The organism is Streptosporangium sp. G11, assembly GCF_051192615.1.
Classification (GTDB): domain Bacteria; phylum Actinomycetota; class Actinomycetes; order Streptosporangiales; family Streptosporangiaceae; genus Streptosporangium.
Window position 1 is genome coordinate 1 of record NZ_JBPJUQ010000033.1, and the last position, 56,645, is coordinate 56,645.

The following is a 56,645-nucleotide window of genomic DNA, read 5'->3' on the forward strand; positions in this document are numbered from 1 at the left end:
CGGGGTGCAATTCACCTCTTGGGCCTTCACCCAGCGTGCCAAGGCCTCCGGCCTGGTCCCGTCCATGGGTTCGATCGGTGACTGCTTTGACAACGCCGTCATCGAGTCGTTCTGGGGGCGGATGCAGACCGAGCTGCTCAACCGCAAGCGATGGAAGACCCGGATCGAACTGGCGAACGCGATCTTCGAATATCTAGAGATCTTTCACAACCGGCGACGACGACACAGTGCCTTGGGGATGCTCACCCCCATCGAGTACGAGATGCTCTACCCGAACGTCCAGTCGGCATGAGAGTCAACCAAGCCGACTCCACCGAACTCGGGGTACATCAGAGCCTCCACCGAACCCGGATCGCTTCAGCGCCTCCCATGCCGGTCGCGTGACACCGCGCTTGCCCGGCTCCTTTTCCATGACCAGTTCGTCGTAGCCGCCGGCCGTCAGGGCGTCGAGCTGGAGCTGCGGGTTCTGATCACGCGTGGAGACTCGTGCGTACGCCCGAACGGTCATCAGCTACCTCCACCGTGTCCGGATACGTCTACTTTCCCGGACCGCCCGGCACGTCCGATGCGTTATCGCGCAATCACGTTGTGCGATCTTCTCGGATGATCGACGATGCAGGTATGCGCGGACGTGTGCTGGTATGGGCCGGGGCCGTGATCGCGGTGGCGGCCTTGGTAGGGCTGGGCGTCCACCTCGCCCGCGTGGGGCTGGATGAGGCGGACAAGCTGGCCAGCGTGATCGGGTCGTTCGTCGCGATGGCCGGGCTTGCCGTGGCGGTGTACGGGCTGATCTCCGGCCTGGAGCTCCGCCGCCGATCCGCGGAGTCCGAGCGGTCGACGGCCCGGGACGTCCCGGCCCCCTTGGACCAGGCGGTGGATGAGCTGGCTCTCGCCGTGCGCCAGCAGTGGGGCAACGAGGCCGCGATGCGCGGGTTGCACCAGCCGTCTCCGCTGCGCGTGCGCTGGTCCAGCACCGGCCGTCCGGTGGCGGCGAGCCCGGCGGCGGTGCTGGGCGAAGGCGTGGTGGGCGGGCGGCCTGTCCGGCTCCGGCTGCGCGGCGACGTGTCCGAGGCGGCGGCGATGTTCCTGCGGCTGCCGAAGCGGCAACTGGTCGTGCTTGGTGAGCCGGGTGCGGGAAAGACGGTGCTGGCGATCCTGTTCACGCTGGACCTGATCGAACGTCGGGGACCCGTGCCGGTGCTGCTTCCGGCCTCGTCATGGAACCCGCAGGCCGAGCATTTGCACGGTTGGATCGCCCGGAGGCTCGCCCATGATTTCCCGGGCCTGAGGAGTGCCGGCGCGTACAGATCCGACACCGTCGCGCGGCTCATCGAGGACGGGCGGGTGCTGCCCGTCATCGACGGGCTGGACGAGATGCCCGCCGCCCTGCACACGTTGGCGCTCCAGGCGATCGATCACGCCGTCGCGGGCCGCAAGGCGATCGTCATCACCTGCAGGACCGGCGAATATGAGACCGCCATAGCGTCCGCCGGGCGGCCGCTGGCCACCGCTGCCGTCGTTGAGCTTGGCACGGTCGGCATTCTCACTGCCGCCGCCTTTCTGACGGCAGGAGCTTTACCCGGTGACAACCGCTGGAGCCGGGTTCTCGACCATGTGTCCGGCCACCCGGCCGCTCCGCTCGCGCAGGCGCTCTCTACTCCGCTCATGCTCTCCTTGGCCCGTTCCGCCTACGCGGGCCCTACCGCCGACCCCGCCGAACTGCTCGATGAGCGGCAGTTCCCGGATCGCGGCGCGGTCGAGCGTCATCTCCTCGACGCTTTCGTGCCCGCTGTCTACCGTCACCTCCCGGTGCCGCGGCCGCACCCGCCCGGAACAACAATGCGGGCGTACCGCGCAGGTCAGGCACACCATTGGCTGGTCTTCCTGGCATCTTTCCTCCAGCAGCGGGCCAGGCGCGACCTGGCGTGGTGGCGTCTGCACAGGGCTCTCCCACCGGTCGGCAAGCGAGTCGCCGTCGGCTGCTGCGCCGGGCTGTTCGCCGGGCTGCTGTCCGGAGTCGTAGCTGGACTGCGGGAACTACTCTGGTTCGGGCTCCCTGGTGGTTTGGCGTCCGGCTTGAGGGTGGGAAGTTTCGTGGCGCTGCTGTCCGCAGTGCCTGCCGGGCTGGCGGCCGGTGTCATGGCGCCACCGTTCGAGCCGATCCGGCTCAGTGCGCGGCTCAGTGGGCGGCTCGGGCAACTGGTCGTGGAGCTGCGGGGCTTCGGCTGGTCCGGCCTGCTGTCCGGTGTAGTACTGGGGGCTTGGGTCATGGTCTTGGAGCAGGTGCTCCTCGGTCGTCCCTCCGGAGACTTGTCGCACGGGTTCGTGGTGACGGCGCTGATGTTGGTGATCGGGCTTGTGCTCGGGTTCATGCAGTGGCTGCGCCTGCCGGCCGACCAGATCCATGCTGTGGGCCCGCAGGAAGTGCTGCGGGCCGACAGGGACGCCGCCGTCGTACTGGCGCTGGGCGGCGGCGCGGGCATCGGGGCGGCGACGGGGCTGGGTTTCACGTACTTCGGAGGGGACGGCTTCGTCGTCGCCCTCTGGTCGTGTGTGGTCGTTGGCGTGCCCATGGGGTTTGTCGCGGCGTGGCCCTGGTATTTGCTCAGCGCCGGTTGGCTCGCTCTGCGCGGAAGGCTCCCCTGGCGCGTGATGGCGTTCCTTGACGACGCGCACCGGCGGGACGTGCTCCGCAAGTCCGGCACGTTCTACGAGTTCCGGCACGCCCGCCTTCAGGACCGCCTCGCCGGCCGGCCGTTCCTGACCGACGGAGGGCAGGGAAGCGAGTTCGCCGCCACCGCGCGACAGCACGGGTCTCGGCGGTCCTGGTGGAGGGCTCGACTGACCGCGAGGCTGCTGCGCGGAGAGCTGTTCGAGTGGACTACGGACCGGGCGCGTGTGGTCATCGTCCTGGCTCAGGAGGAGGCCCGCGCCTTCAAGCACGACTACATCGGATCGGAGCACATCCTACTGGGCCTCATCCAAGAGAACGACGGCATAGCGGCCAGGGTGCTGAAAGGCATGGGGGTTTCCTTGGAGGAGGTCCGCTGCGTCATCGAGGAGGTCATCGCGGACAGGGGCGCGCCCGGCCACCCCAGAGTCCGTGCCGGGCATGTCAAAGAGGACGCGGCAGTCGAGCGGGGGGAGCCTGTTTCGTTCACGTCGCAAACCAGGAAAGTGCTGAAGCTGGCGCTCTGCGAAGCGTTGCGCCTCGGACACGACCACATTGGTACGGAACATCTCCTGCTCGGACTGATGAGAGAGGGCGAAAGCGCTGCGAGTCAGGTTCTGCTGAAGTCTGGCATCGCTGTGGACCGTGTCCGCAGCCAGATCGACCGCGAACTCGCACGGCATGGCGCGGTCACCGGTCAGGACACGTCCCCGAGTGGATGAAGCAACCGCCCGATCCTGAGAGCTGAGGCAAGCCGCGCCTGCCGATGCCCCCGCGGGCCGATCCGATCTCGGTCGTCCGGAAAGGTGTGCCTTTCTGGACACTCCAGCGACCAGGCACGATGCCGTCCAGAAACCCCTATCCCGAAAGTCGGTCACCACCGCCGTTCCCGTCACGGGGCAAACAGGACGCGGGACTCAAGATCGAGGCAGGTGGTGGGAGCGGCGGCTGGCGGGTTGAGGTCAAGTATCCAGTCACCGAGCCTGCGCAGCAGGGTGACGGAGGAGATCCGGTTCTGGCGGATGGAGATCGAGGCGCGCGAACTCGGCAGGCGGCTGAGCAGTAGCGGCTGCGACGTCCCGTCGCAGGCCGGCTGACGGTCGGCCCGCGTTCGGGAGCCTCGCACGGAGTTTCGTTACATGGTGCCGCTGGCGTGGCGCTGCGTGCGGGAGTTTCGTCACGCGGGTCGAACAGGGCCTCGTGGACGTTGAGACGGCGATTGGACGACAGCACTTGAAATCCGGGGCACGATCCCTGCGGTCTGATCACGGCAGGAGGTCGCGCCAGCGTTCGGCCGACGCCAGAGCGTCCAGGCTGATCCGCTCCAGGAACGCACCGCCCCTGGCCAGGCGGCGTCCCACTGGCGTGTCGAGCCCGAGCGTCCGCCCCGCCGCCTTCGCGATCTCCGCCGCCGCGAGCGTCTGCCGCGAGCTGATCATCGTCGAGCGGTACCAGGCGTCGTCGTCGACCACGTAGATGTCGTGCCGCCGCTGCGGATCACGTTCGCGCCTGATCAGCCCCTGCCGGGCCAGGTAGCCCACTGCCATGGAGACCGAGGCGGGACTGACTTTCAGCCCACGCGACAGCTCGGCCGCAGTGAGCCTGCCGTCCTCGCTCAGCCACAGGCCGATGAGCACGCGCGCCATCATTTTCGGCAGGCCCATCCCGATCGCCATCTCGACGGCTCCCTCTTCCACCTCGAAGACCTTGCGGTCCCGGGGTTCGGCCGAACGTGCCGGGGTGCCGCGCCGCGCCCGCCGCGCCGCCGCCTGGTGCGCCCGCTCGGGGCGGTAGTCGCCGGGGCCGCCGTTGCGGCCGACCTCACGGCTGATCGTCGAGGTCGGCCGGTCCAGCCGCCTGGCGATCTCGGCGTAGGAGCGGTCTTCGGCGAGGCCGGTCGCGATGCGCCGGCGGTCCTGCAGGGTCAACCTTCCTTCTGACATGACACCACTATTGCGTTCGACATCACACAACGCAATGTTTCATTGCATTCAGCTTCAGGGCCAACGCATCAATTTATCGACTTTGACCTGTCCTTATGCGCATTGATCGATTGACAGAATTTCTGAAAGCAACGTAGCTTTCAATTGTGATGAACACGTACTATCGCGATGAGCCGGTCACTCCGTCCCTCGACCGCTCACCCGCCTGTCCCTTCGATCCCGCCCCTTCGCTCACCGCCCTGCGCGCAGAGCGGCCGATCGCCCGTATGGCCGCGCCCGAGGGCGCCCCCGGCGTCTGGATGATCACCGGGTACGACCTGGTCCGCCAGATCCTCGCCGACCCGCGGTTCAGCTCCCGTTACGAAACCCACTACCACCCCCTGGCGGGCGGGCACCTGCCGCCCGCCCCCGTCGGCGACCTGACCGGCATGGACGCCCCCCGGCACACCCGCTTCCGCAAGCTGCTGGCGGGCAAGTTCACCGTCCGCAGGATGAACCTGCTCACCGAGCGGGTCACCGAGATCACCCGTGAGCGGCTCGACGCGATGGAGCGGCAGGGGCCGCCCGCCGACCTCGTCGAGGTCTTCACGCAGCCGGTTCCAGCGCTGATGATCTGTGAGCTGCTCGGCGTGCCGTACGAGGACCGCGACCGGTTCCAGAGCTCCACCCGGGCCCTGCCGGACGCCGGGACCGCTGAGGCGCAGTACGCCGCCTTCGTCGAGCTCGGCACGTACCTGCGGGAACTCGCGCTCGCCAAGCGGGCCAAGCCGACCGACGACCTGCTCAGCGACCTGGCCACCGGCGGCGACCTGACCGACGAGGAGCTCGGCGGCGTGGCCGCGTTCCTGCTCGGCGCCGGGCTCGACACCACCGCCAACATGCTCGCGCTCGGCACCTTCGCCCTGCTGCGCAACCCGGCCCAGCTCACCGCCCTGCGCGGCGACCCCGACCTGGCCGCCGGCGCCGTGGAGGAGCTGCTGCGTTACCTGTCCGTCGCCGCCACCGGTATGCGCGGCGTGCTGGAGGACGTGGAGCTCGGCGGCAGGCAGCTCAAGGCAGGCGACACGGTCGTCATCGCGATCAACGCCGCCAACAGGGACCCGGCCAGGTTCGCAGGCCCCGACGTGCTCGATCTGCGCCGCGCGGCCGCCGGGCATCTGGCCTTCGGCCACGGCGTCCATCAGTGCCTCGGTCAGCAGCTTGCCCGCATCGAGATGCGTGTCGCGTTTCCCGCGCTGCTCATCCGCTTCCCGACGCTGCGGCTCGCCGTACCGGCTGAGGACCTGTCGCTGCGCACCGACCCCTCGCAGGTGTACGGCGTGCACAGCCTGCCCGTCACCTGGGATCGGGGGTGAACGCGATGCGAACCTTCGTCTCGGTGACGGGGCTGCGTAAGTCCTACGGCGCCCACCGCGTCCTGGACGGCATCGACCTCACCATCCCGCAGGGCACCGTCTTCTCGCTGCTCGGCCCCAACGGCACGGGCAAGACCACCACGGTGCAGATCCTGTCCACCCTGATCAAGGCCGACGCGGGCGAGATCCGGGTCGCCGGGTACGACCTGGCCAAGGAACCCGACAAGGTGCGTGCCGCGATCGGCGTCACCGGCCAGTTCTCCGCGATCGACAGCTTCCTCACCGGCGAGGAGAACCTGCGGCTCATGGCCGACCTGCTCCACCTCGGCCGCGCCAAGGGCCGCGAGCGCGTCCGCGAACTGCTGGAGCGCTTCGACCTCACCGACGCCGCGCGCAAGCCCGCGGTCACCTACTCGGGCGGCATGCGCCGCCGGCTCGACCTCGCCATGACCATGGTCGGCACGCCCAAGCTCATCTTCCTCGACGAACCGACCACGGGCCTGGACCCGCGCAGCCGCCGCACCATGTGGCAGATCGTCCGGGACCTCGTCCGGCAGGGCGGCGTGACCATCTTCCTGACCACCCAGTACCTGGAGGAGGCCGACGAACTCGCCGACCGCATCGCGCTGCTCAGCCAGGGCCGGCTGGTGGCCGAGGGCACCCCTGAGGAGCTCAAGCGAATGGTCCCCGGCGGCCACATCGTCGTGCGCTTCGCCGACCCCGACGGGTACCGCAGGGCGGCCGGCCACGTCGGCGCCACCTCCGGCAACGACGCGGCGCTCACCGTCCAGATCCCCGACTCCGGCGGAGTCAGGACGCTGAGGAAGCTCCTGGAGTGGCTGGACACGCATGCCATCGACGTCGCCGAGCTGTCGGTGCACACCCCCGACCTGGACGACGTCTTCCTCGCCCTGACCCAGGAGCCCTCGGCCAAGGAGCCCTCCCGATGAGAGCGATCACCGACTCGGCGACGATGCTGCGGCGCCAGGTCAAACACATCTGGCGCTACCCCACTCTGATCCTCACGTTCGCGTCCGTGCCCGTGGTGTTCCTGCTGCTGTTCGTCTACGTCTTCGGCGGCACCATGGGCGCGGGCATCGGCGCCGACCGCGCCGCCTACGTCGGTTACCTCACCCCCGGCATCATGATCACGACGATCGTCGGGGCCGCGCAGGGGACCGCGATCTCGGTGGCGACCGACATGACCGAGGGCATCATCGCCAGGTTCAAGACCATGGCCATCGCCCGCGTCTCGGTGCTCACCGGGCACGTACTCGGGGCGATGGTGCAGACGTTCCTCGCGATCGCCATGGTGACCGTGGTGGCGTTGCTGATCGGGTTCCGCCCGTCCGCCTCGGTGCTGGACTGGCTCGGCGTGGTCGGTGTGCTGGCCATGTTCACCTTCGCGATCACCTGGCTGTCGGTCGCGCTCGCCATGGTCACCAAGAACGTGGCCACGGCCAGCAACCTGCCGATGCCGCTGATGCTGCTGCCGTTCCTCGGCAGCGGCTTCGTCCCGACCGAATCGATGCCGGCCGGTTTGCGCTGGTTCGCCGAGCACCAGCCCGCCACCCCTGTCATCGAGACGCTGCGCGCGCTGCTGGCAGGGCGTCCGGCCGGGTCCGGCTTCCTGGAGGCGGCTGTGTGGAGCGCGGGCATCGCCCTGGTCAGTTATCTGTGGGCACGCAGGCTCTACAACCGGTGAGGTTCACCGGGGCTTGCCCGGGCTCTCCCTTTCAGGCGCCGGCGCCACCGTCCACCGGCACGATCGCGCCGGTCACCATTGAGGCCCGGTTGCTGAGCAGCCATGCGGCCACCTCGGCGACCTCGCGAGGCTCGGCCATCCGGCCGAGCGGGATCGATGCCTTGAGTTGCTCGATGATGCCGGGGGACGCCGCCTCCCACGTGTCGATCATCTTCGTGGCGGTGCCGCCGGGGGTGATGCCGTTCACCCGGATGCCGTCACGGGCCCAGCTCACGGCGGCGGTCTCGGTGATGCTGTTGAGCGCGCGCTTCATGGCGCCGTATGCGGGGAGGGCGGGGTTCGCGCGGCGGCTGCCGATGCTCGAGGTGTTGACGATCGCCCCGCCACCGTTCCGTCGCATGAGCGCGGCCTCGGCGGTCATGGCGGTCCAGTGCGCGCGGAAGTTCACCGCGAACTGCTCGTCGATGTCCTCGTCGGTCGTGGTGTCGAGGGGGCCGAGCTGCTGCTGGATCGCCGCGCCGTTGTTGAAGGCGCCGTCGAGCCGTCCGTGCAGCTCTTCGACGCGGTCGACGGCGGCGCGGATGCTTGCGCGGTCGGCGAGGTCCAGGGCGACGGCGTCGGCGACGCCGCCGTCGGCGCGGAGCTCGGTGACGATGCGGTCGAGGGCGTCGGTGCTGCGGGCGGCGAGCACGACGGCGGCACCCTCGGAGGCGAAGAGCCGGGCCGCGGCCGCCCCGATGCCGCGGCTGGCTCCGGTGATGAACACAACCTTGCCGGTGAGCAGGCCGATGGGGGTGGTGTCGATGTCGTTTGTCATGACGACAGTGTCAGGCCGGCCTCCAGGCCGGATGCAGGCACAGGCAGTACCAGGATCCGTCGCCGCGCGGCGTGCACACTGGGGGTATGGACAAGCAGGAGCTGGGGGCGTTCCTCCGTAGCCGTCGCGAGCGGCTCCGACCGGAGGACGTCGGCCTCCCCTCGGGCTCGCGACGCCGGACGCCAGGTCTTCGCCGCGAGGAGGTCGCGGTCCTCGCGCACATCTCCATCGAGTACTACGTCCGGCTCGAGCAGGGCAGGGCGCCGCGACCGTCGGGCGAGGTCCTCGCCGGGATCGGAGGCGCGCTGCGGCTCACGGACGCCGAGTCCGATCACCTCCACGTCCTCGCGGGCACCGCGCCGAGCCGTACCGGACTGCATCGGCGCGACGTCCGCCCGAGTATCCTCACGCTCCTCGAGCGGCTGCCGCAGACGGCCGCTTTCGTGATCTCCGCCGCGTTCGAGGTGCTCGCGTGGAACGACCTCGCGGCCGCGCTCATGGAGGACTTCGCTGAGCTCACCCCGGAGGACCGCAATCTCGCGCGCCGGGCATTCCTCGGGTCGGCGCGCGCCGATGCGACGCTGTACGGGATCTCCGACGCCGCAGAGTTCCGGCACCACGTCGTCATGGGGCTCCGATCCACCCTCTCCCGGTACCCGTCCGACCCCGCGGTGACCAAGCTCGTCGACGAGCTCCGCGATGCCAGCCCCGAGTTCGCCCGACTCTGGGAGCGGCACGACGTGCAGGCCGCGTCGATGCTCACGAAGACTTTCCGTCACCCGGTCGTCGGGGAGATCACCGTCGACTGCGACTCGCTCACGCTCACGGACCGCGACCAGCAGCTCGTGCTCTACAGCGCGCCGCCGGGATCCCATGGCGCCGAGGCTCTGGCTCTTCTGAACGTACTTGGAGCCGATTACGTAGTTCCTGGTTCTCCAGGGTGAGCTGGTGGACGGCCCGGGCCAGGGCAGGGACGTCCTCCCGAATCTGGGCGAGTTTCTTGTGTTTGTTCGCGATCGTCTTCTTCAGCTCGGCGATCGCCTCGCGCGGCCGCACTTCGACGTCCGGGGTGGCCCCGCGTGCTTGGACGCGCTCATAGAACTCGTTCTTCAAGCTCCACAGGAAGTTCAGCGACAGGCGGATGTCCGTCACGTAGTTGCGTCGCGTCTCCGGCGTACAGGACCGGAAGTCCCTGGACCGTACGTAGGCGCACAGTCGCGTATCCACGCGGTGGTCCGGTGAACATCCCCGGCCCGGACACCCACCTCCCGCTCTCTTTCCGGTAGGTCCTCCCAGCCCTCCAGAACCGATCGCCGAACACCACTCCGAACGGCGTCTCGGGGCACCCAGAACACTCGCCAGTCCGCCACATCAGCCCTCCCCTGAACAGGAACGACACGCCTGTTCAATAGGGCCGCCCGTAGTTTCCAGCGAAAAAACAACGCTGTGCGGCGGGGCCGGGCCGGCGGGTGACGCACCAGGGGCAGATGGCCGGAACCGCGGGTACCGGGACGGCGATCGTGCGGGCACAGGGCCGTCGGCTGCAACCGAGAGGGACGGCCGGCGGATGCGCGCGGCCACCCTGAACACCACTTGTCTGGGATTGTCAAGCGAACAACTAGCCGGTCAGCTGCGTGAAGGTCGTTAAGGCACGTAGGGCAAGCAGGCCGCTGCGGCACGCGCATCTGGGGCGGCCAGCCCGCCTTGAAGGGATATAGCGCGCTATTTAGGTAGGCCCTACTCATGTGCTGGGGATCAGACCCGCCGAACCTTACGGCATGCGTCGCATCCTGCGGTTCCTGATCGTCTCCGCTCTGGTCGCCGTCGCCCTGGTGGCGGTTCCCACCACCGCCAACGCCGAGACCAGCGTACGGCTCCGCTTGACGATCGACCTCGTCAAGCAGCACGAGAATCCGGACTCGGACGGCGCGTCGGGCAACTACTACCCGAAGATCTTCTTCGGCACCGACGCGCCGCAGGACCGCTCCCCCGTGGAGAGCGCCGAGTTCCACCCCAACACCTTCGAACCGCCCTGGGTCTTCACGCATGTCGCGTCCGTCGCGCCCAGCCAGCACACCGTCCGGGTCCGGGTCGAGCTGTGGGACGAGGACGGCGGGCTCAGCGGCGAAGACGACCAGCTCGACATCGACCCCACCAACCGCAGCCTCGACCTGGACCTGACCTACCAGCTCACCACCGACACCTGGACGGGCGAGAGCATCGTCCCCAAGCAGGGCAACTTCATCGGCGACGGCGACTCCGGCTTCCCCGGACCGCACGACGGGAAGATCGCCGAGATCGGCCTGGGCATCCAGCGGACCACCGACCTGCCCGACACCGATGGCGACGGCATCTACGACGTCGTCGAGCTGCACGGCATCCGTGACACCGACGGCAGCCTGATGCACGACCTCAAGGCACTCGGCGCCAGCCCCTGCCGCAAGACGATCGTGGTGGTGGCCAGCTGGATGTCCGGCGCCGCGGACGGCCACGACCACAAGCCCAAGCAGGCGGCGATCGACGAGGTCAAGGCCGCCTTCAACGGCTCGCCGGTGGAACGGGCGCCGACCTGCCCCTATGTCGGCTCGATCTGGACCCAGGGCGCGGAGGTGCTGGTCATCCCCGGCCGCGCCGAACCCGAGACCACCGTCCTGCCTCTCGACAGCACCCTGTATCGAAGCATGCGCCAGCGGGCCCTCAACCCGCAGCGGGCCCGTTTCGTGCATTTCGTGCTCTTCGGCCACCAAGTCGCCGCGGGCAGTCCCACTTCCGGCCAGTGCTGCGAAGCCGATCGCGGCGAGAAGGACTTCATCGTGACGCTGGGCGCGTGGCGGGTGGCCTGCGTGGGCCCCGGCACCGACGGCGTGCTCAACACCCCCACCCCCGCCAACGACGACCAGAAGGTGGGTGACTTCATCCTGGTCGGCGGCGATCGCACCTGCGACACCACCGCCACCGCCGGCCTCGACGAGCAGGTGATCCCGATCAACACGGGCCGTGACGACGCCCGGGTCGGGACCGTGCGCGACCAGTCCCTGACACTCATGCACGAGCTCGGCCACGCCCTCGGCCTGGCGCACGGCGGCTTCGAGCCCACCAACGGCAAGCCCAACTACCTCAGCGTCATGAACTACGGGTTCAACCCCTTCGGCATCCCGCTCGGCCCGGCCCGCTCACCGGCGCGCCTGGACTACTCCGACGGCCTGCTTCCGCGGCTCGACAAGAACAACCTGCGCGAGGCCGACGGCATCGGCGACGGCACCGACTTCACCCGATGGATCGACGGGTTCGGTGTGGAGTCGTGGGGCCCCGGCAACGCCGCCCTCGACTGGAACGGCAATGGCGTCATCGACCCCGGCACCATCCCCCGCGTGGACATCAACGCCGACGACGACACCTGTGTGCTGCCAGGCACCGACGGGCTGCAGACCCCGAAGCATGTCGACGACGCCTTCGGCGGTGGCGGCATCGTGCAGGGGTCCGACGGCGACTGTGACACCACTCCCGGTGCCCGCGACTTCGGCCGGGCCGACCTCCTGGACGACTTCAACGACTGGCGCAACCTGAAGTACCGGGCCGAGGGCTCCCCCGACGCCGGATCCGATGGCATCTTCCCTTCCGGTCCCGAGTTCACCTGGGACGCGGCCCTGGCCCGCGAGCTCAGCATCCGCCGCTTCTATGACCCCGACGTGGCGGTGACCAAGACCGCCGACAAGGCTCAGGCCGAACCCGGTGACACCATCGCCTACTCCGTGAAGGTCAACAATGTCGGCCCCGGCCTGGCCACATCGATCCAGCTCACCGACACCCTCCCCGACGGCACCGCGGCCGGCCGTACCCTCGCCGACCTGAGTCCTGCCGCCACCGCCACCGAGACGTTCACCCACACCGTGCCCTGCACCGCCGCGGACGGCAGTGTTCTGACCAACCGTGCCTCCGTGACCGCGAGGAACCGTGCCGACGGCTCCGAGGCCAACACCGCCAACAACACCGACTCCGCCTCCACCACCGTGAAGCGGCCCGTCCTCGCGCTCACCTCGACCGCCACGCCCACCGCGCATGCCGCCGCGGCCGTCACCACCACGCTCACCGCGACCAACACCGGCGGCGCCGCGGCCACCGGCGTCACCCTCACCTACACGCTGCCGCCGTCGGTCTACTACAGCACCGCGCTCGACCAAGGCTCCGGCCCTCGGCCGACGTCTGTTTCCGGCACCACCCTGACCTGGCAACTCGGCTCGCTCGCTCCCGGCGCGACCGCGTCGATCGCCTTCACCAGCCGTTCCAGCCTGCTCACCACCGGCGGCACCGCGCTGACGGGAACCGCCACGATCATGTACGGCAATGCGGGCGGCTGCACCTACACCCCGATCTCGGCCACGTCGACCTCCACCGTCACCGAGGCCACTCCCACCCGCGATCCCCAGCTCGTCACCATCTGGGCCCTGCTCGGTAACCGCACCCCCGAACTCCTGGCGCGTGTCCAGGCCACCGACACCCGCTACGACCGCAACACCGACGGGCGCCTGTCCCAGGAGGAGGCCTCGGAGGCCTTCCGCCTCCCCCTCCTCCAGCCCCGCCCCCTGGCCGCCGAACTCCTGGCCACCTACCTCAATGTGGCCGACCGCCGCATCAACGCTGCCACCGCGGTCCACACGCTCACCCTCGAACGCCTCGATCTCCATACCGTCGCCGACGCCGCCCGCCACGCTCAGACCGTCCTGCGCCTGCCGCCTTTGACCAACCTGATCCGCTACACCGACGCCACCCTGGCCCTCACCGAAATCAACTCCGGCCTCGCCGCCCGCTACTGACCGACCTCGTGCCCCTGTGCGTTGCTCATCCATCGAGCCGCCGCGGATCCCGTGGAGCGGACCACGTCGTTGGCTCCTCCTTGAGACGCGGGTGGAAGTGAGCGAGCCGCCGATCAGAACGTCATGACCGTCCATGGCGCGGAATTCCATCCGACTCCGCGCCTGGAAGAGGTCATGTTCGTCCCCGGCGGCTCGCGCTGGAGGTCAGTGGAGGTAGATGGGAGCTTGTGACCACGACGACTGGCCGTGGACGTTGCGGTAGTACTTGACCTTGGTGCCGCTGAGCTCCAGAGCCGCTATATGGCTGGCTGCCCGGTCCCGGCTGAACGAGGGGTCGCCCACGATTCCGCCCCATTCGACCAGCACTCGGGTCCACGACCCCGAGCCGTTGGGTTTCCACCAGAAATAGATCTCGCCGTTGGGAGCCTGGGCGACGATCGACGATGTGGTCCCGTCGTTGGCGAGTTGGGGGTCGGCGCCGCTGAGCGTTCCGCCCAGGCTCACCGAGCTGAATGTCCACGAAGAACTGCCGTGGACGTTCCGGACGTAGGTCAGGCCGTTGTTCCAGTTGCGGAAGGCGATGGTGGTGGTCGTGGCGTCTCGGGCGATGGAAGGGTCAGACAGCACGCTGTACGGCTGCGCGACCAGATTTTGCGACCAGCCTGTGGCGTTGTCGGCCTTCCAGAAGAAATGCATGCTGTTGGCCTCTCCCCGGGCTGCTATCACCGTGGTGGTGCCGTGACGGGCCATGGAGGGACTACCGAAGACGGGCTGCTCGGAGACCAGGTGGCGGACCCAGGTGGGGTTACCGTGCGTGCTGGTGTAGGAATACAGCTCGCCCTGGGGGGTGACGGCGGCGATGATCGTCTTGGTGCCGTCGCGGATGATGGCGGGCGTGCCGGCGACACTGCCGGGTCCGGCGGCCTGCTGGGCGTTCCAGGTCGGATCGCCATGCAGGTTCCAGTAGAAGGTCAGGCTGTTGTTCGGGCCCTGGACGGCGATGCCGGTGCCCGCCGCGTCGCGTGCCAGGGCGGGGTCCGAGTAGGCGTTCGGGCCGGGGAGTAGTTGTTTGCCCCATTTGCCGATCGGGTCGCCGTCCAGGTTGTAGGCGAACCAGATGCCCGTGCCGACCCGGAAGGCCAGCGAGGTGGCACCGGAGCCATGGGTCACCGGGACCGGCGGCGCGGCGAGCGCGGGGCTCGAACCCAGGGCCACTGTCAGGAACAGCGCTAACCATATGGCCGCGCATCGGGAAATGTGCTGCATACGTCCTTCTTTCTGCCGTTGAGTCGGGTGGTCGTCAGGGGTTGCGGTAGACGGAAACGGTGATGTTCTCCGTGCCGCCGTTGTCGCCTCGCTGGGGGTCGTTCACCTGGAACTGCAGGCGGCCTGGCCGTGAGCCCAGGTAGATGTAGCAGGGGCTGTCAGAGCCGGAGACCCGCCAGCCGGTGCTGCGGGTGACGGAGTCGTCGAGCCTGGCCAGCCGGTTGCTGACGTTCGTCCGGGCACGGACCATCAGCACGTAGGGCGCGAGCATGGGGGCGGGCCAGCCGGGGCCGGCGAGCCGGCCCTGATCGCCGTCGGGGTCCTTGGTGGTGCCCCACCAGTCGATCCGCAGGAAGGAGAACGCGTCGGTCTGTGAGGCGAAGACGTCTCCGGGGCGGATCGTGCCCACGCTGACTCCGCGTGCGTCCTCTCCGTCCAGGACGGCGTGAAGGGTGAGGTCGGCGGCCTCGCCGCCGTCACATCGGGTGAAGGCATCGTCGGCATGGGCGGGTCCGGCGGGCAGCAGGCCGCCGAGGACGAGCGCGAGCGGCAGGGCGGCGGTGACGATACGGCGTGCGGTCATGGCGGGTGCTCCGATGTCGGGTGGCTGGGCTGACATCGGCAGTTTGCGGCGGCCGGGCGGGGCGCGTCCGGCCTGGAAGCAGAGGCTTTCGCGCGGGAACCCGGGGTCACCCCGGCGGTTTTCCGTCAGGTTCCGGGAAGGATGTCCGCCACGTACGGATCGATGGTGATCTCGCCGCGATGAACGGCGGCGAGCATCTCAACGGCCAGATGAGGTCCGGCCAGGCGCTCTTTGAGCAGGTAACCGACCCCTCCACCCGCGGGGAGCCGGAGTACCCGCCGAACGTAGGCGGCGTCGGTGCGGGTGGACAGCAGCAGGATGCCGACAGCCGGATGAGCGGCGCGGATGGCCTCGGCCGTGACCATCCCCTGATCATCGGGGGTGGGAAGGTCGATAACGACCACGTCGGGCCCGGTGTCGGCGACGACGCGCAGCGCCGTCTCGTGGTCGGCGGCGGAGCCGAGTACCTCCAGGCCGACCTGGGCGAGCAGTTGCCTCAGCGCGGCGAGCAACTCGGGCGTGCTCTCGACCACGACGACCCTTGCCGCTCGCGCGCGTTCCACATTCTCGATCTTGTACGCATTCTCAGCGGATGACCCCCCAGGTTTCCACCCCGGGTGTCAGGTTTTCCCCTGGCTGCGCAGGTAAGCCAGCGTCGCCAGCACGCGCAGGTTGACCCCGCGCCGCCCTGCCTCATCCGGCATCAACCCGAGCTTGCCGAACACCGTGCTCAGGTTCTTCTCGACGTTGCTGATCGCGCACGACAACCGCTGGGCGATGGCCAGGTTGGACAGGCCCGTCGCCACCAAGGCGAGAATCTCCCGCTCTCGCGGGGTCAATGCGGCCAGCGGGTCGTCGGCGCGCCGCCGGCTCATCAGCAGGCGCACCACGTAGGGGTCGATGACCAGTTCGCCCCTGGCCACCCGGGTCAGCGCGTCGACGACCACGGTCATCTCGCCGACCTGGCTTTTGGCGAGAAAGCCGACCGCGTGCGGCAGGTCGTCCATCGACAGCAGTCGCTCCACGTACACCGGGTCGGGGTTGGCCGAGACGGCCAGCAACCCCACGTCGGGATAGCGGACGCGGAGCCGTTCGGCGAGGTTCAGGCCCTCGTCCGGCGGCCCGTCCAGGGACAGCCGCAGGTCGATCGTGGCGACGTCGGGGGCGTGCCGATCGATCAGCTCCATGGCCCGCTCGGCTGTGTGCGCGACTCCCGGCACGTCGATCCCGTGGTGGGCCAGCGCCTCGGCCAGTGCGGCGCACAGGATGCGGTCGTCCTCGACCACGATGACTCTCACAAGGGTGTCCCTTCGGGTGGCAGGGGAATTCGGACGGTGAGCCGGGTGCCGGCGCGCGGATCGCTGTCGATCCCGAAAGTGCCGTCCACGGCGCCGACACGGGCGGCCAGCCCGCGCAGGCCGGTGCCCGAGGCGTCGGCCCCGCCCACGCCGTCGTCGGCGACCCGCACGACCAACTCGCCCGGCCCCGATTCCGCCGTCTCGGCGGGGGTGATCGTGACGGACACCCGGGTGGCGCCTGCGTGCTTGTAGACGTTGGCCAGGGCCTCGGAGATCACGAAATAGGCGGTCGACTCCACGGTCGGCGGCCATCGGATGGGCGGGATCGACACGTCCGTGACCACCGGTGACCGGTCGGCCAGCACGGCGATCGCCTGGGCGAGGCCGTACTGTTCCAAATCCACGGGATGCAGGCCCTGGGCGAGGGCGCGTAAGGCCTCGATACCGTCGAGCAGTTCGGTTTTCGCCTGTTCGAGCAGGGCGGCGGCCTGCGGGGACTCTCCCGCGTCGAGCCGTTCGGTCGCCATGCCCAACCGGAGGAGCGCCGCGAAGAACCGCTGCTGCGTGCCGTCGTGCATGTCGCGGGCGATCCGCTTGCGCTCCTCGAACGTCGCGGTGGTGAGCTGCGACCGCGACTCGCGCACCTCCCGGTAGAGCTGGGCGTTCTCCAGCGTCAGGCCGGTCAGCGCGATGGCGATCGCCGTGGCCCGATCGCCGGAGGCCACCGCCGGGTCGTGGTCGATGACGCAGAGCAGCCGGCCTCCCCGGTGGATCGGCGTCGCCGCCCGGCCTTGGCCTTCTGTGGGTTGGCTCTTCCTTGGTTCAGGGAACGTTCCGTCGGGCCGCGGAAACACCAGCCGCAACGTCGGATCCCCCAAGGTGTCGGCCAGCGCCGCCTGGAGGGCGCCGAGCTGACGCTGCCCGGCCAGCCGCAGTGGCAACGCCGTCAGCCGGATCTGGTCGGACCACGCGAAGCCCATCCACAGCAGGTAGCCGCCGAGGCTCACGACGGCCGTGCCGCACACGAGCAGCACCCCGAACATCAGCTGCGAGTCCAAGGGCAGGGACAGCGCGCTGCCCAGCGACGGCGCGAGCAACAGCACCCCGATGAGGGCCAGCGTCCCCCAGACCGGGCCGGTGCGACGCCGACGCGCACGCAGCGAGGTCAGCAGCCGGCGGAGGACGAGCACAACACCCACGACCCCGATCACCGCGACCAGGTAGCTGCCGAACTTGCCCCACGCCGTGTTGATCTGCGGAAGATTGAAGTTCCATTTGTTGGACGGCTGGTCGGCGAGGTAACGCCCGACCTGGCTGCCGACGGAGGCCACATAGGCCAGCACGACGTACACGCGATCGACGGTGTTGCTGAGAGACCCCGTGGGGACGCTCATCGCGATGTGCCCGAAGACCCCCACGTACAGGTAGGCCAGGCAGAAACCGGTCACGTAGAGTACCGGGTGCTCGGGCAGCACTCGCAGGAACGCCAGGTAGTAACTCGCTCCGAGGATGAGTAGCAGGACTCCGAGCCGGATCCACGGCGTGCGCCACCACACCAGCGCCCCGCCGAGGATGAACGGAACGCCGAAGGCGTGATAGGCGACATCGAGCCAGACCGGTGGCGCGGGCGTGCGGGGCAGGTCGGACACGGCCCAGGAGACGCTCGTCGTCCACGCCGCCAGCGCGAGCGCGAGTCCCGCCGCCACCAGCGGTGCTGCCCCGCGAGCGCCGGCCCACCGGCCCTTCTCCCGCGGGGTCGCCCAGTGCCGCGTCGCCCGCACCGTGCCACCGAGGTCATATCGCTGGTCTTTCACCAGTCGCTGCGTCCTCCGGGCGGCGAAGGTACGGGAGGGTACGGCGCAAGCCTATCCCGGCGGTGAGCACCCGGCTACAGGTCGAAACCTGCGGAGATGCGGGAGGCCGCGCCTGCCTCCACTCGCGCTTCACCAGTCGGTCGCAAGATCACGCCGGCGATCGTCACGCCTTGGCCGGTTCCTCGAACAGGTGTCCAGAAGGTGCTTCGGTCGAAACATTTCCTGGGCCACACGCTCCCGGGATTACTTGCGATGGGACCCGGGCCTGGTCCCGGCTGTGTGGCCGGCCGCGTCGGCCGGTCATGCCGGCGCCGAGGAGAACACCGTTCCCCAGGAGAGTGGCGGGCTCGGTCAGGGCGCGCGTGTCAGCGGGTGGTGTGCGCTGTGCCGTCGGTGCGGGCTTCGCTCGCGGTCCAGCTGCGCAGCAGGTTCATGGCGTCGGCGGAGGGGGTGGCGGGCTCGGTGAGGTAGGTCATGAGGTTCAGGCCCGGAGCGGAGACCAGGGCCAGGACTTCGTAGCCGAGGGTCATGTCGCCCACGATGGGGTGGTGGATGTTCTTGGTGCCGGTGGAGTGGGTGCGGACGGTATGCCCGCCCCACCAGGTGCGGAACTGGGTGCTGCGGGTGGCGAGTTCGCCGACGAGTGCCATCAGGGCACGGTCGCCGGGGTCCTGGCCGGCCAGGAGCCGCATCGCCGACACCGCCTCGCGGGCGCTTGTCTCCCAGTCCGGATAGAACACCTTCGAGCGTTCGTCGAGGAACATGTAGCGGGCGCTGTTCAACGCGGCCTGCCCGGCCGGGAAGAGATCGGGAAACAGCGCGCGGCCCAGGGGATTGGACGCGACCGGATCACCGAGGCGGGTCATCGCGATCGCGGGGACATCGCCCATCATGTCGATCAGCTGCGCGACCCGTGGGGAGACGCGCGGTCTGGGCTTCGTGCGGGGCGCCCGGCGTGGCCCGGTCGCCTCGCGCGCCAGATCGAACAGGTGTGTGGTTTCCGCCTCGTTCAGCTGCAATGTTCGAACGAGGGCGAACAGCACACTCTCGGACACCCCGCTGAGGTCGCCGCGTTCCATCCGCGTGTAGTAGGCGGTGCTGATCCCCGCCAGCTGCGCGACCTCCTCCCGGCGTAGGCCGGGAACGCGTCGTTCGCCGCCGAAGACGGTCACTCCGGCCTGCTCGGGGGTGATGCGCCCGCGCAGTGCGGTGAGGAACTGCTGCACGTCAGCACGGGTGTTCATGCCTCGACACTAACCCCGCGCCCATCCGGCGTGGGAGTCACCGCCGTTCACCCCCACCCGGCCCCGGCGTGGAGGCCGGGGGTCAATGACAGGGACTCTCACCCGCGCCACGGACGTGCCTAACGTGGGGGACGTGGCGCGCAGGACGCGGCAGAGAACATCGCCCTAAACGATCTCGCCGCACTCGAAATCACTCAAACCGCTGAGAGGGCCTTTTGATGGACTACACACGTCTTGGCAGTTCGGGCCTGAAGGTCAGCCGGATCGCGCTCGGTTGCATGAGCTTCGGCCGGCCCGCCCCGGGGTGGAGCTGGACTCTCGACGATGACGCGGCTGAACCGATCTTCCGGCAAGCCCTGGAGCTGGGCGTCACGTTCTGGGACACCGCGAACGTCTACGGCATGGGCACCAGCGAGGAGATCGTCGGGCGTGCGATCAAGAAGTACACGACGCGCGAGCAGATCGTGCTGGCGACCAAGCAGTGGGGGCCGATGAACGACGGCCCCGGCGGCTCCGGGCTGTCTCGCAAGGCGATCATCGAGCAGACCGACGCGTCGCTGCGACGACTGGGCACCGACTACATCGACCTGATGCAGATCCACCGCTTCGATCCCGACGTCCCCGTCACCGAGACGATGGAAGCCCTGCACGACGTGGTCAAGTCCGGGAAGGTCCGTTACATCGGCGCCTCGTCGATGTGGGCCTGGCGGTTCGCGAAGATGCAGTCCGTGGCCGAACTGCACGGCTGGACGAAGTTCATCTCCATGCAGGACCAGTACAGCCTCACCCACCGCGAAGAGGAGCGGGAGATGTTCGGCCTCCTGGCCGACCAGGGTGTCGGCTCGATCCCGTGGAGCCCGCTGAACGCCGGGATCAACGCGCGCCCGTGGGGGATCAGAGCACCGAGCGGGCCAAGCAGAGCCCGAAGGTCGACATGTTCAACAGCCCGCTCTATCTCGACAGCGACAAGGCGATCATCGACGCGACGGAGAAGATCGCCGCTGACCGCGACGTGCCGATGGCGCAGATCGCGCTCGCCTGGGTGTTGCGCAACCCGGTCGTCGACTCCGTTCTGGCCGGCCCCACCAAACCGCACCACCTCGCCGACGCGGCGGCCGCGCTGGAGATCACGCTCACCGACGACGAGTTGCGCGCCCTGGAAGAGCCGTACGTGCCTCGCACGCCCACCTACTTCCAGTAACGCCAAGCCCCCACCGGCCCCGCACACCGTCGCGGTCGGCCCATCTCGACCCGCGAGGACCTGACCCGCCCGGCCTACGCGGGCGCTACCAAGGACCCCGACGTAAAAGAGCCGCACCGAGCAGCCCTCTTGCCAAGTCCGGCACCCCGTTCCACCACCCGCATCAGTGACTGCACCGATCACAGGAGGAGGAGCCTTTCATGCAGAGCGTTACCCTGAACACCGGCGTCCAGATGCCGATCCTGGGATTCGGGGTCTTCCAGATCCCGCCGGAGCAGACCGAGCGGGCGGTCACCGACGCGCTGGCTGCCGGGTACCGCAAGTTCGACACCGCCGCGGCCTACGACAACGAAGAGGCCGTCGGCGGTATCCCGCGCGAGGAGCCGTTCGTCATCACCAAGCTGTGGGTCCAGGACAACCCGGCCGAGGACACCACCCGGCGGGCCTTCGAGACCTCGGCCAAGAAGCTCGACCACCGCGACCCCGCCATCGTCAGCTCCCTCGGCGCCCGGCGCCTCGGCCGAACCCGGAAGGACATGAAGCCCTGATGGACCACCACCACCTCGCGCTTCGGCGCCGCCAGGTCCTGCACGGTGCACTACTCCTGGGAGGCGCAGCGATCATCGCGAGCGCAAGCGGCTGCGGCACGCCCGCACCAGATCAGCCGGCGAACCAGCCGGCGGACCGGCCCGCGTCCGCCCCGGCCACCTCAAGGCCCACCGCGGCCGCGGGCCGGACGGTCCTGCTGGTCTACTTCTCCCGGCCAGGCGAGAACTACCACTACGGCGGCCGCCGGAACCTGACGATCGGCAACACCCAGGTCCTCGCCCGGATGATCGGCGAGCGTCTCGACTGCGACCTCCACCGCATCCAGGCCGCCGACCCCTACCCCGACGACTACGACCAGACCGTCGCCCGCAACGTCCAGGAGCAGGACACCGACGCCCGCCCCGCCATCACCGGCCCCCTGCCCGACCTCGGCCGCTACGACACGGTCCTGCTGGCCGGCCCCATCTGGAACGTCCGCGCCCCCATGATCATGACGACGTTCACCGAGAAACTCGACCTCACCGGCAAGGCCGTCCACCCCATCACCACCTACGCCATGAGCGGCCTGGGCACCACCGAACGCGACTACGCCGCCTCCTGCCCCGGCGCCACCATCGGCGACGGTCTCGCCGTCCGTGGCGAAGAAGTCTCCGGCGCCGGCCCCGACATCGAGGCGTGGCTACGCCGCACCGGCCTGCCCCGCAGATGACCCTGGCCGCGGCTCGACCTCGAACGCGGAAGTCGATTCATTCGGGTCGTCTTGCTGTGCGTCGTCATCGCGCCGGCCGTCAAGCTCGCCCACGACCAGTTCGCGCAGTGGCCACGAGCGAACCTCATCAGGGCAGCGCCTGCCGGGATCCGGTCCGCCTCGGGGGCGGCCAGGATCAGACCGTCGACCGTGGCCGGGACCAGCCGGGCCCGCCACGCCGGATTCGCCCGGCAGCCGCACGGGCCCGTTCGGAGTCGTGATCATGTGGCCGGAAAAGGATTGGACGGTGTGATGCTCGGGCTTGTAGCTTGCAGTTGATCGTGACACCGCCCAAGGAGGTGAGACCCATGAACGCTGTATCGATGTGGGTGCTCCCCCTTACCGTCATGGTCGGGCGATTGACGTAGGTGTCGCCGGGAGCGCCTCGACAACAAGGCACTCCCGAAAGGCAACACCTATGCACTCTCAGCAGGTCACCGCCGAGCCGCCGTCGAACGACAGGGCCGAGCGTGACTCCACGGTGGGCGACGTCCCCGGAGTTCTCCGGTCGCCGGGCTCCGGCGCCGATCGCGCGCCCCTCATCTTCGATGTGATCATTGCCGGGTGCGGGCCGACCGGTGCGATGCTGGCCGCCGAACTGCGGCTGCACGATGTGCGGGTACTCGTTCTGGAGAAGGAAACCGAGCCCGCGTCGTTCGTCCGCATAGTCGGCCTGCATATTCGCAGTCTCGAGCTGATGGCGATGCGCGGACTGCTGGATAGCATTCTCCAGCATGGAAGACGGCGTCCGGCCGGCGGTTTCTTCGCCGCCATCCCCAAACCCGCGCCCAAGGGCCTGGATTCCGCGTACGCCTATCTGCTGGGTATCCCGCAGCCGGTCATCGAACGTCTGCTCGAAGAACATGCGATCAAACTGGGTGCGCAGGTCCGGCGCGGTTGCGCGGTCGCCGGTTTCGAGCAGGACGACGAGGGCGTGACCGTCGAGCTGTCCGACGGGGAACAGCTGCGTTCGCGCTACCTCGTCGGCTGTGACGGCGCGCGCAGTACGGTGCGCAAACTGCTCGGCGTCGGCTTCCCCGGCGAGCCCTCACGGACCGACACGCTCATGGGCGAGATGAAAGTGGGTGTGCCGCAGGAGGAGATCGCCGCCAAGGTGACCGAAATCAGCGAGACCCATCAGCCATTCTGGCTCAGGCCCTTCGGCGAAGGGGTCTACAGCGTCCTGGTCCCCGCCGCGGGAGTCAGCGACCGCGCTGAACCGCCCACCCTCGAGGATTTCAAACAACAGTTGCGCACCATCGCCGGAACCGATTTCGGCGTGCACTCCCCGCGCTGGTTGTCCCGCTTCGGGGATGCCACCCGGCTGGCCGAACGTTACCGGGTCGGGCGGGTGCTGCTGGCCGGCGATGCGGCGCACATCCATCCGCCCATCGGCGGTCAGGGCCTCAACCTGGGCGTTCAGGACGCATTCAACCTCGGCTGGAAACTGGCCGCGCAGATCCGCGGCTGGGCGCCGGAAACACTGCTGGACACCTACCAGACCGAACGTCATCCGGTCGCCGAGGACGTGCTGGACAACACCCGCGCCCAGGTGGAACTGCTGTCCACCGAACCGGGCCCGCAGGCCGTGCGCAGGCTGCTCACCGAACTGATGGACTTCGACGAGGTGAACCGCCATCTGATCGAGAAGATCACCGCGATCGGCATCCGCTACGACTTCGGCGAGGGCCCCGACCTGCTCGGCCGCCGCCTGCGCGACATCGACGTGAAACAGGGCCACCTCTACGGTCTGCTGCGTCGCGGCCGTGGCCTGCTGCTGGACCGCACCGAACGCCTGACCGTCGGCGGCTGGTCAGACCGGATCGACTACCTCGCGGATCCCACTGCGGAACTGGATGTTCCGTGCGTCCTGCTACGCCCCGACGGCCACGTCGCCTGGATCGGCGACGATCAGCAGGACCTGGACGACCACCTCTCCCGCTGGTTCGGCAAGCCCGCCGACTGATTTCGCCTGAGCAACAGAAAAGGCCCGTGAGAAGGATCGGAACGGCCGGTGGCGACAGGGCCAAAGGCCGCGACCAGGCCCCGCCGCCCGCCTCCTCCCCTGAGACCTGACAGGAGGTCGACCATGTACACCGTCGCCGACCTGGAGTGGCCAGCCCTGAAGATCGCGGCCTCTGACCGGATGGACGTCGTCGCGGCCCTGATCACCTGCGATGGGCCGCGTCAGCTGAAGGCTCGACGGTAGGTGTGCGGGCTGACGCCGGCGGTCTTCTTGAACCGGTCGCGGAAAGCGGTGGTCGAACCGAATCCGACCTGGGCGCCGATGCGTTCGACAGAATGGTGTGTGGTCTCCAGGAGATGCTGGGCCTGGCGGATGCGTGCGCGGTGGAGCCACTGGAGCGGGGTGGTGCCGGTCTGCTCGCGGAAGCGTCGTATCAGGGTCCGGGTACTTGTTCCGGCGTGGGCGGCGATGTCGGCGAGGGTGAGATCGGAGCTCAGGTTGTCCTGCAACCAGGCCAGCAGCGGTTCGAATGTCGATCCCTGGGGGACGGGCGCGTGATTGTGGACGATGAACTGTGCTTGTCCGCCCTCGCGCTCCAACGGCATGACGGACAGCCGGGCGGCATCGGCGGCGACGGCTGAGCCATAGTCGCGGCGGATCATGTGCAGGCACAGGTCCAGGCCCGCGGCGGCGCCGGCGGAGGTGAGGATCTGGCCGTTGTCGACGTACAGGACGTCCGGGTCCACCTCGATGTCCGGGTGGGCGGCGGCCAGGAGATCGGCCGCCGCCCAGTGGGTGGTGGCACGCAAGCCGTCGAGCAGCCCGGTGGCGGCCAGGGGGAAGGTGCCCGAGCAGATGGAGGCTATGCGCGTGCCGTTCGCGGCGGCCGCGCGCAGCGCGTCGCGGACGGCGGGGGCGAGGGGGGCGGGGGCGGCGGTACCGGGCACGATGATCGTGTCCGCGGCCCTGAGTCCTTCCAGTCCCCAGGGCACGCGCACGGTGAAGAAGCCGGCATCGATCTCCGGCCGCTCGGCGCAGACGCGGATCTGGTAGCCGGGGCGTCCGTCCGGGAGGCGGGTGCGGGAGAAGACCTCGATCGGGGTGGACAGATCGAAGGGGATCACCTGGTCCAGGGCGAGGACGGCAATGGTGTGCATGGCCAGAAGATAGCCGCCCTTCAGTGGTCATGCCTCGGCCTCAGCGTCGTGAATTTTGCGCTTTGGGCAGTTCAAAGCCTTACCTGCAGCCCTGGCGGTATTCCGGTGAAAGGTGTCACTAATGCCACTGGGAGACGGGCTGGCGGCCGGTTAGCGTCGAGAGCGACTCCGGCATGGGCCGGATGCTGACGCCCGCGAAGGAACTCCTCCATGCACGCCCAGATCATCCTGTTCGACGGCTTCGATCCGCTCGATGTCATCGCCCCCTACGAAGTGTTGTACGCAGGCGGCACCGCCTCCGGCGGCGCGGTGAGTGTGGAACTGGTCTCCGCCGAAGGACCGCGTGACGTGGTCAGCGGCACCGGGGGCCTGGTGCTGCGCGCCGCCGCCGTCCTCGATCCCCTGCGTGCGGGCCTGATCCTGGTCCCCGGCGCCTCGGGCCGGGTGGGAGAGCCCGGCGAGGTCCCCGACCACGACGCGGGGGCCGGGGAATGGCAGCAGGACGAATTCATCCCCGTGCTGCTGGGCCGCGCCCTGATGACCGAGCTGCCCACGCTGCTGAAGGCGGCGAGGGACAACCCCGAGGTGACGCTCAGCGCGGTGTGCGGCGGCTCGCTCGTCCTGGCCATGGCCGGCCTGCTGGAGGGCCGCTACGCCGCCACCCACCACATGGGCCTGGACATGCTCGATGCCACCGGCGTCCACGCGGTGAGCGCCCGCGTCGTCGACGACGGCGACCTCGTCACCGGGGCCGGCGTCACCTCCGGTCTCGACCTGGGCCTGTACCTGCTGGAGCGCGAGGTAGGCCCCCGGATCGCCCACGCTGTCGAAGAACTGTTCGCCTATGAGCGCCGCGGCACCGTCTGGCGCCACGAAGGCCCCGTGCCCGCCGGCCTCTAACCACACATCCCGCCCCGCACTCTTCGATCGCACCGCACTCGTAAGGAAGAACAGCACCATGGCCGTAGAAGGCGTCTGGGACCTGTCCGTCTCCACCCCCATCGGCAAGATCAAAGCCGTGGTCGAACTCTCCCGGCAGGCCGGTGTCCTGACCGGGACGGCCCACGGGGCAGGAGAGAGCGTCTCGCTCAGCGACATCACCCTCGACGGTGACCGGCTCACCTGGAAGCAGGCCATCACCAAGCCCCTGCGCCTGAACCTGGCCTTCGCGGTCACGGTCGACGGCGACACCTGACCGGCACTTCCAAGGCCGGACGCCTTGCGGCCTCGAAGGTCACCGGCCGACGCCGCACCGTCCCTGCGGCCGTGGAACACTGAACATCGCGAAACTTCTCCCCCGCACGTCCTGGCGGCGGTACCGGCCATAGGACCGGTCACGGTCACCGCGAGCATGTTCCCCAAAGCGCCGCGTCGCGCTCACACGAAAAAGCCCGCGCCACCGCGGCCGCGGTGTGCTCTCTTCCCGCAGCCGCGCTGTGCTCTCTTCCCGCAGCCGGTGCGATCGAGGCCGCCGGAACGGTTTCCTCCCGCCGGACGATCTGCCCGTCGATCTGCCCGATGATCTGCCCGACGATCTGCCCGTCGTGGACCGTTGACAGCCTCCGGAGGCCTCGTTTCACCGGACCGTTCTGACCCGCGACAAGGAATACGACTCGCCGAAGCCGCTGTTCCGGCCGGCCTGCGAGTACCTGGCCTCGTCGCGGATCGTGCGGCCCGAGGTGGTCACCGTGCTCGAGCACGTCGCCACCGCGAGGGCCAGGGCGCGGGAGGAGACCTGGACCCGGACCGAGCAACCCGCTCACCGAGCAGCGCAGCGCCGACCTGGACGGGCTGCTCGTACCGGACCCGGAGCCGGGCCGCTGCTCGCCCGAACGTTGCTTCCTCGGCGATAGCAGCCATGGTCCTCAGGTGGCGCAGCTCGACGTCGGCCGCGAGCCAAACCATAGCCCGTAGCGATCAATTTGATCGGAAACCATCGCTTTTATCAATGAACCGGCGAACGTAGTGTCATTGATATGACGACGTACGGCACAGCCAGGTCGGCTACCCGCGGCAGACCGGGGCCGACCGTCCCGGCCGCGCTCGGGGCTGCCGAATCCTGGTCCTGGGCCTTGGCCGGCTACTCACTTAGGAGCGGTACATGGCAGAGTCGGAGCCGACTCCCGAGCAACTGTCCAGCCCGCGCGGCACACCCCTGACAGCGCTCAGTTGGGCAGACGTACGAACGCGTGTGGCCGAGGCGGACGATTTCCTGCTCGCGACCACCGCCCCGGATGGGCGGCCGCACGTGGTGCCGGTGCTGGGTGTGTGGCTCGAAGGAACGGTCTGTTTCGTCACCTTCCGGGAGGCCCGCAAGGCCCGCAACCTCGCGCGGAACAACGGCTGCGCGGTCACCGTGCCCGGTCATGATGTCGACCTGGTTCTCGAAGGCGCCGCCCATCTCATCCGGAACGCAGCCCGACTACAGAAAGTCGCGGACCTGTTTCCGGCCAAGTATCCGTGGTGGCATCCGTTCGTCGGAGATGGCGAGTTCTACGATCCGGCCGACACCGCCCTCAATGATCCTCGGCACGTCTACGCGGTCGAGCCGGCACAGGTGTTCGCATTCGGTAAGGAGAAAGGGTTCAGCGCCACCCGCTGGCGCTTCTAGACGCTCCGACCGCACCTGGCCTCGCACCCATGGCCGCCGACGACCGGTGCTACGCGTGCGGGCCCGCGGCGGAACGGTCGTGACTGTCGCGAGCCGAGCATGCCGGGTGGCGCTCCCGGGTCGTGGTGCGTTCTGCCTGCTGTGGTGGGCCCGCGCGGAGCGAGGGCGGGGGCGGCGCGGGTGCCTGAAGGACGCGCTCTTCCCGGCACGGGCCGCAGCGGCAGGAGCGGTGAGTAGCTCAGCCTGAACTGTGGCGACCGAAGACGATACAGAACGGGTGACCGACGGGATCGGTGAAGACTCGAAAGCCCGTCTCACGTTCACCTGGGACACGGGTGGCCCCCAGGGCGAACAGTTCCTGCTCGGCCTGATCAGGATCGGTCACCCGGATGTCGAGGTGCATTTGCTGGGGATATGCCGGGTCGGGCCAGCGTGGTGGAACCCACGGGGTGACCCTCTGAAAGGCCAGCTGCCGGAGGCCGGGTTCCGCGCCGATGACCACCCAACCGTCGATGTCTTCATTGACCCTCATCCCCAGCACTTGGCAGTAAAACTCCGCGAGAGCGCGCGGATCGGGGCAGTCAATCACGGTCTTCTCGAGGCGTCCGATCACAGCGACAGCATGCCGGCTCCGTAGTCGCATTCAGTTTTGGGGGAAGGCCGTTCGGCGTCTCGCGATGATGGCCGGTGCTTTCGGTCAGTGGCAGCGCATGTCGAACCCGGCTTCGTGGCCTCCGTCGAAGAACTCCACGATGACGCCCTTGAACCCCTCCCGCCATGATCCGCTCGGGTTGACGTAGACGGTGCCGGAGAGTTCACCGCCTGCGACACCCTCGATCACGGCGGACTCGTAGTAGCGCGCGATCTCGGCGTCGGGCAGCTTGGTGAGCAGGGGCATGTGGACCAGATAGTCGCAGTGATTGCTGTTGCCCGACTGAAGACCGACCGTGCCTTGCATCGCCGCCCCGAGATCATGCTCCGTGTCGGGCGGGAGCGGGAGCATGCTCACCCGTTCCTCCAGCCGGGCCAGCTTCTCGTCGTTCTGCCACTCGGGGACCTTGAACACCAGGACGTAGGCGACGATCGGAGCGAGGAGCGCCAGGCACACGAAGAACGGCCACCTGCTCCGTTGCTCCGGTAACGCCCCCGGGACTGTTTCGGTGAGCACCATGCCACCCTCCAGAACGCTCATCGGGCGATCACCATTCAACAAGAGGGACGGCCGGAGTACGCCGGAAACAGACCGCGCCCCCATCCCCGCAAGCCATCGCCCCCATATCCGGCAGGGCTGGTGTGAACATGTACCGGATAACGTGCCCGAGTCGCGCGGCGCCGTAGGCCACGCCCTGCGGATCGGTGGCGACGGCCGTGCGCATCTCCTCGAGCTGGGCGGGACGGAGCGGCTTCCCGCCGAGAAGCGCGTCGAAGAAGCGGCCGAGGTCACGGGGGGTCGAGATCATCTCGCCCGCCGACGACGCCCACGAGGGACTCATCCTCGTCACGTCCACCTGCTTGACCACGCCCCCCTCCCCCACCAGCGCGCCGCTGAATACGGCCCGGCGTAAACTTGACACACGCAGGACGTTCGCGACGCACCGTGCGAAGGGATACCTGTATGAGAATGCGACCCGCGGCCGCCGGCAATCTCCAGATTGCGGGGGCCTCAACGCTTCGTTTCGGGCTGGTGCTCAACCTGGTGATAATCGGGCGGCTCAAGTTCGAAGACTACGAGGTCGAAAACATCCGCCCCTTGATCACCTCGAGTCCGCCGTTCTCGCGGCTTGCCGCCATGCTCGGTGAACAGCGGCTGGCCAGGCTCATCGGCGCGACAGAGATCATAATCGGATCGCTGATCGCAGCGAAGTCATTCGCCCCCAGGGCCTCGGCGCTCGGCAGCCTGGCCGCGGCGGGGATGTTCACCACCACGCTCAGCTTCCTGGTCACCACGCCGGAGGCCTGGCAGGAAAGGCACGGGGAACCGAAGCTCTCCCTTGCGGGCCAGTTCCTGGTGAAGGACATCGTCCTTCTGGGAGCCTCCCTGTTCACTGCCGCCGAATCCCTGCGAGACGCCCGGCGCCCATAGTCCCCGGCTCCAGGTCGATGAAGACGACCCATGGCACGGCCGTGCCGTCGGTGGTCGCGGCGTGCGCGCCCCATCTCGCCGTCGACCGGTTCCGCCTTGGCGCGGGCACCGATGGCGGCGCCGGCGATCCGGGCGAGGCTCTGCCGGTTGTAAAGGATGGAGCCTCCATCAATCCCGGCAATCCTGGCGCGGTTCAGTGGTGCGGACGACCAGCGCCTGTAGCCGGCGGGGATCGGCGCGCGCGGAGCGCCTCACAGATCCGGACAGATCCTGGCAAACGGCGCGCCGTAGCCGCTTTGCGCAGGCCCGCACCCCGGAAGGCGTGGCCATCGGCCTGTAGGCGATCCCACGGCCATGAGCGTCGAGACAAGCCTAGTGATCATGCTTTCCTTTCGCCGCGTCGCCTCTGTCCGCGCAGCACTGTCAGACGCCATACGGCACGGCGTCGCTCATCTGGAATGCCTCGCCACGCATCGCCTGACTCTTTCCATGGCTGATGATCCGCGTCAGGACTGACGTTATTGTCATTTATGGGCAGTATCGTCAATCATGTAATGATTCACCAAAGCAGTGGTGAGGATTTCGTCACTCTTGACGGGCCGCACTACAGTGGAACGCGCACCACAGCCGACAGGAGTGAGAGCAGATGGCCGACGTCGCACCGAGCCGCCTGGATCGGCGCAAGGCGCGCACCCGCGCCGCGCTCGTCCACGCGGCCCAGGCCTTCATCGCCGACGGCAGGACCAACGTGGCGATCCTGGAGCTCACCCAGGCCGCCGACGTGGGCATGGGCTCGTTCTACAACCACTTCTCCGGCAAGGACGAACTCTTTCGGGCGGCCGTGGAGGACGCCCTGGACCGGCACGGCGCGGCACTGGATGAGCTGACCCGCGGCATGGACGACCCGGCCGAGATCTTCGCCCTCAGCTTCCGGCTGACCGGACGCCTGCACCGCCGGCATCTCCAGCTCAGCAAGGTCCTGCTCAACACCGGCCTGGCCATCGCCACCTCCGAACACGGCATCGCCCCGCGTGCCCGACGCGACATCCAGGCCGGCATCCAGGCCGGGCGCTTCACCATAGGCGACCCGGAGCTGGCATTGGTGATGGCCGCGGGCACCGCACTATGCCTCGGCCAACTGCTCCACACCCAGCCTGACCGCGACGACGCCCAGGCCACCGACCAGATCACCGAAGACCTGTTGCGCACCTTCGGCATCCCCGCCGACGAGGCCCGCGAAATCTGCCAACGTCCCCTGCCCGACCTCGACGGGATTCTCCCCGACTCCACCATGTAGCAGTGCCCGTCGATGCCCGTCGATGGCATGAACCCGGCCTGATGAGCGACGACACGTCGACGGCCCGAACGCGCCGCCGGGGGACGTGGAGGCCAACCCCGATCTCGGCGGGGAGACCAAGGAGGCGCGAGGCCGCCGCGGGAGGGCCCGTCCTGGCATGCGTGCCGCCATTCCCGAGGGCCTTCCGCGATGGAAGTCGCGCCGTCACCGCGCACGCCGCCCGTGTCGGCCGGAACGCCGGCACGGAGCACGCTTTCCCCTGTAGTGCGATCCGTCAAGAGTGACGGAATCCTCACCGCCGCTTTGGCGAATCATTACAAGATTGACGATACTCTCCATAAATGACGATATCGTCAGATATGTGCGAGGGGCGGCTGATGAGTGTGCATCATGATCCACGCACCCGCCTGCGCAGCCGGCAAGGCGTGCCGCGGGCGGGTAGCCCCGGCAGAGCACCGAGGTCGTCACCGTGACCGCCGCGCAGAGGGAATCCGTCCACGACGTGCCGAACACCAGCACGCCCGAGCGTCGCGGCAAGGTCGGCAACGCCCTCGCCGCCGTCGAAGAGGAGTTCGGCCTCGGCTGAGAGCACAGGTCCACACCGCGGCGAGCGGCCTGCCGGTGCGGCTTCCCTTTACCGATGGAGGAAACCCATGACCGACCAGCTCACCACCACCGGCCCTCTCCCCATACGGTCCCCGCGCGGGATTCCTCTCCTCGGCCACACGCCGCAGATCCCCGACACCAACCCGGTCGAGCACTTCGCCGAGCTGTCCAAACGGTTCCCCGAAGGGATCTTCAGCATGGACATCGCCGGCCAGGAGAACGTCTTCGTCTACGACCCGGACCTGGTGACCGAGGTCTGCGACGAGACCCGTTTCGGCAAGCCGATCTTCCCGCCGCTGAGCCATGTCCGAGACTACGCCGGCGCCGGCCTGTTCACGGCCCACGACGATGAGGAGGCCTGGGGCATGGCGCACCGGATCCTCATGCCGGCCTTCAGCCAGCGGGCCATGAAGGGCTACTTCGGGCAGATGCTGGAGATCGCCCGGAATCTGGTGGGCAAGTGGGAGCGCAAGCAGGGGCAGCCGGTCAAGGTGACCGACGACTACACCCGGCTGACACTGGACACCATCGCCCTGTCGGGGTTCGGTTACCGATTCGGCTCCTTCCGCGACGAGGAACTGCATCCCTTCCTTCAGGCGCTGCTGGAGTCGCTGGTGGAGTCGATGCGGCGCTCGCAGGAACCGCCGACGATGACCAAGCTGCGCAAGGCCGACGACAAGAAGTACCACGAGAACATCCAGCTGATGCGCGAGCTGGTCGAGAGTGTGATCAAGGAGCGCCGTCGGGGGAAGAGCGGCGGTGAGGACGACCTGCTGGGCCTGATGATGGAGGCCGTCGACCCCGAGGCCGGCAGGCGGCTGGACGACGACAACGTCCGCGACCAGGTGCTGACGTTCCTGATCGCCGGTCACGAGACCACCAGCGGTCTGCTGTCGTTCGCCACGTACTCGCTGATGCGCAACCCCCACGTGCTGGCCCAGGCCTACGCCGAGGTGGACCGGATGCTGCCCGGCGACACCGTCCCCAGCCACGACACGATCATGAAGCTGGATGTCATCCCGCGGGTGCTGGAGGAGACCCTGCGGCTGTGGGCTCCGATCCCGCAGATCATGAAGGCGCCGCTGGAGGACACCACCATCGGCGGCCGCTACCACCTGAAGCAGGGCACGAAGACGAACCTGCTGATGTTCCCGCTGCACACCGATCCCAGGGCGTGGGAGCACCCGCTGGAGTTCGACATCGACCGGTGGCTGCCGGAGAACCGGGTCCAGCACCACCCGCACGCCTACAAACCGTTCGGCAACGGCCGGCGTGCCTGCATCGGCCGCCAGTTCGCGCTCACCGAGGCCCGCCTGGCTCTCGCGCTGGTGCTGCAGAAATTCAAGTTCTCCGACACCACCGACTACCAGATGGACGTCCGGGAGGCGCTGACGCGCAAGCCCGGCGACTTCGAGCTGGTCGTACGGACCCGTCAGAAGCACGAGCGGGCCCTGTTCGGTGTCTCGGCCGAGCAGACCGACGACACGCAGCAGGAGGCCGCGGTCAGCGGTGCAGGGGTGAACCTCACCGTCGCCTACGGCTCCAGCCTGGGCAGCTGCGAGGACCTGGCGCGCATGATCGCCGACCGCGGCAAGCGTTCGGGGTTCGGCACCACATGGCTGAGCCTGGACGAGCTGGGCGACAACCTGCCCACCGAGGGGCTGCTCGTCGTCGTCACCGGCAGCTACAACGGCACGGCGCCCGACAACGCCCGGCGTTTCGACGACCTGATCACCGCCGGGCTGCCCGATGGCTCGCTGTCCAACGTGCGCTTCGCGCTGCTGGGCGCCGGCAACACCCAGTGGGTGGCGACCTACCAGGCGTTCCCGAAACGGATCGAGGCCGCCCTGCTGGCCGCCGGAGCCGCCCCGGTCATCGAGCGTGGTGCGGCGGATGCCGCCTCCGACTTCGACGGCACGGCCACCTGCTGGATGGACACCCTGTGGACGACCCTGGCCGAGGAGTACGCCGCCGACACCTCCGACACCGGCGGGCCGCGCTACCAGGTGCGGCTGCTCACCGAGGCGGACGTGCGCCCGGCGGTCGTCTCCGAGCAGGCCTACCCCCTGACCGTGGTGGCCAACGAGGAGCTCGTGGGCGACCCGGCCGGGCTGTGGGACCTCAGCATCGAGCCGCCGCGCCCGTCCGCGAAGTCCATCACCGTCGAGCTGCCCGAGGACATCACCTACGCCACCGGCAACCACCTGGCCGTCTTCGCCAAGAACGAGCCGGCGCTGGTCTCCCGCGCGCTGGCGCGGCTCGGCGTCGAGCACGACCAGGTGCTCCGGCTCGACCGGCCGGCCGGTGGCAGGACGCACCTGCCGGTGGGCGTGCCCGTCACCGCCGGACTGCTGTTCACCGAGTTCCTGGAGCTGCAGGACGTGACCACCCGCGCCCAGGTGCGCATCCTGGCCGAGCACACCCCGTGCCCCTGGACCAAGCCGCAGCTGGAGGCCTACACGGCCGGCACCGAGAAGGCGGACGAGCGGTACCACAAGGAGATCCTCGGCAAGCGGGTCTCGGTGCTCGATCTCCTGGAGCGCTTCACCGCCGTCGAGCTGCCGCTGGCGGTGTTCCTCGACATGATGGGGCACATCCGCCCCCGCCTCTACTCCATCTCCTCCTCCCCGCTGGCCAACCCGCGCCAGATACGGCTGACCGTCGGCCTCGTCGAAGGCCCCGCGCTGTCGGGCAACGGCGCGTATCGCGGCCTGTGCTCCCAGTACCTGGGGCGACTCAAACCCGGAGACGTCCTCTACGGTCACGTGCGCGTGCCCTCTCCTTCCTTCGCGCCGCCCGCCGACCCCGCCACACCGCTCATCCTCATCGGGCCCGGCACCGGCATCGCACCGCTGCGCGGCTTCCTGGAAGAGCGCGCCTGGCAGCGGGAGAACGGCACGAAGGTGGGCCCGTCCCACGTCTTCGTCGGCTGCCGCCACCCAGAGCACGACTGGTTCTACCGGGAGGAGATGGACGCTTGGGAGCAAGCCGAGATCGCCCAGGTGCACACCGCCTTCTCCGCGGTGGCCGACCACCCGGCCCGGTTCGTCCAGGACGCCCTCATCGCCGAGTCCGACACGGTGTGGCAGGCGCTCGGAGACGGCGCGCACGTCTACGTCTGCGGCGAAGGCCGCCGCATGGCGCCCGCCGTACGTGAGGCACTCGCCGCCATCCACCGCAGCCACACCGGCAGCGACGACGAAACCGCCCGGCGGCGCGTCGACCAGCTCGAGGCGGACGGCCGCTACCAGCAGGACGTCTTCGCCTGATCCCCGTCCACCGCGCCCGAACCGGGTCAGCCGGCCGGACGAGGATCCGGGTGAGCCGCGCGGGTGACAGCGCCGAGATGACGGTAACCGACGACGGGGAGGAAATCGCGGAGTCCGAACGGGAACGGATCTTCCAACGCTTCACCCGGCCGGGCACCGCACGCCGCCTCGACCACAAAGGCACGGGCCCCAGATCCGGCGATCGCCCGCGGCATCGTCCAAGCGCCCAAGCTCACATGCGCACCCTCCAGGCCAGGCATTCCGCGGCGGGCGGGGGTTGCTTCGTGCCGCGACTCCCCCTCGCGGGACCGTCTCCTCTGACAAGCCGGCATGCGAGGCAGATGCCCGAACAGACTACGAATCCCCGCCCCTGTCGGGCACGACGAAGAGGGAACATGACGAGACAGAACCTTGATCACGCCGCCGTGTTCGCGGCCATCCCGAGCCCGTGCCTGGTCATGACGCTGGACCTGACCATCGTGGCCGTCAACCAGGCATACGTCGACGTCTGCGGACTGCAACGGGAGGAATTGCTGGGCCGGCATCTTGTCGACGCGTTTCCGCGTAACCCCGCCGATTCCGATGAGATGTGCACGCTGCGGAAACTCGAAGCCTCGCTCTGCCGGGTCCGGGCCACCGGGCAGTCCGACGTCATGGCTCCGCACAAGACCGCCACGCCGGTGTCCGGCAGTGCGGACGTGTTCGAGGAACGGCACTGGAGCGCGATCAACACTCCCGTCCTCGACCCGGACGGGGAAGTGACGCTGCTCCTGCATCTGATCGAGGACGTGACCGCATTCCTCGTCCGGCGACAGCAGGCCGGCTCGCGGGCGAGCGAACCGGACACGCACGAGCACGCGACCGAAGCGGAGCGCCACACCCCCGCCAGGAAACCGCAGGAACTGAGCGAACAGCCGGGGGAGGCGAAAACGCACGTTGAACAGCTGTTCGACCGGCAGCGTCAGTTCGCCGCCGACGCCTCCCACGAGCTTCGCACGCCGATCGCCGGCCTACGCCTGCAACTGGAGGCGGCGCGGCTGTATCCAGACGACGTCGACCTGCCCGATCTCCTGGACCATGTCATGGGTGACCTCGATCGGCTGGAGAACATCACCAATGACCTCCTCCTCCTGGCCCGGCCGCAGGCCGACACCGGGAGAATTCTCCAGAACGTGGACCTGACGGAACTGGTCAAGACAGAGGCGGCTCGCTGGGCCGACCGATGTAACCTGCGACTCGACCTCGACCTCGCGGTGACAGTGAACGCCGCCCCGGGCCAGATCGCCCGATTGTTCGTCAACCTGCTCGACAACGCCCGACGTCACGCCACGCACATGGTGGAGGTTCGCCTGCGCCGCGCAGGCGAACACGCCGAACTGGCCGTGACTGATGACGGCGAGGGAATTGCCCCCGCCGACCGCGAACGCGTATTCCGGAACTTCGCCCGACTGGACACCGCCCGCAGCCGCGACCGCGGCGGTGCCGGCCTGGGGCTGGCCATCGCGCGCGACATCGCCTCAGATCACCACGGCACCCTGCACATCGACGACTCGGCGACCGGTGGCACGTGCTTCGTATTCCGCGTTCCCCTCGCCCGCTGACACCCCACCGGCCGTCCGCCACGTACGACATCGATGCTCACGCGTTCCGAGGGGCGGCCAAAGGGAGTCGCGGATCCCCACCGGCCGAGCAGGGTCGCAGCGGTCAGTCCGGTGGGGCCCGCGCCGATGACGACGACCGCCGGAACGGCATACGACTCACGATGGTCACTCATGACGTGCGCTGGAGATAGCTGGCGCCGTAGACGCGCTCGACGATGATCTCGAGGATGACGCGGTTCATCGCGGCCAGCTCCGCATCGCTCATCGGCTCGACCGGCCGCCCGCCGATACGGGACATGACACGTGCGGTGTCCGGCCCGATACCGGCGGTCCGGATGGTGGCGGCGCCTTCCAGCGTCACCGACGGATACGGCGCAGCCGCTCCGATCACGCACAGGGAGGCGCGCCCGGTGCGCTGCACGTCCCTGGCCTTGGCGCGACCGGGTTCGGTGGATATGAGCAGGCGGTCGCCGTCCAAGGCGAAGTAGACGACCGATTGCCGCACCCCGCCGTCGGGTCGGGTGGTGGCCAGCACGCCCGCCGGACGCAGGGCGAGGAAGTCACGGACAACGGGGTCGATCATGAGGTCACCAGCCGGTAGTGGATGGGGTAACGGTCGAGCGCTGCGGGTCCGGCTTGCAGAACTCCAGCCAGGCCAGATCGTGCGCCTTGTTGATCGGGTCGGTCGCCCTGCCCGGGTGCTCGCTCTTCAAGGAGCCCTGCTCACTGCGCAGGCCGGCGTGCGGGTCATGGTGATCCATCATGGGCAACCTCCTTCCACGCCACTGACACTATCGTCATTTATGAGTGTATCGTCATAAACTTACTGAGGATTGCGTCACTCATGACGGCGTTCTTCTCCCGAACGTGACCTCAGCCGCCAACCAGCGACGCAGTCCTGTGCGTGGAGGTGCCGAGCTGGGGTTTTGCCTCTCAGCCGTGCGTGTTCTCAAAAGTCGTGACCGTCCCCGTGGCTGACTGGAAGAAAACGAGGGTCCGGTGGGAGCGGACCTTCAATTTGATCGACACTCACGCCGTTTCGGCGCTCAGGGTTTCCGTTATGGATCGGTGGGCTGCGACGCGGGCGGGCAGGGCGGTCAGTGCTGCGGTCGCCGGCAGGAGCGCGAGAGGGACGGCGAGCAGCCACCACGCGGAAGGCATGGTCACCTCTCGGGGGCCGAAGAGCAGGTACGGGATGATGCCGAAGGGGACGCCGGCGACGGCGCCGGGCAGGGTCGGCAGGAGCTGTGCGATGGACAGCCCCGCGGTGATCTGCCCGGGAGTGGCACCGAGCGTGCGGGTGACGGCCATGGTGGCTCGTGCCTCCGTCGCGGTGGCCCAGGTGATCGTGACGGTGTTCACCACGGCGAGGGTGATCAGCGCGGCGGCGACACCCCGGAGGAGGCCGAGCGTCAGATCGTCCTTCAGATCGGGCAGGGTGACGGAGCCCAGGTCCCAGCCCTCCATGGGCCCGACATGGACCATCAGCAGGACGGTGAGCGCGGCAGCCGTGGCCGCGGTGCCGCATGTGTGCAGGACCGCACGGCCGGGACGGCGGACGATGAGGCGTAGCCCGAGCAGGAGCGGGGTCGGCAGCAGCGCGGTCACCGTGGTCAGCGGGGCCCTGCGCCGAGGCCGGAGGGCGGTGTCGGCCAGCGCGGAGACGGTGTCGGTGCGCAGGGCCCGTACGGTCGGGCCGAGGGCGGTCAGGACCGCCACGAGGACGGCGACGGTGGTCGTCATCGCGATGACGGTGCCGCTCGGCCCGGCGTCGGTCGTGATCAGGCTGTCGCTGGGATTGATGATGGCGGGCGCCACCAGCCGCGCGGCCATCAACCCCAGTACGTCGGCGAGCAGCGCCAGGACGAGGTATTCGGTGAGCATGACGGTGGCGACGAGGCCGGTGGCGCCGACGGCTTTGAGCAGTCCCACCCGGCGGGTCTGCCGGGCGGCACGTCCTGCCGCCAGAGTGCTCATGCCGGCGACGACCAGGAAGCTGAGCAGCCAGCTGCCGATGACCAGGATCGGCTGGATGCCCTGGAGCAGGAGGGAGTCCTGGTAGGCGAGGGCCTGCCAGGGAAAGGAGTTCACCCGGGGCGCGGAGTCGGCGGCGGGATCACCCGCGGGGTAGAGGGTGTCGTGGTAGGAGTCCATGAACGCCCGGGTCGCGTCGGGGTCGCGCAGCTTCAGGTAGACGAGGGAGGCCACCGGAAGCTTCGCGAAAGCCGGCGTCCGGGTGTCGGCTTCGTTCAGCCAGATCAGGCCGGCGCGGTCGACGGGCCCGCCGTGCGGGCCTCCCAGCTGCGCCCCCGGGTAGACGGAGTGGGCCGCGGTCACGGCGATCCCGACGACCGGAAGCGAGCGGCCGGCGACGGCGACGCGGTCGCCGGCGTGGACGCGCAGGGCGGCGGCGAAGCCACGTTCGACCACGACGCCGCCGGGGCGGATCCAGCCGCCCGAGGTCACCAGCGGGCGATCGATCGGGCCCGGTGTCGTATCGGCGCCGATCGCCACCGCGCGCGCGGTGGCGCCGTGCGCGGTGAGCGTCGCGAAGAACTCGTGGTACGGCCGGCTGCGGGCGACGACCCCGGGAACGTCCTCCAGCGATTTCAGGACCGAGATCGTGGCCCGGTCCCTGCCGGGGGCCAGTGTCACCACATCCGGCCCGGCCGTGGCGGCACGGGTCTGCCGGTACAGCTTCTCGGTCGCCCCGGACAGTGACGCGCCCAGACTCAGCATGGTGGTGGCGACGGTTATCGACAGAACGAGCATCGCGGCCTGGGCGGGATGGCGGCGCACGTCGCCCAGCACCAGGCGGAACACGAGCAGGATGCGGCCCATGGCGTTCAGTCCCCCATCGCGATCAGGCCGTCGAACCGCCCGTTGTCTCCCGCCAGCCAGGTGTCCTCGACGAACATCCCGTCACGCATCGAGATCAGCCGGTCCGCGATGGCCGCGACCCGCCCGTCGTGCGTGACCATCACGAGGGTCTGTCCCGCGACGCGCAGGTCCTCGAAGAGCCTCAGCACATCGAGCGTCGCCGCGGTGTCCAGGTTCCCGGTCGGCTCGTCCGCCAGCACCACCAGCGGCTCGTTGACCAGGGCGCGGGCGACGGCCACCCGCTGACGCTCTCCCCCGACAGCTTCCAGGGCAGATGCCGGGCCCGGTCCGCGAGCCCGACCCGTTCCAGCAGGAACCGCGCGCGCCGCCTGGCCGTGCGCGGCGAGCCCCCGGCCAGGAGCACGGGGAGTTCCACGTTCTCGGCCGCCGACAACTCCTCGACCAGGTGGAAGGCCTGGAAGACGAATCCCACCGACCGGCGTCGCAGCCGGGCCAGGGCCCGCTCGCTCACAGTGTCGACGCGCTGCCCGGCCAGCCACACCTGCCCGCCGGTGGGCCGCTCAAGACCACCCAGCATGTGCAGCAGCGTGGATTTCCCGCAACCACTGGGTCCCATCACCGCCAGCGTCTGTCCCGCCGGTACGTCCAGGTCGACCTCGTCGACCGCACGGACCAGACTCCGCCGCTGGCCGTGCTGCTTGACCAGGCCGCGGACCCGCAGCACACCGCCGGATTCGTTCATTCGTCCTCAGATTCGTTCTCGACATCCGACCAGACGCGCTCACAGGCCTCCAGCCAGCGCAGATCCGCTTGCAGTCGCAATGCGATCCCCTCCAGCAGCAGGCCGGTGGTCGAGCCGTCCGGCTCGGCCAGCACCGCGCGCTGCGCTTCGTGCAGCCGTCGCATCAACTCGCGACGCTGCGCGGCCACCAGGTCCGCCGGATCGGCGAGCCGGGCCGCGCTCGCCGCGGCGAGCTTGAGGTGGAACTCCACCAGATCCGGCTTCGACCAGTTCACCTCGGACAGCCAGGTGGTCACCCGCTGCTGTCCGGCCTGCGTCAGCGCGTACACCTTGCGATCCGGCCGGTCCGGCAGCCCGTCCGCCCGTTCGTGGACGACGAGTCCCGCTTTCTCCAGCCGGGCCAGGGTCACATAGATCTGACCCGCGTTCATCGATCCTCCCAGCGGACCGAGAGCCCGCCGCAGCCGCAGGCCGAGGTTATAGCCGTGCGACGGCTCCTTCGCGAGCATCGCCAGCACCGCGTCCTGCATGCATCCCCCTAACGGCTAGCCAATGAAGAGCGGTTAGCCATCAGGGATGTCAAACGTGGTCCCGACATCGGGCAGGGCCCAGGCCCCTCCTCGCGTGCGGCCGGAATACCGCCGGAGAAGAACCGCGCCCGCCTGAAATCGCAGGCCGGACAGCGGGGCCCAGGGTTTCGGCGGAAGACTGTCGTGCCGCGCAGGGACCGGATTGGCACCCTCGCCGACGTCAGGCGGATGACCTGCACAAATGCGGTTTCGCACACCTGGCAGAATCAAGATTCTGGCGGGTCTGCGGCCCCCTGGCCTGTTTCCGCCGTATTCCGGTGGCACCCCTACTTGGTCCGCCCCCTCGGCAGGCATGAGCAGGGACGCCATGACGTTCAACCCGGGAAAACACCCGCCACCACCGAATCGTCGTCAAGATCACATATCTACCGCCGAAATCCGATCCCCCGAAGGCCTGTACACCGCCGAGCCCGGCAGCGAACCCTCCCCACTCCCCCGCCATCACAGGGGGTGTCCGCGCGGGTCAGGCCCGGTTCGTCCTGCGTCGGCCAGATGCGGGAGCCACCCGTACGGGCCGCGCCGCCCATACTTTCCGGATCGGCTCGGTGGCCACCGCGACGAGCCTTGCCTTTGGGTGATGAGTTTTTAGTCCATTGCAAATGATCTTGAAACCGACCGGACGCCTTTACAATGTAGATTTATTACAGGATCGCGGCCCTCTGGCATCCCCCTCCCGAGTGTTCGGCAGCTGATCCGTGCCGACATGTCGCGCGAGACCTCCGAGCTGCGGCCGAGCACACGACCTGCTGAGAATCCTCGCGACCGGGCAAGCCGCCCAGCAGCGCGGCCGCCTCACTGGCCCCGCTCCCCTGTCCGCGCACCGGCGTGCGATCGGGCACAGGATCGGCCTGGCCCCGGCGGCGCCCGTCGTTAAAATTCTCGTGGACTGGGTGTCGGGGCACCGCTCGGAGGGGACCACGGCGAGGAGACTTCGGTGAAGCGTGCGTTACGCGGGTTCACGCTGGCCGGCCAGGCGTTCATTGGGGTGGTGACGAGGGCCGGGAGGATTTTCCGGTCGCCCGTTCTGCCCCGGCTGGGGATCGTCTTACTCGCGTTGCTCGCGCTCGGCGGCATCGGCCTCGTGGTCGCGGGCGGCGCCATCACGACGCAGTCCATCGGCGGCGCCGTCGTCACGCTCGTGGGCCTCACTGTCGCCGGGCTCCAATGGCTGCGGCCCCGCCAGCCACGCGCGCCCGTACCGCCCGTACCGCCCGCCGAGCATCGAACCGACGCACCGGAACCGCCCACCGAGCCTCCGCCGCCGGAGCGCGAGCCCGGCTCACCGGAACCGTCCGCCGAGGTCCCGCCACAGCCGACCGTTCCGCTGAGGACCGGCGAAGCCGAGGCCGACAGCGCGCCGGCTCCCCTCGAGCCCGTCCGCACGCTGACCGACTGGGGCCGGGCGCCCGCTCCCGCCGCGTTCTTCGGACGGCACCAGGAGGTCGCCATGCTCACGGGCTGGATCGAGGAGCGGACCCGGCTCGGCGTCATCGTCGCGCGCGGCGGGATGGGCAAGACGACGCTCGCGGCCCGGGTCGCCCGCGACACGCGTGACCTGTTCGACGTCGTGCTCTGGCGCTCGCTCGCCGACCGGCAGTCGCCGGAGGAGCTGCTGCGCGACCTCGTCGGCGTCCTGCTGCCCGCCCGGGCGCCCGAGGCGGCCGCCGAGGATGCGGCCGACCGGCTGACCGCCGCGTTCGTCGGGGTGCTGCGGGCGCGGCGCTGCCTGGTCGTCCTCGACAACATGGAGTCCGTCCTCCCGCCCGGGGCGGCCACGCCGACCCCGGAGGAGCGCGGTTACCTGCGCCTCCTGCACGCGTTCGCGGACGCCGAGCATGACGGGACCGTGCTGATCACCACCCGCGAGGCACCGGCCGAGCTGCTGGATCGCCCCGGGCGGCAGGTGCGCACGCTCCCGCTAAGCGGCCTCGACACCGCCGCGTGCGCCGAGCTGCTGACCGCGCGGGAGATCCGCGCCGACGCCGCGGCGGCCGCGCGCATAACGGAGGTGTACTCGGGCAATCCGTGGGAGATGACGCTCGCGATCGGCGTCGTGCATGATCTGTACGGTGGCGACGCGGGTGCGTTCCTACGGGAGGAGGTGGCGGTAACCGGGGATGTCCGGGGCCTGCTGGCCGGCCAGATCGCCCGGCTGGATCCACTGGCGCTCGCCGTCCTGCGCTGGTTGTCCCTCGGGCGCGAGCCGCTCGGCCTGGACGACCTGATCCATTGCCTGACGCCGACGGTGATCGCCAAGAGCAAGGTCCTCGACGCCATGAGCGTCCTGGTCTCGCGGGCGCTGGCGGTGCGCACGGATCCCGGGCGCTTCACGGTCATCCCGGTGATCGCCGAGTACATGATCGAAGACCTGCTCGACCTGGCCTTTGCGGAGCTGGTCGCGGGCGAGCCACGGGTGTTGTCCCTCCACGGCCTGCTGCGGTCGTCGTCCCGGGAGTACGTTCAGGGGGCGCAGCGGCGCGTGCTGCTGGCGCCGCTCGCCGCGCGGCTGCTGGACGTCTACGGCCCCGACGGGAGCCGCGAGCTGCTGCGCTCGTTCGTGGCGGGGCTGCGCGGCAGGCCGGAGGGGGCGAGCGGGTACGCCGCCGCCAACGCGCTCCACCTCGCGCTCGCGATCGGCGCGGACCTGTCGTCCTTCGACTTCTCCGGTCTCACGGTCCGGCACGCGGCGCTCCAGAGCGCCCGGCTGAGCCACGTGTCGTTCCGCGGCACCCGTTTCGTCGGGACGTCGTTCGCGGACACGTTCGGCATCGTCAACGCCGTCGCGGGCGCGCCCGACGGGGAGCTGGCCGCGGCCGGGACCGCGGGCGGCGACGTGCGGCTGTGGCGGATGTCGGACAGCCAGCCCGTCGCCGTCTGGCGTGAGCACATGAACGCGGTGACCGCGGTGGCGTTCAGCCCGGACGGCCGATGGCTGGCCAGCGCCAGCGCCGACCGGACGGTCCGGGTGTGGGAGCTGCGCACCGGGCGGGCCGTCCGGGTGTTACGCGGTCATGAGCACATCGTGGCCGACGTCGCCTGGCATCCGTCCCGCCCGATCCTGTCCAGCGCGAGCTACGACCGTACGGTGCGGGTGTGGCACGCCCTCACCGGCGACCCGCTCGCCACCCTCACCGACCACGCGAACTGGGTGCGGTCCGTACGCTTCGCCGACGATGGAACGCTCCTGGTCAGCGCCAGCCTGGACGGCACGGTCCGGCTGTGGGACACCGGTGACTGGCGGTGCGTGCGCGTCCTCGGCGAGGGGCTGGACGAGGCGTACTGGAACCTGGCGGTGTCGGACGAGCTCGTGGCGGCGGGCGACTACGACGGCGACATCCGGGTGTGGGAGCGGGCCACCGGGACGCCGCGCAACCTGGGGCTCGGGCATTCGGAGCGGGTTCGCTCGGTGGCCTTCACACCCGTGGGCGACCGGCTGATCAGCAGCGGGGACGACCGTCTCGTCCGGATCTGGGACGTGGCGGCGGGCCGGCTGCTGCGCAGGCTGGAGGGGCACCAGCGGGACGTCAACTCGATCGCGCTGCTCGGCGCCGGGCCGCTGGCCGTCAGCGGCGGCGCCGACCAGAGCCTGCGCATCTGGGACATCGACACGGGCGCCTGCCAGACGTCGCTGGAGGGCCAGGAGCAGCCGATCAACTCGGTGGCGTGCTCCCCCACGGGGATCATCGCGACCGGAGGCATGGACGCGCTGATCCGGCTGTGGGACCGGGACGGCCGCTGCCTGCGGATCCTCGCCGGGCACGGCGCCAAGGTGGGCCCGCTGGCGTTCAACGGCGACGGTACGCGGCTGGCCTCCTGCGGCGACGATCGCACGGTGCGCGTGTGGGACGTGGCGACCGGCCGCGCCGTGCGGGTGCTGACCGGTCACCGCGGCTACGTGTCGGACCTCGCCTTCAGCCCGGACGGGCAGCGGCTGGCCAGCGGCGGGCAGCACCAGCTCGTGCACGTCTGGGACCTCACGACGGGGAACATCCTGTTCTCGGTCCCCGCGGTGGAGTCGGCGGCCGGGGCGGTCACCTATACCCCGGACGCGAGCCTGCTCATCACCGGCGGCGGCGACCACCACGATCCGGTGAAGCTCTGGGACGCCAGGGACGGCACCCCCGTGGCGACGCTGCGCGGCGGCACTCCCGGCGGCGTGCTCGCGGTGGCCGTCACCCCCGACGGCGGACGCCTCTTCACGGCGGTCGCGCAGGGCCCGGTCGAGGTCTGGGATCTCGGGGAGCGGAGGCTGCTCGCGAGCCTGGACGGCCACGAGGGCTACTGGCGGGCGGTCGCCTGCCACCCGGACGGCCGGACGGTCGCGACCGGCGGCGACGACCGGCTGATCCGGGTGTGGCCGCTGGACGAGCTGTCCGACCCGATGGTGATCGTGGGCCATTCGGGGCCGGTGCAGGCCCTGGCGTACACCTCGGACGGGACGGCCCTGGCCAGCGCCAGCCTGGACGGCACCGCGAGGCTCTGGGACGCGGGCGGGCGGCAGGTGTCCATGCTCGTCCCGGACCGGCCGTACGAGCAGATGGACATCACGGGGGCGCACGGCCTCACCGACGCGCAGCGCGAGACGCTGCGCGCGCTGGGCGCGGTCGACGAGGGCGCCCCTGCGTGAGATCTGTGATCGCTGTCTTGCCGGATGACACCGATTATCCAAGGACCGGTCACAGGCTCAGGCTCGACTTAGAGGTCTGCCCGCGTCGGACCGCCGGGTGGCGGTAATCCCGCCCACCCTGGCTCGCTAACGCCACTGGCCCCGTTCGGTTGCCAAGGTCGCCCCTGTGGCAGAGTTCGTATGGCGGGCGGTGGATCTGCCGGAAGGAGCCACGGCGGTGCCGTGCTGTCCCGTGCTGTCCCGTGAAGCCGTGGCGAGGTGCCGGTGCTTTCGCGTTTGGCGGTCAGGATGGCTGAACTTCGTCGAAGAGGGCGAGGGCTGCGGTGGGGTCCGGGTTCACGAGGCGTTCCAGCCCGGCCGCCGTGATCTTCGCCCACCTGCCGGCCCGTGCCCACATCTGTTCCTCGAAGGCGCGGACGGCCTCGTCCAGATCGCCAGGGCCGGGGGCGGCGGCGACGGACTCGGCGAGTTCGGCGCCTTCCAGCATCGCGAGGTTCGCGCCCGCTCCCAACGGGGGCATCAGGTGGGCGGCGTCGCCCAGTAGCGTCACCCCGGGGACGTGGGCCCAGGTGTGGGACACGGGCAGGACGTAGAGGGGGCGGTGGACGAAAGCGGTGCCGTGGCGGAGGAGGTCGAGGACGGGAGCGGCCCAGCCGTCGAACAGGGCCAGCAGGCTTGATCGCACGGCCTCGACGTCGGCCAGGTCCAGGCCCGTGTCCATGCCCGCGCGCCGGTTCAGGCCCATATGCCGGTCCAGCGGCGCGCGGAACTGGGCGTACACCTTGACGTGGCCGCCGCTGTTGCGCTGGGCGACGAGGGCGCGGTTCACGCCGTACACAGCCACGGAACCGTCGCCGATCAGCCGGGCGAGGTCGGGGTGGCGGGTGTCGACGTCGTCCAGGGAGGTCTCGACCAAGGTGACGCCGGTGTAGTGCGGCGTCGCGGACGAGATCGCCGGGCGGACCCGGGACCAGGCGCCGTCCGCGCCGATCACGAGGTCGAACGTCTCCTGTCGCCCGTCCGCGAAACGGACCAGCACGCCGTCTCGGGTCCCCGGCACCACCTCCGTCACGCCCCGCCCCCATTGAACGTCGAGGGGGCCGAGCAGCAGATCACGGAGTTGCCCGCGGTCGATCTCGGGATTGGCCTGGTCACCCGGATGGGATTGCCAGTCGCGAAGCACGGTCCCGTCCGTGTCCAGGATGCGCATGGCCTGCCCCTCGGGACGGGACAGCGCCTGGAACTCCGCCAGCAGCCCCGCCTTGCCCAGCGCGAGCTGGCCCAGCCCTTCGTGCAGGTCCAGCGTGCCGCCCGGGGGGCGGGCGTCGGGAGCGGGATCGCGTTCGAGGACGGTGACGGGGTGATCGTGCCGGTGCAGGACGCGGGCGAAAGTGAGGCCGGCGGGGCCGCCCCCAATCACGGCGATACGATGTCTCATGTAGATACACTGTATTTTGGTGAGACGGCGTATCGCAACAGTACGATGTATCCATGACTGTGTGGGACCGGCCGGAGCCGCCGACTCGCCCCGAGCCGCTCGACCGGGAGCGAATTGTTGCCGCCGCCATCGCGCTGGCCGACGAGGGCGGGCTGGAGGCGGTGTCGTTGCGCAAGGTCGCCGCCCGGCTGGACGTCGGCCCGATGCGGCTGTACGGATACATCTCCACCAAGGAGGAGCTGTTCGACCTCATGGTGGACGAGGTCCACGCCGAGATCCTCCCCGAGGAGCAGCCCGGCGACTGGCGGGAGGCGCTGCGTGTCCACGCCCACCGCACCAGGCAGGCCACCCTCCGTCACGAATGGCTGGCCGACCTGCTCGGCGGCCGTCCGACCCTGGGCCCGAACGCCCTCGCCGTGACCGAGGCCACGCTGGCCGCTCTCGACGGCCTCGCCGACCTCGACACCGTCCTGCGCGCCGTGGAGACCGTCAGCGCCTACTTCACCGGTGCGATCAGGCGCGAGATCGCGAACCTGCGGGCCGAGCGCGCCACGGGCCTGTCCAAGCGCGACTGGCAGCGCGCCTACGGCCCGCATGTGATGAGGATGCTGGCCACAGGCCGCTTCCCGGCGCTGGCCAAGGTCGTGCACGACGGCACGGAGGTGGACGCCGAGGCGTCCTTCGCGACCGGCCTGGACTGGGTCCTCGACGCCGTGGCCGCCAAATTCGCCCGGCCGCCGGCGTGACGCTCAGGATTTCCAGGTGACAACGGCCCGCGCGGCCTCCTCGACGTCGGCGTCGTCGCAGACGATCAGCGCGTCGTTGCCGCCGAGCTCCAGGTAGACCTTCTCCAGCGTGCCGCCGCGAGCTGCGCGACCGGCCGCCCGGCGGCCGTGCCGCCGGTGAGGCCGGACGCGAAAAGGCCGGGCGTCCCATCGGACGCCCGGCCCGCCACCGGCCCCCTCCCCGTGAGGCCGGTCGCTCAGAGCTCGCAGTTCTCCTCGGTCTCGCCGGTGCAGGTGTCGGTGTTGGCGCCGCCGTCGGTCGTGTCGTTGCCGCCACGGCCGTTCAGGAAGTCGTCGCCGGTGCCGCCGACGAGGACGTCGCGGCCGCTGCCACCCCAGAGGGTGTCGTTGCCGGCCGAGCCGAAGATCTCGGTGAACCGGTTGACGGTGTCGTTGTTGACGATGTCGTCGCCCTGGCGCATGTTGACCATGATCGTGCTGGCGTTCTTGCAGCTGACCCCGCCGGAGATCGGCTGGCAGTCGCTGTCGCTGGAGGTGACGCCCGCCCCGGTCACCTTGATGACGCCGGTGCCCTCAGCCAGGGTGATCAGGTCGGATCCGGTCGTGCCGGTGACCGACAGGCCGCCGAGGCTCACGGTCACGGCGATCGGCGCGGCCGCCTGAGCGGGAGCGGACAGGGACACCATGCCGGCCAAACCGGCGATGGTGAGGGCGAGGGCGGCGATGTGACGACGCATTTCCATTCAGTCCTTCGATTCGGTGATCCCGGCCCCCGTCGGGCCGATGACCCAAGGAAAGCGCCTCGCTCCCCTCCGGTCTGTGCTGAAATGCACGCCCGGTTTCGGCCCAAATACCTACGGAACAAAGGCGGCACAATGCCGGTATGACGAGAGAACCGCCGGTCACCGACCTGTAACGTCCGGCTTGCGATGCCTGAGATGAGTGGAGCGGCAACGCGCGGGCATGAGCGAGCCGATTCAGGGTGCGGAGATCCGGTTCCACCGAGCGTGGCATTCCGCATCGTGAGTGGTGGCCGGGGTGTGGGGCACACCGAAGGGCCCGCTCACAAGCGGTCGTGAGCGGGCCCTCGCCATGGCGCTCACTCCGTCCCGTCCGGCCCCGGTCGACGAGCACCGGGCCGTCGAGGAGCCGGGGAGATTCGTCGTGCGCCGGCACCGTGTCGGTGGGGGTCACAAGGCCTGCCGTTTGAGGGGTGTGGGAGTCCCACGTGGGGACCGCGTGGGACTCCCACACCCTCCACCTGGGACCGCGGGCCGAGGTTCTGTCCGCGCAGGTGCAGGGCCGTCGACAGCATGGCCTCGTCGGCGACGGCCGCGCCGCCGACTCTCTTGCCGCGCCGCCCCGTGGCGGCAGCGCGGCCTCGGCTCCGAGGGCGGTTACAGAGCGGTCATCTCAAGGCTGACCACGTACGAGTACGCCGTCTGCTCGGTCCCGGTGAGGGTCCTCGTGATGGTCCTGGTGGCGCCCGTGGCGAGCCCGGCGCACGTGCTGCCGAGGGCGGTCACCGTGCCGAGCCGGTCGCCCTGTCCCCAGACCGGGCCGTCGACCTCGCGCAGGTCGAAGTCCACGTCCTGGGTGTTCAGGATGATCGAGGTCGGGTCTTCGAATTCGCCGGGATCTCCGTCGTCACCGGCGTTCATGCCGAAGTAGTTGGCGTTGATCCTGGGGAACAGGTTCCCGTCGACCAGGAACCGGAGCTCGTCCCGGCCGTCCCGGTCGGCCACGTTGCCGGCGTCGATGTCGTACAGTTCCACGCGGCACGAGCCGGCCATGGCGGCCGCCGGGGTCGCGGCCAACGCCATCGGCGCCACCAGACCTCCGGCCAGGGCGAGTGCGGCGATCACCTTACGAGAATGCATGCTGCTCCTCCTGGAGACGCTGGCGTTTCGCGACCGTCGCGAAACGCGGCATCAGAGTCGCGGACGCAGCGTGAGCACATCGTTAGATCACAGGTCAATGGCATAGAGCACACGATCTCCGTGCCTTCTGACACAGCCGGGCGGCAGGCACGCGCCTACCGTTTTCGTATGGGAGACTCCTTCAGCCTGCTGCTGCTCGGCACGCCCGAGCTGGCTGTCGGGGGAAGGCTGGTGCGGATCCGTTCCGCCAAGACCCGGGCACTCCTCTGCTACCTCGCCACCACGCCGGGGGCACGCTCGCGGGCCGAGCTCGCGGGGCTGCTGTGGGGCGAGCGTCCCGACGCCAACGCCAGGGGCAGCCTGCGGCTGGCGCTGTCGGAGCTGCGCAAGGACGTGGGCGGCTGGCTCGACATCACCCGCGACCACGTCGGCTTCCGCGCCGACGACGGCTGCTTCGTGGACTACCGGCAGCTCACCCGGGACCCGACGGTGGCGGGGGCGCTCCGGTTGTGGCGCGGGGAGTTCCTCGACGGTCTCTCCTTCGGGGACGCGCCCGCGTTCGCCGGGTGGCTGGAGTGCGAGCGGCGGCGGGCCCGGCTGGTGCTGCGCGAGCTGCTCGTACACGCCGGGCCCGCCGCCTCCGAACACGTCGTACGGCTGGCCAGGATCGTGACGGAGCTGGACCCCTACGACGAGGGGGCCCACCGGGTGCTGATCGCCTCCCTGGCCAGGACCGGGAACCGGGCTGCGGCCCTGGCCTGCTACGAGGAGCTGCGCCTGCGGCTGGCGCGCGAGCTGGGCGTCGATCCCGCGCCCGAGACCCGCGCGCTCCGCCAGGACCTCACGCCCCGGCCCGCGACCGCCCGCCGGGCCGCCCTGCCGGTCCCCGGGTCGGAGCTGGTCGGCCGCGAGTCCGACATTCGCCGCCTACGTGCCCTGCTGTCCCGGGAACGCCTGATCACCCTGTCGGGCCCGGGCGGCATCGGCAAGACCCGCCTGGCCATCGCCGCGGCGGAGGCCGGGGACCGGGATGGCGCGTCCCTCTCCTCCACGGGGACCGGTGAGCACGACACCGCCTCCCCCGCCTCCGCGAAGCCCGGTGAGCACGACACCGCCTCCGCGAAGCCCGGTGAGCACGACACCGCCTCCGCGAAGCCCGGTGAGCACGACGCCGCGTCCCCCTCCTCGGCGGATGTCGCGTTCGTGTCTTTCGCCGGGGTGCGGGCGGAGGCGGCTGTGACGACGCTCGCGCGCCGGCTCGGCGTGGACCTCTCGCCGCCGCGGCCCGCCGCCGAGCTGCTGCTCGCCGCCCTCGCCGGTCGCTCGACGCTGCTGGTGCTCGACAATCTCGAACATCTGCCGTCCTTCGACGGGGTGATCGCGGAGATCCTGCGGGTGGCGCCGCGCCTGCGGGTGCTGGCGACCAGCCGGCGGCGGCTGGACGTGCCCGGACAGGTGATCGTCCCGGTGGAGGGGCTTGCCGAGTCGGCCGCCGAGACGTTGTTCGTCGCGCGGGCGCTCAAGGCCCGGCCGGGGTTCGACCCCGAGCGCGAGGCCCCGCTGGTGGCCGCGATCTGCGCCGCGACCGGCGGGCTGCCGTTGGCGATCGAGCTGGCGGCCGGCCTGCTGCGTGCCGTGCCGTGCGCCGACCTGGCCGAACGCCTCGGCGTGGACACGGGGCTGCTCTCCACTGCCGGGCCCGCCGCACGGTCCAGGCACGCGAGCATGCGTACGGTCTTCGAGACGTCCTGGCGGCTGCTCGACCCGGCGAGGCGGGCGGCGCTGGCGGCGTTGTCGGTGTTCGGCGGCGGCTGCACCCTGCGCGCGGCCCTGGAGGTCGCCGGAACCAGCCCTGAGGTGCTGGTCCACCTGGTCGACCACAGCATGCTGCAGCTCACCCCGTCCGGCCGGTACACCCTCCACCCTCTCATCCAGCAGCTCGCCGCCGCCCATTTGGAGGACCCGGGGGTACGCGAACGGCACGCCCGCCATTACGCCCGTCTCCTCGACCGGCACGCCACCGCGCTCCAGGACGGCTCGGACGCCGAGGTCGTCCGCGTGCTCGGCGCCGAGATGGACAACATCCGCCTGGCCTGGCGGGTGTCCGGGCAGCCGCGCTTCCTGGACCACTACTGGACGTTGTGCCTGCGATTGCGCCTGTACGAGGAATCGGTGGCGATCGTCCGCGAGCATCTCGACCGCCCGCCGGAGGACCTGCCCCTGCGGGCCCGCCTGCTCCGGATGGCCGCGGTGAGCTCCCACCAGCTCGCCAGGGAACGCGCCGCCACCCGCCTGGCCCGCGCCGCCCTCGACACGCTCGGCGAGCCACTCCCCACCACCCCCGCCGACCTCGCGACCGCTCTCCTGACCGCCGCCACCCGCCAGGCCGCCCACCGCCTCCTGCCGATCACGGCCGCCCGCCGTCTCCTCCCCGCACCCCGTACGGACGAGGCCGAGGCCGCGCAGGCGCTGACCTTGCTCGCCCGGCTCGCCTACCACCAGCAGGACCTCCTCGTGATGCTGGTGACCTCGCTGCGCCAGCTCAACGCCGCCGACCGCGGCACCGACCCCACCCTGCGCGCCGAGTCCTGCGCGAACTTCGCCACCATCGCCCGCCTCGCCGGTCGCCACCGGATCGCCACCCGCTACGGCAGCCTCGCCGACCAGGCACTTTCCAGCATCGACCACCCGGATGAGGCCGTGCACCGGGCCCGGCTGGCCCGCGGGATCGACCTGCTCCACGCGGGCCGTTTCGAGGACGCCAGGCGGTCGTTCACGGAGGGACGGTCGCGGACGATCGAGCCGCGGGTGGCCGAGAACTGCGCCGGCATGCTCGCCGAGACCGCACTGTGGCAGGGCGAGTTCGCCGCGGCGGCCACCGGGTACGCGGAGACGGAGGAGCTGGCGGTCGCACGGGTGGGCGGGGACGACATCGGCCGCCACTGGTGCCTGACCGGCCGGGCGGAAGCGCTGTTGCGCCTGGACGGGGTGCCGGTGGAGCGGATCCGGGAGCTGCTGGCGGCCGCCCGTGCCTCGCACGAGCGGCGGCGTACGCACGCGAAGGAGATCGGCCTGCGCGACAGCCCGGGGAGCCGCACGATCCAGGAGCTGCGCCTGCTCACCATCGCGGCCCGTCTGGACCCGGCGCGGGCGCCCGCGGCGCTGGCCGAGGCGCTGACGCTGGCCGAGCGGCTGCCGACGGTGCAGCTCGGCATGCTGGAGTGCTGGACCGGCCTCGCCGAGCTGCTCGGGGACGCGGGACAGGACCCGACCGCGGCCCCCCTCCTGCTCGGGCACCTCTCCCGGTACGCCGCCCGCAACCCCGGTGCCGCCGCCCGGATCGGCTGGGCCCTCGCGCTGATCCTGGCCGCCCTGGGCGGGCGAAGGCAGGCCAGGCGGGCGGCCGAGCAGGCGATGGCGACCGCCGAACGCCTGGCCGCACCGTACGACCACCGCAGAGCCGAGTCCCTGGCCCGCGTCCTTGGATGAAATTTCCACCGTCTTCAAGGACGGATGGTGCGCACGCGGCCATCATCTTCACGCTGCCGGGTGCCGGCGTCCGCGCTGAGGAGTGCGCGCGTCTGCGGCTCGACGAAGGTTCCTACGCCATGCTGATCGTCTGAAGTGAGCCGCGACGTCACCTACGACGAAGACCGCTCCCAGATCCGCACCGGCACTGGACCGCACGTCATGGCCGCCCTGCGCAACGCCGCCATCGCAGCCTTACACACCGCCGGGATCACCGACATCGCCGCCGCCAACCGGCACCACGCCCGCGACAGCAACCGCCCGCTGGCACTACTCGGCATCATCTAACGACTTTGCCGAGCCCCTGGTTCGGGACCACGGCACCGCGGGTCCACTGATCTCAGTCGGGCACCTGCTGACGTCGCTTCCATCCGCTCGATGAGCCCGTGTCGTCATGGGTCCGGCAACTTGGCACCGCTCACACGGGGAAGGCGATCGAACCGGCTTTCGTGACGAGGATGCCGCTGACTCACGTCGGAAGAGTGCGGTCGAACTCGCCGTCTCGGCGGGCGGTGAGACACTCCCCCGCGATCGACGGCATCCGGGCCGCGCTCGGATGCCGTCGATCGCGGGGGGGAGGTCAGTCCAGCGCGGCCGCCTTGCGCAACAGCACCGAGCGTTCGCGCTGGTTGGCGCACAGCCGGGCGGCCAGCTCCAGCTCGGCGCGCGCCTCCGGTCGCCGGCCGAGGCGGGCCAGCAGCTCCCCTCGTACGGTCGGAACCAGATGCGAACCGGGCAGCCGGTCCGAGGCGATCAGCTCGTCCACGACGGCCAGGGCCTGCGCCGGACCCGAGGCCATGGCCACGGCAACGGCCCGGTTGAGCTCGACCACCGGCGAGGGCGCGACCCGGCCGAGCGCCTCATAAAGCAACACGATCCGGTCCCAGTCGGTCGCCTCGACCGAGAGCGCCGACGCGTGGACGGCGGCGATCGCGGCCTGCAGGCCATAGGGGCCAAGGCCGCGGGTCGATGCCCTGCCCAGCGCGGCCAGCCCCCGGCCGATCGCCGAGAAGTCCCACAGCCGCCGGTCCTGGTCCTGGAGCAGGGTCGGCGTGCCGTCCGGGCCGGTCCGTGCCGGAAAACGCGCGGCCGTCAGCTCGCACAACGCGAGCAGACCGTGCACCTCCGGCTCGTCGGGCTGCAGCGCGGCCAGCGCGCGGGCCAGCCGGATCGCCTCATACGCGACGTCGGGGCGCAGCAGCCGGTCGCCCGACGTGGCCGTCGACCCCTCGGTGAAGATCACGTAAAGGACGCTGAGCACACCGCCCAGCCGTTCCCGGCGCTCGCCGGCCGCCGGCAGCTCGAACGGCACCCCGGCCGCCGCGATCGCCTTCTTGCCCCGGGTGATGCGGGCCTGCACGGTCGGCACGGGTACCAGGAACGCGCGGGCGATCTCCTCGCTGGACAGGCCACCGACCACGCGCAAGGTCAGCGCCACCCGGGCCTCGCGGGAGAGCACCGGGTGGCAGCTGACGAACATCAGCGCCAGGACATCGTCGTCGATCTTGTCAGGGTCGATTTCCTGGTCAACCCCGGGGTCGGCCGCCAGCAGGGCGTATCGGTCCTGAAGAGCGCTCCGGCGGCGGATCGCGTCGATCGCCCGCCGCCGGGCCGTGGCCATCAGCCAGCCGGCCGGATTGGCCGGACAGGCACGCGGCCACGACACCAGCGCCTCGGCCACCGCCTCCTGGGCCGCGTCCTCGGCCAGCCCGAAATCACCGGTGAACCGGGTCAGCGCGGCGACGATCCGCGCCGACTCGATCCGCCAGACGGCCTCGACGTCGACCGTAGCCATCAGATCCGGCCGTTGCCCTCGCGCTCGGCCCGTTCCTTGACGATCCGCTCGTTGTCCTGCGGGACCTCGTCGGCCTCGGCCACCCGCCGGACCTCGATCTTGGACCCGCGGACCACCGGGACCCGCCTGGCCCACTCGACCGCCTCCTGCTTCGAGGCGACATCGAGCAGGAAGTAGCCACCGAACAGTTCCCTGGTCTCGCCGTAGGGCCCGTCCGTGACCACCGGCGCCTCGCCGCTGAAGTCGACCACGACGCCCCGGCCCGGATCATCCAGCCCTTCGGCCGCGACGAGAACCTCGGCCTTCATCATGTCCTCGATGAACCGGCCGGTCGCGGCCATCATCTCGTCGATCGAAGCCATCATGGCCGCGTTCGTCTCATCGGTGCCCCGCATGATCAGCATGTACTTCGACATCGCGCTCTCCTCTTCCGGCGGGGCCGCCCCTCGACCCCTTGCCCCCACACGTCGAACGAGCCGCCCGCGGATCGACACGGCCCCGGAGAAATCTCTCGCCGCGACGCGGCCGATCCCGTCAGACCCGCGTTTCGCCCGTCAGACCGGCCCCTGAGCGATGGCCGACACGGACGCCCTGCTGATGATGACGCTGATCAGCTCAGTAGCGCTGTTGACCATGATGCCATCGCACGACGGGGCTTCGACGGCCATGCGCAGCAGGACCGCGCCGGGGACGCCGACGTTGCACTGCGACCCGAGCACCTGCGACGCCACCTCCGGGTCGGCGAAGGTGAGGATGCGCGGTCCGATCGATCGAGGTCACGCACAACCCTCGAGACCGTCACCAACACGACAACGATCAACCGTCAGCCCGCGGTGTCTTTCTCCCGTATTCCGGCCGCCCCTCGAGGTGGAGGGGGTCAGGATCCGCGGGGTCGGGGAAACCGATCCAGCGCAACAGGATCATCCGGGCGTCGGCGGGTGCGTTGTCGCGGTCGGCGCCGAAGCGGTGCACCAGTTTGAGGTACTCCTCGTGGAACTCCTTGAGCTGCGCCTTGGTCATGAAGGTGCTGGAGCGAGAGCTCTGCTGCCAGTCGCCGGCCTCGTCCCGGTTGTGGGCGAAGGCTGACAGCAGCCGTAGGTCCTCGGCGAGCTTGGAGTCGCCCAGCTGCTCGGCGAGGTCCTGTTCGGCGTCGGTCAGTTCTTCGCGGGGAGGTGTCCGCCGGTCGGCTTTGACGACGTCCCACCAGCGTTCCCGCCCTTTGGCGCGCTCGCGCAGTTCGGTCACGAAACCGGTGTCGGACAGCATCCGCAGGTGGTAGCTGGTGGTACCGGTGTTCTGGCCCATGGCTTGGGCCAGCGTGGTGGAGGTGGCCGGGCCGTGGTTGGCGAGGTGGCGCAGGATCTCTCGCCGCAGGGGGCTGGCGAGCGCCTTCATCGCCGCCGGGGTGTGCATGACCGGTTCGGTTGACATTCGACCAGCCTAGCTGTGCCGAGGGAATTCTGCAGAAAAATTGATGCATAGAAAAGTTTGCAGAAAAAATTCTGCAAAGCTAGGGTCGGGGGCCATGATCTGGAAACGAATAGCCGGGTGGTCACTCATCCTGGCGCCGGTGGGGCAGCTCAGCGGCTGGACCTTCATGAGGTTCGGCGGCAACGAGGGAGTCGAGCCATGGTCGACGATCGCGCATGTGGTGTGGCTCATCGGTTTCGTGCTGCTGGCCATCGTCTGCGTCGAGCTGTTTCGCCGGGTCCGAAGCCGCGGTGCCGGGCAGGTTCTCGCCAGGGCGAGTCTGGCGGTGGCGCTGATCAGCGTCACCGCCTCGATCGCCGAGATGCTCGTCGACCTGTACGTCGGATTCGCCACCGACACTCGCGCGCAGTGGGAGGTCATGGACCAGCA

Annotated in this window: 50 protein-coding genes and 3 pseudogenes (1 of these 53 running past the window's edge); 26 read left to right on the top strand and 27 right to left on the bottom strand. The window is 69.7% G+C overall.

All coding sequences use genetic code 11. From position 1 onward, the window contains the following. A partial coding sequence (locus ACSDR0_RS27115; RefSeq protein WP_435291703.1) for a transposase occupies positions 1 to 292 on the top strand: 292 nt, incomplete at its 5' end. A gap of 311 nt (positions 293 to 603) precedes the next feature. Further along, positions 604 to 3,393, top strand: coding sequence for a Clp protease N-terminal domain-containing protein (locus ACSDR0_RS27120; protein ID WP_435291704.1), 2,790 nt, complete (start codon positions 604 to 606; stop codon positions 3,391 to 3,393). 170 nt (positions 3,394 to 3,563) lie between these two features. Here the strand turns inward: ACSDR0_RS27120 and ACSDR0_RS27125 are convergent, their stop codons facing one another. Next, complete coding sequence (locus ACSDR0_RS27125) at positions 3,564 to 3,797, bottom strand: hypothetical protein (RefSeq protein WP_435291705.1); 234 nt, start codon at positions 3,795 to 3,797, stop codon at positions 3,564 to 3,566. 139 nt (positions 3,798 to 3,936) lie between these two features. After that, the gene (locus ACSDR0_RS27130) at positions 3,937 to 4,614 is read right to left on the bottom strand and encodes a helix-turn-helix domain-containing protein (RefSeq protein ID WP_435291706.1); all 678 of its coding nucleotides are present in this window, start codon (positions 4,612 to 4,614) and stop codon (positions 3,937 to 3,939) included. Between the two features lie 149 nt (positions 4,615 to 4,763). Between ACSDR0_RS27130 and ACSDR0_RS27135 the strand changes: the two genes are divergently transcribed. From ACSDR0_RS27135 to ACSDR0_RS27145, 3 genes are read left to right on the top strand one after another with little or no spacing between them, the layout of a single operon-like run. Further along, positions 4,764 to 5,969 (top strand): cytochrome P450, encoded by a 1,206-nt coding sequence (locus ACSDR0_RS27135; RefSeq protein WP_435291707.1) that lies wholly within the window; start codon positions 4,764 to 4,766, stop codon positions 5,967 to 5,969. Between the two features lie 5 nt (positions 5,970 to 5,974). After that, on the top strand, positions 5,975 to 6,919 hold the full coding sequence (locus ACSDR0_RS27140; RefSeq protein WP_435291708.1) for an ATP-binding cassette domain-containing protein: 945 nt from the start codon (positions 5,975 to 5,977) through the stop codon (positions 6,917 to 6,919). Then, on the top strand, positions 6,916 to 7,674 hold the full coding sequence (locus ACSDR0_RS27145; protein WP_435291709.1) for an ABC transporter permease: 759 nt from the start codon (positions 6,916 to 6,918) through the stop codon (positions 7,672 to 7,674). Before ACSDR0_RS27140 ends, ACSDR0_RS27145 begins: the two co-directional genes overlap by 4 nt. 31 nt (positions 7,675 to 7,705) lie before the next feature. Here ACSDR0_RS27145 and ACSDR0_RS27150 read toward each other — a convergent pair whose 3' ends face one another. Next, positions 7,706 to 8,491: an SDR family NAD(P)-dependent oxidoreductase gene (locus ACSDR0_RS27150; protein ID WP_435291710.1), complete on the bottom strand. Its 786-nt coding sequence runs from the start codon at positions 8,489 to 8,491 to the stop codon at positions 7,706 to 7,708. Between the two features lie 86 nt (positions 8,492 to 8,577). Here ACSDR0_RS27150 and ACSDR0_RS27155 point away from each other — a divergent pair, with 86 nt between their 5' ends. Both ACSDR0_RS27155 and ACSDR0_RS27160 read left to right on the top strand, forming a co-directional pair. Continuing rightward, positions 8,578 to 9,435, top strand: a complete 858-nt coding sequence (locus ACSDR0_RS27155; protein WP_435291711.1) for a helix-turn-helix transcriptional regulator — start codon at positions 8,578 to 8,580, stop codon at positions 9,433 to 9,435. A gap of 834 nt (positions 9,436 to 10,269) precedes the next feature. Further along, on the top strand, positions 10,270 to 13,305 hold the full coding sequence (locus tag ACSDR0_RS27160; RefSeq protein WP_435291712.1) for a CARDB domain-containing protein: 3,036 nt from the start codon (positions 10,270 to 10,272) through the stop codon (positions 13,303 to 13,305). Positions 13,306 to 13,509: 204 nt separating this feature from the next. On the opposite strand, the gene ACSDR0_RS27165 is transcribed toward ACSDR0_RS27160, so the two are convergent. The 6 genes from ACSDR0_RS27165 to ACSDR0_RS27190 all read right to left on the bottom strand — a co-directional run bounded on the left by ACSDR0_RS27165 (position 13,510) and on the right by ACSDR0_RS27190 (position 19,510). Then, the gene (locus ACSDR0_RS27165; RefSeq protein ID WP_435291713.1) at positions 13,510 to 14,571 is read right to left on the bottom strand and encodes a hypothetical protein; all 1,062 of its coding nucleotides are present in this window, start codon (positions 14,569 to 14,571) and stop codon (positions 13,510 to 13,512) included. A 34-nt stretch (positions 14,572 to 14,605) separates the two neighbouring features. Further along, entirely contained in the window at positions 14,606 to 15,154 is a 549-nt protein-coding gene (locus ACSDR0_RS27170) for a hypothetical protein (RefSeq protein WP_435291714.1), read from the bottom strand. 125 nt (positions 15,155 to 15,279) lie between these two features. Continuing rightward, complete coding sequence (locus ACSDR0_RS27175) at positions 15,280 to 15,717, bottom strand: response regulator (RefSeq protein WP_435291715.1); 438 nt, start codon at positions 15,715 to 15,717, stop codon at positions 15,280 to 15,282. A 57-nt stretch (positions 15,718 to 15,774) separates the two neighbouring features. Further along, positions 15,775 to 16,452, bottom strand: coding sequence for a response regulator (locus tag ACSDR0_RS27180; protein ID WP_435291716.1), 678 nt, complete (start codon positions 16,450 to 16,452; stop codon positions 15,775 to 15,777). Beyond that, on the bottom strand, positions 16,449 to 18,266 hold the full coding sequence (locus ACSDR0_RS27185) for a sensor histidine kinase (protein WP_435291717.1): 1,818 nt from the start codon (positions 18,264 to 18,266) through the stop codon (positions 16,449 to 16,451). Before ACSDR0_RS27185 ends, ACSDR0_RS27180 begins: the two co-directional genes overlap by 4 nt. A gap of 365 nt (positions 18,267 to 18,631) precedes the next feature. Next, positions 18,632 to 19,510: a helix-turn-helix domain-containing protein gene (locus ACSDR0_RS27190; RefSeq protein ID WP_435291718.1), complete on the bottom strand. Its 879-nt coding sequence runs from the start codon at positions 19,508 to 19,510 to the stop codon at positions 18,632 to 18,634. Between the two features lie 278 nt (positions 19,511 to 19,788). Between ACSDR0_RS27190 and ACSDR0_RS27195 the strand changes: the two are divergent. The 5 genes and pseudogenes from ACSDR0_RS27195 to rox all read left to right on the top strand — a co-directional run. Beyond that, positions 19,789 to 20,331: pseudogene (locus ACSDR0_RS27195) on the top strand (aldo/keto reductase); the annotation flags it as partial. Between the two features lie 65 nt (positions 20,332 to 20,396). Then, on the top strand, positions 20,397 to 20,711 hold the full coding sequence (locus ACSDR0_RS27200; protein ID WP_435291719.1) for an aldo/keto reductase: 315 nt from the start codon (positions 20,397 to 20,399) through the stop codon (positions 20,709 to 20,711). A gap of 200 nt (positions 20,712 to 20,911) precedes the next feature. Continuing rightward, positions 20,912 to 21,259: an aldo/keto reductase gene (locus tag ACSDR0_RS27205; protein WP_435291720.1), complete on the top strand. Its 348-nt coding sequence runs from the start codon at positions 20,912 to 20,914 to the stop codon at positions 21,257 to 21,259. Then, positions 21,259 to 21,969 (top strand): flavodoxin, encoded by a 711-nt coding sequence (locus ACSDR0_RS27210; protein WP_435291721.1) that lies wholly within the window; start codon positions 21,259 to 21,261, stop codon positions 21,967 to 21,969. The genes ACSDR0_RS27205 and ACSDR0_RS27210 overlap by 1 nt, the downstream gene beginning before the upstream one ends. A gap of 580 nt (positions 21,970 to 22,549) precedes the next feature. Continuing rightward, entirely contained in the window at positions 22,550 to 23,974 is a 1,425-nt protein-coding gene (gene rox / locus ACSDR0_RS27215; protein ID WP_435291791.1) for a rifampin monooxygenase, read from the top strand. Between the two features lie 221 nt (positions 23,975 to 24,195). On the opposite strand, the gene ACSDR0_RS27220 is transcribed toward rox, so the two are convergent. Further along, entirely contained in the window at positions 24,196 to 25,131 is a 936-nt protein-coding gene (locus tag ACSDR0_RS27220) for a GlxA family transcriptional regulator (protein ID WP_435291722.1), read from the bottom strand. Between the two features lie 210 nt (positions 25,132 to 25,341). Here ACSDR0_RS27220 and ACSDR0_RS27225 point away from each other — a divergent pair, with 210 nt between their 5' ends. From ACSDR0_RS27225 to ACSDR0_RS27235, 3 genes are all read left to right on the top strand, one after another. Beyond that, positions 25,342 to 26,031 carry a DJ-1/PfpI family protein gene (locus ACSDR0_RS27225; RefSeq protein ID WP_435291723.1) on the top strand — a complete coding sequence of 230 codons (690 nt, stop codon included), beginning with the start codon at positions 25,342 to 25,344 and terminating at the stop codon, positions 26,029 to 26,031. Between the two features lie 58 nt (positions 26,032 to 26,089). Beyond that, positions 26,090 to 26,326 (top strand): hypothetical protein, encoded by a 237-nt coding sequence (locus ACSDR0_RS27230; protein ID WP_435291724.1) that lies wholly within the window; start codon positions 26,090 to 26,092, stop codon positions 26,324 to 26,326. Positions 26,327 to 27,232: 906 nt separating this feature from the next. Continuing rightward, positions 27,233 to 27,742 (top strand): pyridoxamine 5'-phosphate oxidase family protein, encoded by a 510-nt coding sequence (locus ACSDR0_RS27235; RefSeq protein ID WP_435291725.1) that lies wholly within the window; start codon positions 27,233 to 27,235, stop codon positions 27,740 to 27,742. A gap of 238 nt (positions 27,743 to 27,980) precedes the next feature. Here ACSDR0_RS27235 and ACSDR0_RS27240 read toward each other — a convergent pair whose 3' ends face one another. The 3 genes from ACSDR0_RS27240 to ACSDR0_RS27250 all read right to left on the bottom strand — a co-directional run bounded on the left by ACSDR0_RS27240 (position 27,981) and on the right by ACSDR0_RS27250 (position 29,316). Further along, entirely contained in the window at positions 27,981 to 28,355 is a 375-nt protein-coding gene (locus ACSDR0_RS27240; protein WP_435291726.1) for a VOC family protein, read from the bottom strand. An 84-nt stretch (positions 28,356 to 28,439) separates the two neighbouring features. Continuing rightward, positions 28,440 to 28,934, bottom strand: a complete 495-nt coding sequence (locus tag ACSDR0_RS27245; protein ID WP_435291727.1) for a hypothetical protein — start codon at positions 28,932 to 28,934, stop codon at positions 28,440 to 28,442. A 7-nt stretch (positions 28,935 to 28,941) separates the two neighbouring features. Continuing rightward, entirely contained in the window at positions 28,942 to 29,316 is a 375-nt protein-coding gene (locus ACSDR0_RS27250) for a serine hydrolase (RefSeq protein ID WP_435291728.1), read from the bottom strand. Positions 29,317 to 29,357: 41 nt separating this feature from the next. Between ACSDR0_RS27250 and ACSDR0_RS27255 the strand changes: the two genes are divergently transcribed. The 6 genes and pseudogenes from ACSDR0_RS27255 to ACSDR0_RS27280 all read left to right on the top strand — a co-directional run bounded on the left by ACSDR0_RS27255 (position 29,358) and on the right by ACSDR0_RS27280 (position 36,598). Then, positions 29,358 to 29,825, top strand: coding sequence for a DUF417 family protein (locus tag ACSDR0_RS27255; protein ID WP_435291729.1), 468 nt, complete (start codon positions 29,358 to 29,360; stop codon positions 29,823 to 29,825). Between the two features lie 354 nt (positions 29,826 to 30,179). Beyond that, positions 30,180 to 30,341 carry a hypothetical protein gene (locus ACSDR0_RS27260; protein WP_435291730.1) on the top strand — a complete coding sequence of 54 codons (162 nt, stop codon included), beginning with the start codon at positions 30,180 to 30,182 and terminating at the stop codon, positions 30,339 to 30,341. 130 nt (positions 30,342 to 30,471) lie between these two features. Next, on the top strand, positions 30,472 to 31,122 hold the full coding sequence (locus ACSDR0_RS27265) for a TetR/AcrR family transcriptional regulator (protein WP_435291731.1): 651 nt from the start codon (positions 30,472 to 30,474) through the stop codon (positions 31,120 to 31,122). Between the two features lie 653 nt (positions 31,123 to 31,775). Then, positions 31,776 to 34,997 carry a bifunctional cytochrome P450/NADPH--P450 reductase gene (locus ACSDR0_RS27270; protein WP_435291732.1) on the top strand — a complete coding sequence of 1,074 codons (3,222 nt, stop codon included), beginning with the start codon at positions 31,776 to 31,778 and terminating at the stop codon, positions 34,995 to 34,997. Further along, positions 34,997 to 35,173, top strand: a pseudogene (locus ACSDR0_RS27275) (ATP-binding protein); the annotation flags it as partial. The gene ACSDR0_RS27270 and the pseudogene ACSDR0_RS27275, both read left to right, overlap by 1 nt. Positions 35,174 to 35,392: 219 nt before the next feature. After that, on the top strand, positions 35,393 to 36,598 hold the full coding sequence (locus tag ACSDR0_RS27280) for an ATP-binding protein (RefSeq protein ID WP_435291733.1): 1,206 nt from the start codon (positions 35,393 to 35,395) through the stop codon (positions 36,596 to 36,598). Between the two features lie 169 nt (positions 36,599 to 36,767). Here the strand turns inward: ACSDR0_RS27280 and ACSDR0_RS27285 are convergent, their stop codons facing one another. The 6 genes and pseudogenes from ACSDR0_RS27285 to ACSDR0_RS27310 all read right to left on the bottom strand — a co-directional run bounded on the left by ACSDR0_RS27285 (position 36,768) and on the right by ACSDR0_RS27310 (position 40,711). Further along, complete coding sequence (locus ACSDR0_RS27285) at positions 36,768 to 37,181, bottom strand: TIGR03618 family F420-dependent PPOX class oxidoreductase (RefSeq protein ID WP_435291734.1); 414 nt, start codon at positions 37,179 to 37,181, stop codon at positions 36,768 to 36,770. Between the two features lie 4 nt (positions 37,182 to 37,185). Further along, positions 37,186 to 37,362: a hypothetical protein gene (locus ACSDR0_RS27290; protein WP_435291735.1), complete on the bottom strand. Its 177-nt coding sequence runs from the start codon at positions 37,360 to 37,362 to the stop codon at positions 37,186 to 37,188. Between the two features lie 265 nt (positions 37,363 to 37,627). Then, positions 37,628 to 39,439, bottom strand: a complete 1,812-nt coding sequence (locus ACSDR0_RS27295; protein WP_435291736.1) for an FtsX-like permease family protein — start codon at positions 39,437 to 39,439, stop codon at positions 37,628 to 37,630. A gap of 5 nt (positions 39,440 to 39,444) precedes the next feature. Further along, positions 39,445 to 39,681: a hypothetical protein gene (locus tag ACSDR0_RS27300; RefSeq protein WP_435291793.1), complete on the bottom strand. Its 237-nt coding sequence runs from the start codon at positions 39,679 to 39,681 to the stop codon at positions 39,445 to 39,447. A gap of 36 nt (positions 39,682 to 39,717) precedes the next feature. Further along, positions 39,718 to 40,181: pseudogene (locus ACSDR0_RS27305) on the bottom strand (ABC transporter ATP-binding protein); the annotation flags it as partial. After that, positions 40,178 to 40,711, bottom strand: a complete 534-nt coding sequence (locus tag ACSDR0_RS27310; protein ID WP_435291737.1) for a PadR family transcriptional regulator — start codon at positions 40,709 to 40,711, stop codon at positions 40,178 to 40,180. The pseudogene ACSDR0_RS27305 and the gene ACSDR0_RS27310, both read right to left, overlap by 4 nt. Before the next feature lie 994 nt (positions 40,712 to 41,705). On the opposite strand from ACSDR0_RS27310, the gene ACSDR0_RS27315 reads away from it, so the two are divergent. Next, positions 41,706 to 45,398, top strand: coding sequence for an NB-ARC domain-containing protein (locus tag ACSDR0_RS27315; protein ID WP_435291738.1), 3,693 nt, complete (start codon positions 41,706 to 41,708; stop codon positions 45,396 to 45,398). Positions 45,399 to 45,681: 283 nt separating this feature from the next. On the opposite strand, the gene ACSDR0_RS27320 is transcribed toward ACSDR0_RS27315, so the two are convergent. After that, positions 45,682 to 46,836, bottom strand: coding sequence for an FAD-dependent oxidoreductase (locus ACSDR0_RS27320; protein WP_435291739.1), 1,155 nt, complete (start codon positions 46,834 to 46,836; stop codon positions 45,682 to 45,684). Between the two features lie 53 nt (positions 46,837 to 46,889). On the opposite strand from ACSDR0_RS27320, the gene ACSDR0_RS27325 reads away from it, so the two are divergent. Beyond that, positions 46,890 to 47,582, top strand: coding sequence for a TetR/AcrR family transcriptional regulator (locus ACSDR0_RS27325; RefSeq protein ID WP_435291740.1), 693 nt, complete (start codon positions 46,890 to 46,892; stop codon positions 47,580 to 47,582). Between the two features lie 3 nt (positions 47,583 to 47,585). Here ACSDR0_RS27325 and ACSDR0_RS27330 read toward each other — a convergent pair whose 3' ends face one another. From ACSDR0_RS27330 to ACSDR0_RS27340, 3 genes are all read right to left on the bottom strand, one after another. Beyond that, a complete protein-coding gene (locus tag ACSDR0_RS27330; RefSeq protein ID WP_435291792.1) occupies positions 47,586 to 47,855 on the bottom strand; it encodes an aldehyde dehydrogenase family protein in 270 nt (89 codons plus the stop codon). Beyond that, a complete protein-coding gene (locus ACSDR0_RS27335) occupies positions 47,819 to 48,325 on the bottom strand; it encodes a hypothetical protein (protein WP_435291741.1) in 507 nt (168 codons plus the stop codon). Before ACSDR0_RS27335 ends, ACSDR0_RS27330 begins: the two co-directional genes overlap by 37 nt. A 654-nt stretch (positions 48,326 to 48,979) precedes the next feature. Beyond that, positions 48,980 to 49,462 carry a hypothetical protein gene (locus ACSDR0_RS27340; RefSeq protein WP_435291742.1) on the bottom strand — a complete coding sequence of 161 codons (483 nt, stop codon included), beginning with the start codon at positions 49,460 to 49,462 and terminating at the stop codon, positions 48,980 to 48,982. A 168-nt stretch (positions 49,463 to 49,630) separates the two neighbouring features. Between ACSDR0_RS27340 and ACSDR0_RS27345 the strand changes: the two genes are divergently transcribed. Then, positions 49,631 to 52,951: an ATP-binding protein gene (locus ACSDR0_RS27345; protein WP_435291743.1), complete on the top strand. Its 3,321-nt coding sequence runs from the start codon at positions 49,631 to 49,633 to the stop codon at positions 52,949 to 52,951. Positions 52,952 to 53,086: 135 nt separating this feature from the next. After that, positions 53,087 to 53,278 carry a hypothetical protein gene (locus ACSDR0_RS27350; RefSeq protein ID WP_435291744.1) on the top strand — a complete coding sequence of 64 codons (192 nt, stop codon included), beginning with the start codon at positions 53,087 to 53,089 and terminating at the stop codon, positions 53,276 to 53,278. A gap of 292 nt (positions 53,279 to 53,570) precedes the next feature. Here ACSDR0_RS27350 and ACSDR0_RS27355 read toward each other — a convergent pair whose 3' ends face one another. The 4 genes from ACSDR0_RS27355 to ACSDR0_RS27370 form a co-directional block, all read right to left on the bottom strand. Continuing rightward, the gene (locus tag ACSDR0_RS27355) at positions 53,571 to 54,785 is read right to left on the bottom strand and encodes an RNA polymerase sigma factor (RefSeq protein ID WP_435291745.1); all 1,215 of its coding nucleotides are present in this window, start codon (positions 54,783 to 54,785) and stop codon (positions 53,571 to 53,573) included. Beyond that, complete coding sequence (locus ACSDR0_RS27360; RefSeq protein WP_435291746.1) at positions 54,785 to 55,201, bottom strand: YciI family protein; 417 nt, start codon at positions 55,199 to 55,201, stop codon at positions 54,785 to 54,787. The genes ACSDR0_RS27355 and ACSDR0_RS27360 overlap by 1 nt, the downstream gene beginning before the upstream one ends. A 138-nt stretch (positions 55,202 to 55,339) precedes the next feature. After that, entirely contained in the window at positions 55,340 to 55,504 is a 165-nt protein-coding gene (locus ACSDR0_RS27365) for a hypothetical protein (protein WP_435291747.1), read from the bottom strand. A gap of 97 nt (positions 55,505 to 55,601) precedes the next feature. Next, the gene (locus tag ACSDR0_RS27370; RefSeq protein ID WP_435291748.1) at positions 55,602 to 56,216 is read right to left on the bottom strand and encodes an ArsR/SmtB family transcription factor; all 615 of its coding nucleotides are present in this window, start codon (positions 56,214 to 56,216) and stop codon (positions 55,602 to 55,604) included. Positions 56,217 to 56,310: 94 nt separating this feature from the next. On the opposite strand from ACSDR0_RS27370, the gene ACSDR0_RS27375 reads away from it, so the two are divergent. Next, on the top strand, positions 56,311 to 56,645 hold the start of the coding sequence (locus tag ACSDR0_RS27375) for a hypothetical protein (RefSeq protein ID WP_435291749.1). It continues 379 nt past the right edge of the window; 335 of the gene's 714 nt are visible here — the first part of the coding sequence; the start codon lies at positions 56,311 to 56,313; its stop codon lies off the right edge, out of view.

Bases quoted from the DNA above. Each gene is read 5' to 3' on its own strand.
- ACSDR0_RS27120 (WP_435291704.1), top strand. From the start codon at position 604: ATGATCGACGATGCAGGTATGCGCGGACGTGTGCTGGTATGGGCCGGG.
- ACSDR0_RS27130 (WP_435291706.1), bottom strand. From the start codon at position 4,614: ATGTCAGAAGGAAGGTTGACCCTGCAGGACCGCCGGCGCATCGCGACC.
- ACSDR0_RS27135 (WP_435291707.1), top strand. From the start codon at position 4,764: ATGAACACGTACTATCGCGATGAGCCGGTCACTCCGTCCCTCGACCGC.
- ACSDR0_RS27140 (WP_435291708.1), top strand. From the start codon at position 5,975: ATGCGAACCTTCGTCTCGGTGACGGGGCTGCGTAAGTCCTACGGCGCC.
- ACSDR0_RS27145 (WP_435291709.1), top strand. From the start codon at position 6,916: ATGAGAGCGATCACCGACTCGGCGACGATGCTGCGGCGCCAGGTCAAA.
- ACSDR0_RS27150 (WP_435291710.1), bottom strand. From the start codon at position 8,491: ATGACAAACGACATCGACACCACCCCCATCGGCCTGCTCACCGGCAAG.
- ACSDR0_RS27155 (WP_435291711.1), top strand. From the start codon at position 8,578: ATGGACAAGCAGGAGCTGGGGGCGTTCCTCCGTAGCCGTCGCGAGCGG.
- ACSDR0_RS27160 (WP_435291712.1), top strand. From the start codon at position 10,270: ATGCGTCGCATCCTGCGGTTCCTGATCGTCTCCGCTCTGGTCGCCGTC.
- ACSDR0_RS27165 (WP_435291713.1), bottom strand. From the start codon at position 14,571: ATGCAGCACATTTCCCGATGCGCGGCCATATGGTTAGCGCTGTTCCTG.
- ACSDR0_RS27170 (WP_435291714.1), bottom strand. From the start codon at position 15,154: ATGACCGCACGCCGTATCGTCACCGCCGCCCTGCCGCTCGCGCTCGTC.
- ACSDR0_RS27190 (WP_435291718.1), bottom strand. From the start codon at position 19,510: ATGAACACCCGTGCTGACGTGCAGCAGTTCCTCACCGCACTGCGCGGG.
- ACSDR0_RS27205 (WP_435291720.1), top strand. From the start codon at position 20,912: ATGCAGAGCGTTACCCTGAACACCGGCGTCCAGATGCCGATCCTGGGA.
- ACSDR0_RS27210 (WP_435291721.1), top strand. From the start codon at position 21,259: ATGGACCACCACCACCTCGCGCTTCGGCGCCGCCAGGTCCTGCACGGT.
- ACSDR0_RS27220 (WP_435291722.1), bottom strand. From the start codon at position 25,131: ATGCACACCATTGCCGTCCTCGCCCTGGACCAGGTGATCCCCTTCGAT.
- ACSDR0_RS27225 (WP_435291723.1), top strand. From the start codon at position 25,342: ATGCACGCCCAGATCATCCTGTTCGACGGCTTCGATCCGCTCGATGTC.
- ACSDR0_RS27230 (WP_435291724.1), top strand. From the start codon at position 26,090: ATGGCCGTAGAAGGCGTCTGGGACCTGTCCGTCTCCACCCCCATCGGC.
- ACSDR0_RS27235 (WP_435291725.1), top strand. From the start codon at position 27,233: ATGGCAGAGTCGGAGCCGACTCCCGAGCAACTGTCCAGCCCGCGCGGC.
- ACSDR0_RS27245 (WP_435291727.1), bottom strand. From the start codon at position 28,934: ATGAGCGTTCTGGAGGGTGGCATGGTGCTCACCGAAACAGTCCCGGGG.
- ACSDR0_RS27255 (WP_435291729.1), top strand. From the start codon at position 29,358: ATGAGAATGCGACCCGCGGCCGCCGGCAATCTCCAGATTGCGGGGGCC.
- ACSDR0_RS27260 (WP_435291730.1), top strand. From the start codon at position 30,180: ATGAGCGTCGAGACAAGCCTAGTGATCATGCTTTCCTTTCGCCGCGTC.
- ACSDR0_RS27265 (WP_435291731.1), top strand. From the start codon at position 30,472: ATGGCCGACGTCGCACCGAGCCGCCTGGATCGGCGCAAGGCGCGCACC.
- ACSDR0_RS27270 (WP_435291732.1), top strand. From the start codon at position 31,776: ATGACCGACCAGCTCACCACCACCGGCCCTCTCCCCATACGGTCCCCG.
- ACSDR0_RS27280 (WP_435291733.1), top strand. From the start codon at position 35,393: ATGACGAGACAGAACCTTGATCACGCCGCCGTGTTCGCGGCCATCCCG.
- ACSDR0_RS27285 (WP_435291734.1), bottom strand. From the start codon at position 37,181: ATGATCGACCCCGTTGTCCGTGACTTCCTCGCCCTGCGTCCGGCGGGC.
- ACSDR0_RS27290 (WP_435291735.1), bottom strand. From the start codon at position 37,362: ATGATGGATCACCATGACCCGCACGCCGGCCTGCGCAGTGAGCAGGGC.
- ACSDR0_RS27295 (WP_435291736.1), bottom strand. From the start codon at position 39,439: ATGGGCCGCATCCTGCTCGTGTTCCGCCTGGTGCTGGGCGACGTGCGC.
- ACSDR0_RS27310 (WP_435291737.1), bottom strand. From the start codon at position 40,711: ATGCAGGACGCGGTGCTGGCGATGCTCGCGAAGGAGCCGTCGCACGGC.
- ACSDR0_RS27320 (WP_435291739.1), bottom strand. From the start codon at position 46,836: ATGAGACATCGTATCGCCGTGATTGGGGGCGGCCCCGCCGGCCTCACT.
- ACSDR0_RS27325 (WP_435291740.1), top strand. From the start codon at position 46,890: ATGACTGTGTGGGACCGGCCGGAGCCGCCGACTCGCCCCGAGCCGCTC.
- ACSDR0_RS27335 (WP_435291741.1), bottom strand. From the start codon at position 48,325: ATGGAAATGCGTCGTCACATCGCCGCCCTCGCCCTCACCATCGCCGGT.
- ACSDR0_RS27340 (WP_435291742.1), bottom strand. From the start codon at position 49,462: ATGCATTCTCGTAAGGTGATCGCCGCACTCGCCCTGGCCGGAGGTCTG.
- ACSDR0_RS27345 (WP_435291743.1), top strand. From the start codon at position 49,631: ATGGGAGACTCCTTCAGCCTGCTGCTGCTCGGCACGCCCGAGCTGGCT.
- ACSDR0_RS27355 (WP_435291745.1), bottom strand. From the start codon at position 54,785: ATGGCTACGGTCGACGTCGAGGCCGTCTGGCGGATCGAGTCGGCGCGG.
- ACSDR0_RS27360 (WP_435291746.1), bottom strand. From the start codon at position 55,201: ATGTCGAAGTACATGCTGATCATGCGGGGCACCGATGAGACGAACGCG.
- ACSDR0_RS27370 (WP_435291748.1), bottom strand. From the start codon at position 56,216: ATGTCAACCGAACCGGTCATGCACACCCCGGCGGCGATGAAGGCGCTC.